Origin of the sequence: [Mycobacterium] manitobense (assembly GCF_025821665.1) — a bacterium.
Classification (GTDB): domain Bacteria; phylum Actinomycetota; class Actinomycetes; order Mycobacteriales; family Mycobacteriaceae; genus Mycobacterium; species Mycobacterium arseniciresistens.
This window is the reverse complement of record NZ_JACKSJ010000019.1, coordinates 1-54,580: the sequence shown is the minus strand read 5'-3', so window position 1 is coordinate 54,580 and position 54,580 is coordinate 1. Positions and strand designations below refer to the sequence as shown.

Genomic DNA, 54,580 nt, shown 5'->3' with positions numbered 1-54,580 from the left:
GGCGGCCGGTGCGGGCCGCAGCGGCCGGGGAGTCCGCCGGTGCAACGCGGCGGGTGACGGCGGCGGGCACAGCCCGGTGACGGGTGCGGGCGCCGGCTCGTAGTCGATGACCGGTGAGGTGAATGAGCCGCGGGCGGCGGGGGAACGGGTGATGTGAGCGGGCATGGCGGACTCTCCTGATGCTCGACGTACGGATCGGCATCTGCTGGAGAGTCGCAGACCTTTCCATGGTCGCATGGTTCGCACCAGGCTGGATGCACCCGTGCTGCGAGGTCACAGATCGGCCGGATACGGTGGCGGTGACCGAGCAGCGACGGCCGAAGAGGGGGGATAGCGCCGAATGGTGACGAGGCTGTCGGCGCCCGACGCGACGTTCTTCCATTTGGAGAACACGGCCACCCCGATGTACGTCGGTTCGCTGTCGATCCTGCGCCGGCCCCGCAGCGGGTTGAGCTACGAGAGTCTGCTGGCCACGGTCGAACAGCGGCTGCCGCAGATCCCGCGATACCGGCAGAAGGTGCGCGAGGTCACCCTTGGCCTGGCCCGGCCGGTCTGGGTCGACGACCCCGATTTCGACATCACCTACCACATCAGGCGTTCGGCGCTGCCGTCGCCGGGCAGCGACGCCCAGCTGCACGACCTGGTCGCGCGCCTGGGTTCGCGACCGCTCGACAAGACGCGGCCACTCTGGGAGATGTACCTGGTCGAGGGCCTGACCAAGAACCGCGTCGCGATCTACACGAAGTCCCACCAGGCTCTGGTGAACGGGATGACCGCACTCGAGATCGGTCACGTGATCGTCGACCGGACGCAGAAGGCGCCCGAGTTCGGCGAGGACATCTGGATTCCGGCCCGCGAACCGAGTGACCGCCGGCTGCTGCTCGGTGCGGTGGGGGACTGGGTCACCCGGCCGACGGCGCAACTGGGTGCGGTGCGCGACGCGGTCACCGACGTGGCGACCAACGCCGGGCAACTCGTCGAGATGGGCCGCCGGTTCGCCGACGTGGCGCGCACCGTCGCCCGCGGCACCGCGCCGAACAGCCCGCTGAACACCCGGGTGTCCCGCAACCGCCGCTTCACCGTGGCCAGCCACGAGCTGGAGGACTACCGGCGGATGCGCGCCAGGTACGAGTGCAACATCAACGACATCCTGCTCGCCGTGGTTGCCGGCGCACTGCGTAACTGGCTGCTGTCCCGGGGGGAACCCGTCGGCCCCACCACGACGGTGCGCGCGATGGCCCCCATGTCGGTTTATCCGGACGCCGAGATCGACTCGGCCGGCCCGGGTCAGGCGATCAGCGAGGTGGCCCCGTTCCTGGTCGACCTTCCCGTCGGCGAGGGCAACGCCGTCGTGCGGCTGTCCCAGATCTCACACGCCACCGAGTCGCACCCGACGGCGGCCAGCCTGGTGGACGCCCGCACCATCGTCACGCTGTCGGGGTTCGCGCCACCCACGCTGCACGCCATGGGGATCCGGGTTGCGACGACGTTCTCGGCGCGGCAGTTCAACTTGCTCATCACCAACGTGCCGGGGGCGCAGAAACAGATGTACGTGGCGGGCACCAAGCTGCTCGAGACCTATGCCGTTCCGCCGCTGCTGCACAACCAGACGCTGTCGATCGGGGTGACCTCCTACAACGGCATGCTCTACTTCGGCATCAACGCCGACCGGGACGCGATGAGCGACGTCGACGTGCTTCCCGGTTTGCTGCGCGAGTCCCTCGATGAACTCTTGGAAGCCGCGCGGTAACCAGTTCGTAGCCTGCCGGGGAGTTGACGTGGTGGAGCCGAGGGGTTCTGATGAATTCACCATGACAATCAGCCCCGAGAAGAAGAAGTCCGAACGCGCCCGGCGGACGGTCGACCACGCGCTGCGGTCGCCCACCGGCGGTGCCATCCCGCACCCGATCCTCGACGTGGCGATCGACGAGGAGGCGCAGGCCAGGCGGATCGGCCTCGACTGGGTGGTGTTCGGCGTCACCGCCGCGCTGGCCATCGGCTTCCTGGTGTGGGGCGGGGTCAGCACCGCGACGCTGGCCGACGCCTCCAGCGGTGCGCTGAACTGGGTGCTGACCAACGTCGGCTGGTTCTTCGTGCTGACCGCGTCGGGATTCGTGCTGTTCGTCCTGTGGCTGGCGGTCAGCCGCTTCGGCAACATCCCGCTCGGCCGCGACGACGAGGAACCCGAGTTCCGCACCGTGTCGTGGATCGCCATGATGTTCAGCGCAGGCATGGGCATCGGGCTGATGTTCTACGGGGTCGCCGAACCGCTGACGCACTTCGTCACCCCGCCCCCGGGCACGGGCTCACCGGGCAACCAGGAGGCCGCGCAGACCGCGATGGCCACCACCCTCTTCCACTGGACGCTTCATCCCTGGGCCATCTACGCCGTCGTCGGCCTCGCGATCGCGTACGGCGTGTACCGCAAGGGCCGGTTCCAGCTCATCAGCGCCGCGTTCGAGCCCTTGATCGGAGCACGCGCCAACGGCGGCTGGGGCAAGGTCATCGACATGCTGGCGATCTTCGCCACGCTGTTCGGCTCGGCCGCCTCACTGGGCCTGGGCGCGCTGCAGATCAGCAAGGGTCTGCAGATCGTCGCGGGCATCGGCGAGACCGGCAACGCCGTGCTCATCGGCATCATCGCCGTGCTGACCGCGGCGTTCGTGCTCTCGGCGGTGTCGGGCGTGGCCAAGGGCATCCAGTGGCTGTCCAACATCAACATGGTGCTCGCCCTGGTGCTGGCGCTGTTCGTGTTCATCGTCGGTCCGACGGTGTTCATCCTCAACCTCATCCCGACGTCGGTGGGCAGTTACTTCCAGGAACTGGCCATGATGTCGGCGCGCACCGGCGCCGAGGGCGGCGAGGTGAACGCGTGGCTGGGTTCGTGGACGGTGTTCTACTGGGCGTGGTGGCTGTCCTGGACACCGTTCGTCGGCATGTTCATCGCCCGCATCTCACGCGGCCGGACCATCCGCCAGTTCGTCGCAGGCGTGCTGCTGGTGCCCAGCGTGGTCTCGCTGGTCTGGTTCTGCATCTTCGGTGGCGCCGCGATCCGGGAACAGCAGGAGGGCGTCGACGTGGTCGGCGACGGCAGCTCGGAGAGCCAGCTGTTCGGGCTGCTCGAGCAGTACCCGCTGGCCACCGTCGCCAGCGTGCTGGTGATGATCCTGGTCGCAATCTTCTTCGTCTCGGGCGCCGACGCGGCGTCGATCGTGATGGGGTCGCTGTCCGAGCGCGGCTGCATCGAGCCGTCCCGCAAGACCGTGGTGTTCTGGGGGGTGGCCACCGGAGCGGTGGCGGCGGTGATGCTCATCCTGGGCGGCTCGGACGCGCTGACCGGGTTGCAGACCATCACGATCATCGCGGCGGTGCCCTTCGTCGTGGTGATGGTGCTGCTGTGCGTCGCACTGGTCAAAGACCTGCGCCGGGACCCGATGATGGTCCGCAAGCAGTATGCCGAGGAGGCCGTGGAGGAGGCCGTCGTGCACGGTGTCACCGAACACGGCGACGACTTCATCATCTCCGTCGAGAAGGATCCGTCGAAGACATAGCTAGTGTCGGCGGAATGCGTGTGTACATTCCGTCGACCCTCGCCCTGCTGCAACAGCTCGTCGCCGACGGGTCGGTGCACGCCCGTAGCGGCACGGCCTTCGCGGTGACCCCGACACTGCGCGAGGCTTACGCCGAGGGCGACGACGACGAACTGGCCGAGGTGGCGCTGCGCGAGGCGGCGCTGGCGTCGCTGCGGCTGCTGTCCGGCCCGGACGGCGTGTCGGGACCGCCGCGCCGCGCGGTGCTGGTCGCCGACGTCCAGGACGCCACCGCCCGCCCCGACCTCGACGACGCGGTGGTGCGGCTCGCCGGCCCGGTGGCGCTGAGCGACGTGATCGCCGCCTACATCGACAACGCGGACGCCGAGGCGGCGGTGCGGCAGGCGGTCGGCGTGGTGGACGCGGCCGACCTGGGTGACGAGGACGCCGAACTGACGGTCGGCGACGCCCAGGATCACGATCTCGCGTGGTACGCGCCGCAGGAGTTGCCGTTCCTCCTCGAGCTGCTCTGAGGTGGTCCAGAGCTGAAGATCACACTGGATACGGAAGCGTAAGTTACGGTACCGTAGGTTTCATGGCCAAGAACACGATCAAGGTCGCGGCCAAAGGCGCCGACACGGTGCGCCCCGAGGTCGTCGGCGCCGAACGGCACCCCGGACTCCACGCGTTGCGCAAGCTCGTCGGACGCATCACCACGCCGCTGCTGCCGGACGATTATCTGCAGTTGGCGAATCCGCTGTGGTCGGCCCGCGAGCTGCGCGGCCGGGTGCTCGAGGTCCGCCGGGAGACCGAGGACTCCGCCACCCTGGTCATCAAGCCCGGTTGGGGCTTCTCCTTCGACTACCAGCCCGGGCAGTACATCGGCATCGGGCTGCTCGTCGACGGTCGCTGGCGGTGGCGCTCGTACTCGCTGACGTCGAGCCCGGTCACCGGGGCCGGCAAGCCGGCGATCGCGGGCCGCTCCGGGAAGATCATCACCATCACCGTCAAAGCGATGCCCGAGGGGTTCCTGTCGACACACCTCGTCGGCGGGGTGGCGCCGGGCACGATCGTGCGACTGGCCGCGCCGCAGGGCAACTTCGTGATGCCCGACCCGGCGCCGGCGTCGGTGTTGTTCATCACCGGCGGCTCCGGCGTCACGCCGGTGATGTCGATGCTGCGGACGCTGGCCCGCCGCGATCAGATCACCGACGTCGTCCACCTGCACTCCGCCCCCACCGAGGCCGACGTGTTGTTCGGCGCGGAACTGGCCGAGCTGCAGCGCACCCATCCGGGGTACCGGCTGACGTTGCGGGCCACCCGCACGCAGGGCCGGCTGGACCTGGGTCGGCTGTCCGACGAGGTGCCCGACTGGCGTGACCGCCAGACATGGGCCTGCGGACCGGAGGGCATGCTCAGCGACGCCGAGAAGATGTGGTCGGCCGCGGGCGTCGACGACCGGCTGCACCTGGAGCGGTTCGCGGCGGTGCGCACCGCGGTGCACGGTGACGGCGGCTCGGTGGCCTTCGCCCGCAGCGGGAAGACCGTCCGGGTGGACGCCGCGACGTCGCTGATGGACGCGGGGGAGAAGGCCGGGATCCAGATGCCGTTCGGCTGCCGGATGGGCATCTGTCAGTCCTGCGTCGTCGGCCTGGTCGACGGATATGTCCGCGACCTGCGCACCGGCGTCGAGCACGAGCCGGGTACCCGGGTGCAGACGTGCATCTCCGCGGCATCCGGCGACTGCACACTGGACGTTTAGTCGTTACTGGCTGGTAACCTACGGGATCGTAGGTTACGCTAGCGTAGGTACCACGAAAGGAGGCACACGATGGCAATCACGGACGTACCGGCATTCGCGCACCTGACCGAAGCCGACATAGACAATCTGGCTCTCGAGCTCGACACGATCCGACAGGACATCGAAGACTCCCGGGGTGAGCGCGACTCGCGCTACATCCGGCGCACCATCGCCGCGCAGCGCGCCCTCGAAGTGGCCGCCCGCCTGACGCTGGCCGCGAGTTCGAAGCGTTCCGCCTGGTGGGCCGGCACCGCCGCCCTGGGCGTGGCCAAGATCATCGAGAACATGGAGATCGGCCACAACGTCATGCACGGCCAGTGGGACTGGATGAACGATCCGGAGATCCACTCGTCGACGTGGGAGTGGGATATGGGCGGGGCCTCCAAGCATTGGCGGTTCACCCACAACTTCATGCATCACAAGTACACCAACATCCTCGGCATGGACGACGATGTGGGCTACGGCCTGCTGCGCGTCACCCGGGATGCGAAGTGGAAGCCGTTCAACCTCGGCAACGTGCTGTACAACACCATCCTCGCGCTCGGTTTCGAGTGGGGCGTCGGTCTGCAGCACGTCGAGCTCGGCAAGATCTACAAGGGCCGCGACGACCGGGACGAGAGCAAGATCCGGGCGCGGGAGTTCGCCGTCAAGGCGGGCGCCCAGCTGGCCAAGGACTACGTCGCCTACCCGGCGCTGACCTCGCTGTCGCCCGGCGCGACCTACCGGTCGACGCTGACGGCGAATGCGGTGGCGAACGTGATCCGCAACGTCTGGTCGAATGCCGTGATCTTCTGCGGCCACTTCCCCGACGGCGCAGAGAAGTTCACCAAGACCGACATGGTCGGCGAGACCAAGGGTCAGTGGTACCTGCGCCAGATGCTGGGCAGTGCCAACTTCGAGAACGGCCCGGTGCTGCGCTTCATGAGCGGCAACCTCTGCCACCAGATCGAGCACCACCTGTACCCGGACCTGCCGAGCAACCGGTTGCACGAGATCTCGATCCGCGTGAAGGAGATCTGCGACAAGTACGACCTGCCCTACACCACGGGTTCGTTCCTGGTGCAGTACGGCAAGACGTGGCGCACCATCGCCAAGCTGTCGCTGCCGGACAAGTACCTGCGCGACACCGCCGACAACGCTCCAGAGACCCGCAGCGAGCGGATGTTCACCGAGCTCGAATCCGGTTTCGCCGGAACGGATCCCGAGACCGGGCGTCGTCGCGGGCTGAAGACCGCCATCGCGACCGTGCGGTCGTGGCGGCGCGACAGGCGCGCAGCGAAGGCCGTCGAGGCCGAGGCCCGACAGGCCGCCTGACCTACCTCACGTCAACGAGACTGCGGGGAGATCGCGATTCCGAGTGAATCGTCGACCTCCCCGCAGTTTCGTCGTGTGTGCGCGGCTCCGGGCGGGCCCGGTCAGTCCGGCACGTAATCGAATTCGCTCGGGTTCGGGCCCAGCCGCCCGTCCTCGCCGTTGTCGAGCGCGCTCAGCGCATCGACGTCGGCCTCGCCCAGTTCGAAGTCGAACAGCGCGAAGTTCTGCTCGATGCGTTCGGGCGTCACCGATTTCGGGAACACGATGTCGCCGCGCTGGATGTGCCAGCGCAGCACCACCTGGGCCGGCGTCCTGCCCGTCGCCTCGGCGATCCGCGTGACCACCGGGTCGTCGAGCACCTTGCCCTGCGCGATGGGCGACCATGCCTCGGTCGCGATGTGGTGCTCGTTGCCGTACGCCCGCACCGCGTCGTTGGTGAAGTACGGATGCACCTCGATCTGGTTGACGACCGGAGTCGTGTCGGTCTCCCGCGCAAGCCGTTCGAGATGGTCGATCTGGAAGTTCGACACCCCGATGCTGCGCGCGCGGCCATCCTTCTTGAACTCCTCGAGGGTCTGCCAGGTCGACACGTAGTCACCGTCGTAGAGGGTCGGCAACGGCCAGTGGATGAGGAACAGGTCGACGTAGTCGAAGCCCAGCGCCTCCAGCGTGCCGTCGAAGGCGCGGCGCGCGTCGTCGGGCCGGTGGAAGCCGTTGTTCAGCTTGCTGGTGATGTACACCTCGCTGCGGTCGATGCCGGAATCGCGGACGCCCTGCCCGACGCCCCGCTCGTTCTGGTACATCTCCGCGGTGTCGATGTGCCGGTAGCCGATCTCCAGCGCGGTGCGGACCGCGCCTGCGGTCTCGTCCGGTTCGATCTGGTACACCCCGAAGCCCAGCTGCGGGATGTGCGTGCCGTTGTTCAGCGAGATGGTGGGAACAGTACTCACAGGAGGATCTCCTCAGGATCGGGTCAAGGTCTGCTGACGGGGTGCCCACTGAGGCAACCGCGCACACACCGCCGGGCATCCGTCACCGGGCTGTCAGCACGCTGTGAATCCCCCGGTTCCGAACTGGGTCAGGCGTCCTTGAGGGCGGCGAGCAGACGGCGCGCCGCGCTCACCCGGTCGGCGGCCGGGCCGGTCAGGGCGTCCAGTGCGCACCCGGGGTCGGCGGGCGGACCCATGTGGCGGCACCCACGGGGGCAGTCGGCGATGGCCTCGGCCAGGTCGGCGAACGCCAGCAGCACGTCTTCGGGCGCAATGTGCGCCAGGCCGAACGAGCGCACCCCGGGGGTGTCGACCACCCAGCCGGATTCGGCCAGCGGCAACGCGATCGACTGGGTCGAGGTGTGTCTGCCCTTCCCGACGCCGGACACCACGCCGATCGCCCGGTGCGCGTCCGGCACCAGTCGATTCACCAGCGTCGACTTGCCGACCCCGGAGTGGCCGAGCAGCACGGTGACCGCGCCGGTCAGCAGGGGAGCGACGACGTCGAGCGGATCGTCACGACCGGCGGTCACGACGGTGAGGTCCAGCCCGGCGAACTGGGCGGCGAACGGCTCCGGCGGCGCGAGGTCGGACTTGGTCAGGCAGAGGATCGGCCGCAGGCCGCCGGCGTACGCGGCGATCAGCGACCGCTCGACGAAGCCGGTGCGCGGCGGCGGATCGGCCAGCGCCACCACCACGAGCAGCTGGTCGGCGTTGGCGACCACCACCCGCTCGGTCGGGTCGGTGTCATCGGCGGTGCGACGCAACACTGTTCGGCGTTCGCTGCGGCGGACGATGCGGGCCAGGCTGTCGGGCCGCCCGCTCAGGTCGCCCACCACGTCCACGTCGTCGCCGACGACGATCGGGGTCCGGCCCAGTTCGCGTGCCCGCATCGCGGTCACGGTGCGGTCCGGATCGCCGTCGAGCGCGCAGCCCCATCGGCCGCGGTCGACGGTCACCACCATCGCGTTGCGCGCATCGGCGTGGTCCGGGCGGGTCTTCGTCCGCGGTCGCGAGCCCCGACCCGGTCTGATCCGGACGTCGGACTCGTCGTACTCGCGAGGGCTCAACTACCTGCCTCGGGCCCGATGGTCTGGCCGGCCAGCATGTCCGCCCACAGCTGCGGGAACTCCGGCAGCGTCTTGGCGGTGGTGGCGATGTCCTCCACCTCCACGCCCGGTGTGCGCAGACCGACGATGGCGCCCGCCATCGCCATCCGGTGGTCGGCATAGGAGTGCCAGGTGCCGCCGTGCAGCGGCACGGCCGTGATCACCAGGCCGTCGTCGGTCTCCTCGCACCGCCCGCCGAGGCCGTTGATCTCGTTCGACAACGCCGCCAACCGGTCGGTCTCGTGGCCGCGCAGGTGGGCGACGCCGCGAAGCCGCGACTCCGAGCCGGGGGTGGCCAGCGCCGCCAGCGCGGCCATCGTGGGGGTCAGTTCGCCGACCTCGTGCAGGTCCACCTCGAACCCGCCGAACTGGCTGCCGCCCTGCACCTCCAGATAGGCATCGCCGTGGCGGACCGTCGCCCCGAGCTTCTGCAGGATCGCCAGGATGACGCCTGCCGGCTGGATGCTGAACTGCGGCCACCCCGTCACGCGCACGGCGCCGCCGCTGACCACCGCGGCCGACAGGAACGGGACAGCATTCGACAGGTCCGGCTCGATGACCCACCGCCGTGCGGCGACCGGTCCCGGCCGCACCCGCCAGCGCAACCGCTCGGTGTCGTCGACCTCCACCCCGGCGTCACGCAGCATCGCCACCGTCATCCCGATGTGGGGCGCCGACGGCACCGACTCACCGGTGTGCACGACGGTCAGGCCGTCGGTGAACGCCGCGCCCGACAGCAGCAACCCCGAGACGAACTGCGACGACGCCGACGCGTCGATCTCCACCGTGCCGCCGGCCACCGAACCACCGCCCGACACCTGGAACGGCAGGCCGTCGCCGTCGACCCCGACACCGAGGGCGCGCAGCCCGTCGAGCAGCGGGGCGATCGGCCGGGCGCGAGCCTGTTCGTCGCCGTCGAACGTGACCGTCTGCGTGCCCAGCGCCGCGAGTGGGGGCACGAAACGCAGCACGGTGCCGGCCAGGCCGCAGTCCACTCGCGCTCCGGCGGCGGGCGCGATTGCCCCGCCGACGACCAGCTCGGTGAGGTCACCGCCGACCGGCTCCACCGTGACGCCGAGGGTCTGCAGCGCGCCGATCATCAGGTCGGTGTCGCGGCTGCGCAGCGCGCCGCTGATCGTCGACGAACCCTGCGGGGTGGCCAGCGCGGCCAGCAGCAGTGCGCGGTTGGTCAGGGACTTCGAGCCCGGAACGGTGACCGTCGCATGGACCGGGCTGGGCGTCGACGGTGCCGGCCAGTTGCTCACGACTCACCATCCTGCCCTGTCGGTGACCGGCGGCCAAAGGCTCACCCGGACCATCGCGGCGCGGATCCCGTTCTGCCGGCCCTGCTGTCGGCGTCTTCTGCCAGTATCGAAGGCATGTGTGGACGATTCGCCGTGACCACCGATCCCGCGCTGCTGGCCCAGAAGATCGAGGCGATCGACGAGGCCACGTCGGCGGCCAAGGACACGGGCGGCCCGAACTTCAACGTCGCGCCGACCACCACCATCAGCACCGTCGTCAAGCGGCACACCGACCCCGAGGACGAGTCGACACGGCGCGTGCGCCTGATGCGGTGGGGCCTGATCCCGCCATGGGTGAAGACCACCGAGGACGGCGCCCCCGACAACAAGGGCCCGCTGCTGATCAACGCACGGTCGGAGAAGGTGACCAGTTCGCCGGCGTTCCGCAACTCGGCGAAGAACAAGCGTTGCCTGGTGCCGATGGACGGCTGGTACGAGTGGCGGGGCGAGAAGGGCGCGAAGACGCCGTTCTACATGTACGGCGGCGACGGGGAGCTGCTGTACATGGCGGGACTGTGGTCCACCTGGCGGCCGAAGGAGGCGCCCGAGGACGCACCGCCCCTTCTCAGCTGCACGATCATCACCACCGACGCGGCAGGCCCGCTGGCCGAGATCCACGACCGGATGCCGCTGACGATCAGCCGCGCCGACTGGGACCGCTGGCTCGACCCCGACGCCGCGGTCGACGAGGGGCTGCTGCGCGGCCACGGCGACCTCGACCGCATCGAGATCCGGGAGGTGTCCCGGCTGGTGAACAGCGTCCGAAACAACGGCCCGGAGCTGATCGAACCCGCCAAGCCCGAACCCGAGCAGGCGACGCTGCTTTGACGGGGCCCTCCGCCCCGCTGCGCGACACCGCTGTCGTCGATGCCCTCGCGGCCGACATGCGGGCGGCGGAGTACACCACCGACGGGGTGACCGACCTGCTTGGCGCCGATGCGGGCGCGGCGTTCAGCAGGGGACAGTGGTGGTCGGCGCTGCGCGCCACCGACCGGGCCGCGCCGGACCGGCAACCACTCGCCGTGCTGGTGCGGCTGTTCCTGCTCGGCGCCGACGAACCCCCCGACCGCGTCGCGCTCGCGCTGCCCACCGCCGGCGTCGATGCGATGGTCGCCGCCGGCGTGCTCGAGTCCACGCCGCACGGAGCCCTGCGCGCCGCACTGGACATCCGGCCGCACGGTGACGGCGCCCGCGACTTGCTGGTGATCTCGGATCTGGATGCGGCGGTGCGCCCGGGACCGGTGCGCCGCGATCACGTCCTCGGCATCGGCGGCGCGTCGGTCTCGCTGGCCCACGCGGTGATCCGCACACCCGTCGGGCGGGCTCTCGATCTCGGCACCGGCTGCGGCATCCAGGCACTGCACCTCGACGCGCACTGTGACGCCGTCGTCGCCACCGACACGAACGCGCGGGCGCTCGCGCTGGCCGCGGCGACCGCGCGCCTCAACGGCGTGTCGTGGGATCTGCGGCAGGGCAGCATGTTCGAACCGGTGGCCGGTGAGCGCTTCGACCTGATCGTGTCGAATCCGCCGTTCGTGGTGGGCGCCGGGGCGCTGGACTACCAGTACCGCGACTCCGGGATGGCCGGCGACGCGTTGTGCCGCACGCTCGTCGAACAGGCCGGTGACCACCTCGAGCCGGGCGGCACCGCGCAGATCATGGCCAACTGGATCGTGCGTGACGGCGGCGGGGACGGGGCGTGGCGCGACCGGGTGCGCGGGTGGCTGGCCGGCACCGGCCTGCACGCCTGGGTGGTGCAGCGGGAATTCGCCGACCCGGTCAGTTACGTCTCGCTGTGGACCTCGGATGCGGGGGAGCTGCCCGAGGAGGCGGCGCGCCGCGGCGGTCAGTGGCTGGACTGGTTCGGCGACCAGGGCATCGCCGGGATCGGCATGGGCATGATCACGCTGCGGGCGCCGCGGGCCGGTGAGCGCCGCCCGCCCGACCACGTGCTCGAGGAGATCACCGGCGCCGACGAGGCTCTCACCGGCCCCGAGGTCGAGGCGTTCTTCGCACGCCGCGAGTACCTGCACCACACCACCGACGAGCAGCTGCTGGCGGCCCGGCTCACCACGGCGCCGGTGCTGCTGGAGGAGCACTCACTGCCCGGCGCCGACGGCTGGCAGGTGGTCGGCGCCGCGGTGCGCAGACCCGGCGGGCCCGCCGCGGTCCTCGGGGTCGACGAGGTGTCCCGGGCACTGCTGGCGGGCTGTCGCGGCGAGGTGCCGCTGGGCACGCTGATCGAGCTGCTGGCCGCGTTTCACGGCGTCGAGGCCGATGCACTCGCGGCGGCCGCGCTGCCGGTGGTGCGGGAGGCGGTCGGCCGCGGAATCCTCTATGAGGCGCACTGAGAGATCGCGGGGGCGAAATCAGCGAAAAACTGACGTAGTGGATGGGCTGTCGCCGGCCGGGCGTCGGTGTGATGCTCTTCACATGACCGATCTCGCTTCGCGGCCCGATGTCGCCGTCATCGACGTACGCAACCCGGCCAACGGCCGAACCGTCGGCACGGTGCCGATCCACTCCGCCGAGACCGTCGCCGCCCGGGCGCGCGAGCTGCGCGCGGCGCAACCCGAGTGGGAGGCGATGGGCCCGCGCGGGCGCAAACGCTGGCTGCTCGCATTCCAGGAGTGGGTTCTCGACAACGCCGAGCGACTCGCCGACGTGCTGCAGTCCGAAACCGGGAAGACCCGTGCGGACGCGAGCGCCGAACCGACGTGTGTGGCCGACTCGCTGAACTACTGGGGCGGGCACGCCGAGCGGTTCCTCGCCGACGAGCGGCCTGCGTCGCTGAACCCGTTGACCATCACCAAGAAGCTCACGACGGTGTACCGCCCGTATCCGGTCATCGGCGTGATCACGCCGTGGAACTTCCCGTTCGTGATGCCCGGGATGGACGTGATACCCGCGCTGGCCGCAGGGGCCGCCGTGCTGCTCAAGCCGTCGGAGGTGACGCCGCTGTCGGCCGTCGAGTTCGCCCGCGGCTGGGCCGAGGTCGGTGCGCCGCCGGTGCTCGCCGTGTGCACCGGACTCGGCGAGACCGGCGCCGCGCTGATCGACAACGTCGACTATCTCCAGTTCACCGGCTCGACCGCGACCGGACGCAAGGTCGCCGCCGCATGTGCCGAGCGCCTGCTGCCCTTCAGCCTCGAGCTCGGCGGCAAGGACCCCGCCGTGGTGCTGGCCGACGCGGACCTCGAACGGGCGGCCAACGGCATCGCCTGGGGCGGCCTGTTCAACTCCGGGCAGGTGTGCGTCTCGGTCGAGCGCGTCTACGTCGAGGCACCGGTGTACGACGCCTTCGTCTCCCGGCTCGCGCAGACGGTGAGCGGCCTGCGTCAGGGTGAGGACGACCGCGGATACCGCTTCGATGTGGGCGCACTGGCCACCGCGGCCCAGCGCGACATCGTGGCGCGCCACGTCGACTCCGCGGTGGCCGCGGGCGCGCGGGTGCTGACCGGCGGCAAGCCGACCGGTGTGGGCACCTTCTTCGAACCGACCGTGCTGGTGGACGTCGACCACTCGATGGCGTGCATGACCGAAGAGACGTTCGGACCGACCCTGCCGGTGATGAAGGTCGCCGACGAGGACGAGGCCGTCCGCCTGGCCAACGACTCGCCCTACGGGCTGTCGGCGACGGTGTGGACCGCCGACCTCGAGCGCGGTGAACGCATCGCCCGCCGCCTCGACGCCGGAGCGGTCAACATCAACGACGCGATGTCCAACGTCTTCTCCTATGCGGTGCCGATGGGCGGATGGAAGAACTCCGGAGTCGGCGCCCGCTACGGCGGCGCTGCCGGTGTGCTCAAATACTGTCGGCCACAGGCGATCACGACGCCGCGCATGCCGACGCCGAAGAAAGAGCTGATCTGGTATCCGGTTTCGCGGCGACGGAGCCGGTTCGCCTTCGGCATGGTCCGCGCAGCAGCCGCCCGCGGCAGGCGCCGGCTCGGCTGAGCGGCGGTCACCCCCGCCGCAGGGCGCTCACCACGACGTAGGGCGAGGTGAACGTCACCGTGCCCGAGGAGTCCACGTGCTCGCGCAGGGCGGCCTCGAACGCGGCGCCCAGCCGCTCGCGCTGCGCGTCGTCGACCCGACGGAACGTCTCGACGTGCATCGGGGACTCCTCGCGCAGGAAATGCATTGCCGCGTCCAGGGATTCGAACTCCCAGGTGTGCCGTGCCCGCCGGATTTCGACGGCGTCACAGCCGGATGCGAGGCGGTCGGCGATGGTTTCCTCGTCGCCCCACTGGTCGGGCGAGAACCCCGACCGCTCGGGCGGGCCGAGCACCTCGACCACCGGGTCGAACAGCGGGTTGTGCGTGTCGCGCACCCACGACGAGAACGCGAACACGCCGCCGCCGCGGAGCAGCCGGTTCACCTCGGCGACCAGGCGGTCGGGGTCGACGAAGATGATGCCCATGTTGGACACCACTGCGTCGAACGACGCGGCGGGCAGCCCCGTGTCGGACGCGTCGCCGGTCCGCCAGTCCACCGCACCGTCGGTGTCGTGCCGTGCGGCGATGGCGACGAGGTCCGGCGTGATGTCCACACCGGTCACCTGCGCGCCGCGGGCGGCGGCCGTCAACGCCGCGTTGCCGGTGCCGCAGGCGAGGTCCAGCAGCGCCGTCCCGGCCAGCGGGCGTCGCCGGTCGACGGCCTCCACCACCTCCCCGGCGATGTGCGCGATGCGCTGGGCAACGGCTTCGTAGCGGCCGGCTGACCACATCGTCGGCGAAGACATCGCACCAGCGTGCCACGATGACTGGGTGGACAGTGGTGCCGCTCGCCGGCCCGCACGAGCAGAGGGTGCCATGTGACCTTCCCGGTGACGGCGCCGGTGTTGCCGCGCCCGGTGTTCTTCGACCAGTTCTGGTCGGAGCTCACGTTCGTGCACTGGCCGGTCGACCCGGGCGCCGTCGCCCATCTCTACCCCGCCGGCACCCGCCCCGACGTGTTCGGCGATGGCCTCACCTATGTGGGGCTGGTGCCGTTCGTCATGCGCCACACCCGGTTCGGCACCACGGTGCCACTGCCGTACTTCGGGTCGTTCGCCGAGACCAACGTCCGGCTGTACTCGGTCGACGGGGCGGGCCGCCACGGCGTGCTGTTCCGGTCGCTGGAAACGCAGCGCGCCGCGGTGGTGCCGGTGACGCGGATCGGACTCGGAGTGCCCTACACGTGGGCGAAGATGCGGGTCGCCCGGTCCGGCCGTCGGGTGTCGTACTCGAGCCTGCGCCGGTGGCCTCGCCGTGGACTGCGCAGCGCACTGACGGTCGACATCGGCGACCGTGTCGAGCCGACACCGCTCGAGGTCTGGCTGACCGCACGCTGGGGTGCGCACACCCGCAAGGCGGGCCGGACATGGTGGTTCCCGAACGAGCACGTCACCTGGCCGCTGCACGAGGCGGACATCGTCGCACTCGATGACGACCTGGTGTCCGCCGCGGGCGTCACGACGGCGGGTGAGCCGCTGCGTGCGCTGTACTCGGCGGGAGTGCACGCCCGCTTCGGGCGGCCGAGCCGGGTGACCCAGGTGGGGTTCTAGGGCGCCGAGTACCCGGGTGGGTTGGGGGTGTCCACCCACAGGTCGACGCCCAGGTCGGAGCCGGGCACGCAGTCGTAGACCGACAGGTCGGTGACCCCGGAGTCGAGCAGCACGTCCTCGCACAGCAGGCTCTGGCCGGTGAACTCCCGCGCCGGCCTGGTCACGATCGCGTACGCCGCGTCGGAGTAGACCTCGGGTTTGCGAGCCCTGGCCATCGCCTCGTCGCCGCCGAGCAGGTTCTGCACCGCGGCCGTGGCCACCATCGTGCGCGGCCACAGGGTGTTCGACGCGATGCCCTCGTCGCGCAGCTCCTCGGCGATCCCCAACGCGCACAACGTCATCCCGAACTTCGCCATCATGTACGCGGTCGGGGTGAGCCACTGCTGTTCGAGCCTGATCGGCGGTGACAGCGTCAGGATGTGCGGGTTCTCCCTGCCCTTCATGTGCGGGATGCAGGCCTGGGACACCGCGTAGGTGCCGCGCACCTGGATGCCGTTCATCAGGTCGAACCGCTTGAGCGGCACCTCCTCGACCGAGCCGAGGTTGATCGCCGAGGCGTTGTTGACGCAGATGTCGATCCCGCCGAACCGTTCGACGGCCTGGGCCACCGCCGCGGTCACCGAGTCGCCGTCACGGATGTCGCCGACGATCGGCAGCGCCTGCCCGCCGGCCTCCTCTATCTCCTCGGCCGCGGTGTACACCGTGCCCTCGAGCTTGGGGTGGGGTTCGGCGGTCTTGGCGATCAGCGCGACGTTCGCGCCGTCGGCGGCGGCGCGCTTGGCGATCGCCAGGCCGATGCCGCGGCTGGCGCCGGAGATGAACATGGTCTTCCCGGAGAGGGGCTTGGCTGCCATGGGGTCACCATATGCCCGGCGTCAGGCCGTGATGTCGGCGGTGACCGCATCGGTGAGCCGCACCAGATCGGCAGGCGCCACCGCGACGTCCCAGCCGCGCTTGCCCGCACTGCACAGCACCCGGTCCCAGCGCAGCGCCGAGGCGTCGACGACCGTCGGCAACGGCCTGCGCTGCCCGAAGGGCGAGATGCCACCGAGCACGTAACCGGTCGACCGTTCGGCCGCCGCGCGTTCGGCCATCGCCACCTTCGGGACGCCGAGCGCCGCGGCCGCCGCCTTGAGCGAGAGCTTCGCCGGCACCGGCAGCACCGCGACCGCCAGGCCGGCGGGCGCCGCCACGATCAGCGTCTTGAACACCTGGGCGGGTTCCACGCCCGTGCCCGAGGCCAGCGCCGCCACCGCCTCCTCGCCGAAGGACTCGGCGCGGGCGTCGTGGGCGTAGCGCAACACCTCGTGCGGCACGCCCGCGGCGAGCAGCGCCGCGATCGCCGGGGTCGCCGCTCGTGCCACCGGCTCAGGGTAGTGCCGGCGATCGGGGAACAAGTCGCCGCGGGTCTGCTGTTATTGACTGCAGTTCCGGCTGCTGATGCAGCGGTCGGCCACCTGTCGGGAGCAGCCACTAGGATCGGGAAGAAGGGGACCTACGGTGCCAACGGTTTGCCTGGAACGTCCGGTGGATCTGCCGGGCCTGTTCGGTGGCGCCGCGACAGAAGGGACGGTGTCGACCCTGATGACCGACGTCGACGGCTCAGCGCCCGAGAGATCCACCGAAACCGATGCCGAGCTGACCGCCCGGTTCGAGAGGGACGCGATCCCGCTGCTCGACCAGCTCTACGGCGGTGCGCTGCGGATGACCCGCAATCCCGCCGACGCCGAGGACCTGCTGCAGGAGACGATGGTCAAGGCCTATTCCGGCTTCCGGTCGTTCCGTGAGGGCACCAACCTCAAGGCGTGGCTGTACCGCATCCTGACCAACACCTACATCAACAGCTACCGCAAGAAGCAGCGTCAGCCGGCGGAGTACCCGACCGAGGAGATCACCGACTGGCAGCTGGCGGCCAACGCCGAGCACTCGTCGACGGGGCTGCGGTCGGCCGAGGTGGAGGCGCTCGAGTCGCTACCGGACACCGAGATCAAAGCGGCGCTTCAGGCGTTGCCGGAGGACTTCCGGATGGCGGTGTACTACGCCGACGTCGAGGGATTCCCGTACAAGGAGATCGCCGAGATCATGGATACGCCGATCGGCACCGTGATGTCCCGGTTGCACCGGGGCCGCAAGCAACTGCGCGACCTGCTGGGCGACGTCGCCCGGGACCGCGGATTCATCCGTGGCGAGCAGGCGCCCGAGGAGGTGCCGTCATGAGTGATCAGCCCCGCGACGACGAACGCTGGACCCCGCCGGTCGGGCCCGTCGACCCAGAGCATCCCGAATGTGCGGCGGTGATCGCCGAGGTGTGGACGCTGCTCGACGGTGAGTGCACCGCGGAGACCCGCGACAAGCTCCAGCACCATCTCGAAGAATGCCCCGCCTGCCTGCGTCACTACGGCGTGGAGGAGCGGGTGAAGCGGTTGATCGCTACCAAGTGCAGTGGAGAGAAGGCCCCCGACCGGCTGCGCGAGCGGTTGCGGATCGAGATCAGCCGCACCACCATCATCCGCGGCGGCTGACCGGCCGCAGGCACCCCGACACGACGACGCCCGCCCGTCCACGCAGGACGAGCGGGCGTTGTCGACTTCTGGGGGCTAGCGCACTGATTTCGAGCCGGCGTTGGGTCGCTTGCCGTGATTCGCCTTCGAGTGCTTCCGGTCGCGCTTCTTGCGGCCACGCTTGGCCATGGCAGTTCCTCCGTACGGTCTTCGGTCTTTCCGGCCCGCGTCCCACGGGCGGCACCACGACATTGTCTCACGGCCCGGCGAATGCTCTAGCCACGCGGGTTGTGGTTCGATAGAGGCGCTAAACCGAGAGTGAGTGGGGTGAAGATGGCCGAGGACGTTCGCGCCGAGATCGTGGCCAGTGTGCTCGAGGTCGTGGTCCACGAAGGTGATCAGATCGGCGAGGGCGACACCCTGGTGCTGCTGGAGTCGATGAAGATGGAGATCCCGGTGCTCGCCGAGGTCGCCGGGACGGTCACCAAGGTCAACGTCAGCGAAGGCGACGTCATCCAGGCCGGTCATCTCATCGCGGTCATCGGCTAGCCACACCCCGGTACTCGACCACTTCGACGTGATCCTCGATGTCCACCCTCGGTGACCTGCTCGCCGAGCACACCATGCTGCCCGGCAACGCCGTCGACCACCTGCACGCCCTGGTCGGCGAGTGGCAGCTGCTGGCGGACCTGTCCTTCGCCGACTACCTCATGTGGGTGGGCCGCGACGACGGCGTGCTGGTGTGCGTCGCGCAGGTGCGGCCCAACACGGCGCCCACGGTGCTGCTCGCCGACGCGGTGGGCACGCTCTCGGACGACCAGCGGCTTCCGGTGGTGCGCTCGGCGTTCGACACCGGCGTCATCGTCACCGAAGACGAAGCAACGCAACAGAATTCACCGGGCCTGAACGTCGAGGCCGTTCCGGTGCGCTGGGACGGCAAGGTGGTCGCGGTGCTGACCCACCAGACTGCGCTGGCCGCCAGGCGCACGGCGAGCCCACTGGAGAGCGCGTACCTCGACTGCGCCGCCGACCTGCTGCACATGCTGTCCGAAGGCACCTTCCCCAATGTCGGTGACCTCGCGATGTCCCGCTCCAGCCCACGCGTCGGCGACGGATTCATCCGGCTGGACGGCGCGGGCACCGTGGTGTTCGCCAGCCCCAACGCGATCTCGGCGTATCACCGGATGGCGCTGACATCGGAACTCGAGGGACACAACCTGGTGGCGGTCACCCGCCCGCTCATCTCGGACCCGTTCGAGGCCCAGGAACTCGCCGATCACGTCCGCAACTCGCTCGCGGGCGGCTCCAGCATGCGCATGGAGGTGGATGCGGGCGGGGCCGCGGTGCTTCTGCGCACCCTGCCGCTGGTGGCGCACGGCGAGGCCGTCGGCGCCGCAGTGCTGATCCGGGACGTCACCGAGGTCAAACGCCGCGACCGCGCGCTGCTGTCCAAGGATGCGACCATCCGCGAGATCCACCACCGCGTCAAGAACAACCTGCAGACGGTGGCGGCGCTGCTGCGGCTGCAGGCGCGGCGCACCAACAACGCCGAGGGCCGCGAGGCGCTGCTGGAGTCGGTGCGCCGGGTGTCGTCGATCGCCCTGGTGCACGATGCGTTGTCGATGTCGGTCGACGAGGAGGTCAACCTCGACGAGGTCGTCGACCGGATCCTGCCGATCATGAACGACGTGGCGACCGTGGACACCCCGATCCGCATCAACCGCGTCGGTGATCTCGGCGTGCTGGACGCGGACCGGGCCACCGCCCTGATCATGGTGATCACCGAACTGGTGCAGAACGCGATCGAGCACGCGTTCGACGACGGCACCGCTCAAGGCTGCGTGACGATCCGCGCCGAGCGGTCGGCGCGCTGGCTCGACGTCGTGGTGCACGACGACGGGCGCGGACTGCCGGACGGCTTCAGCCTCGAGAAGTCCGACCGGCTGGGCCTGCAGATCGTGCGCACCCTGGTGTCGGCCGAACTGGACGGCTCACTGGGCATGCACGACGTCGCCACTGGAGGCACCGACGTGGTGCTGCGGGTGCCGTTGGGGCGCCGCACCCGGCTGCCGCAGTAACGCACGTCACATCCGGAAAACGAAATTCGCTCAGCCAATTGACAGGAAAAGGCTGCGAAAAAAGTGACGGCCCCGACGTTGTCGTCGGGGCCGTCGCTCGCGCGGATCTGACTGTGGGTCAGACCCCGCTGCGGGCCTTGGTGCGGGCATTGCGCCGCTTGAGCGCGCGACGCTCGTCCTCGCTCATCCCGCCCCACACTCCGGCGTCCTGGCCGGAGTCCAACGCCCAGGTCAGGCAGTCGGTGGTGACGGGGCAGCGATTGCAGACCAGCTTCGCGTCAGCGATCTGAGCAAGCGCGGGACCGCTGTTTCCCACGGGGAAGAACAGCTCGGGATCCTCGTCGCGACAGACCGCCTTGTGGCGCCAATCCATAGTTCTAACTCCTCATCAGTCACTAGCTTGTATGCGCAGCAAAGCGCACGAGCTTTTCTTCGGCTGTTAACGCGTGCACACGAAATGTTTCTGCACTGTTGCATCCGATGTTTTCACAGGCTGAACAGATGTCAATAGAACTGCGTTAACACGTGTGCTATCTCACTCCGGCACCGCGTTAGCGGAGCGCTTACCCATGTGTACTACACTCAATCCATCTGCGCCCTGAATTCTTTGGGCGAGCGCCATAAGTCCAGGTCAGAGCGGTGTGACGGGCGGCGCAACCACAGCCAGAGCGTCGGGCACCGACGTGAACGTCATCGTTTCGCGCAGTCCGGCGTAATCTCCGTCGATCTGGCAGGCCACCGGGACGTCGGCGGTCACCCGCAACCACGCGAGGTCGTCGTCGCGCAGCAGGTGGCGTGCCTCGATGCGGGGCGTGCGCGACAGCATCCGACGCACCAGTCGCAGGTTCGCCCACACGTTCATGCTGGTGATGGCGAAGACGCCGAGACCGGTCTCGAACGAGGTGTCCGGGTTGGTCCACACCGGGCGGGTGTTGGCGTAGGTCCACGGACTGGAGTTCGACACGAACGCGAAGTGCACGCCCGACACCGGTTCGGCGTCGGGCAGGTGCAGTGTCAGCGTGGGCTCCTTGCGGGCGCTGGCCAGCATCTCGCGCACCGCGACGCGGATGTAGCGCGACGCAGTCACCGTTCGGCCCTTGGCCCGCTGCGCCTCGACGGCGGCCACGACGTCCCCGTCCACCCCCATGCCCGCGGTGAACACCGCCCAGCGTTCGCCGCAGTCCATCAACCCGATACGCCGCCAGCGGCCGTTGCGGCGGTAGTCGCCGAGCAGGTCGACGAGCTGGTTGGTGGCCTCGGTGGGGTCGGGACTGATGCCGAGCGCCCGGGCGAAGACGTTGGCCGATCCGCCGGGCACCACGCCGACCGCGGGCGCCGGGACACCGGGGCCGCGTTCCGACAGCACGCCGTTGACCACCTCGTTCACCGTGCCGTCACCGCCGTGCACGATCAGCACGTCGACCTCGTCGCGGGCCGCCTCGCGGGCGATCTCGATCGCGTGGCCGCGGTGGTCGGTGTGCACGACGACCAGTTCGGCCCGGCTCTCCACCGCGTGGGCGAGCAGGTCACGCGCCGCAGGGGTGGTCGACGTCGCATTGGGGTTGACGATCAGCACGGCGCGCACGAGGCCAAAGCCTAGCCAAGAGCGCCACGGCCGCGCCGCTGACACCGACCGGTCAGTGCAGCTGGACTCCCAACCGGTCGCCGAGGTCTGCCACGCTGATGCCGAACGTCTCGACCACCCGCACCGGGCGCTCCCCGGTGCGGTCGAGTTCGAAGATCGCCAGGTCGGTGTAGACCCGGTTCACGCAGCGCCGGCCGGTGAGGGGGTAGGCGCATGCCGGCACCAGCTTGGCGGCGCCGTCCTTGGTGAAGAGATTCATCATCACGAAGATCTGCTTGGCGCCGATGGCGAGATCCATCGCTCCGCCGACCGCCGGGATCGCGTCGGGCGCGCCGGTGTGCCAGTTCGCCAGGTCGCCGTGATGGCTGACCTGGTAGGCGCCCAGCACGCAGACGTCCAGATGGCCGCCGCGCATCATCGCGAACGAATCGGCGTGGTGGAAGTAGGAGGCTCCCGGGGTCTCGGTGACCGGGATCTTGCCGGCGTTGGTCAGGTCGGGGTCGATGGCGTCACCCACCGCGACGCCGCCCATGCCCAGCATCCCGTTCTCGGTGTGCAGCACCACGCCGTCGGCCGGTGACAGGTGCTCGGCCACCCGGGTCGGCAACCCGATCCCGAGGTTGACGTAGGACTCGGCGGGGATGTCGCGGGCGATCAGGGCGGCGATCTCGTCGCGGTCGAGGGGTTCGCGGTCGAGGCGCTCGACGGCGTCACTGCGGATGGTCGTCACACTGCCACCTCCGAATCATGCTGGCTTGCAGAGAGATCGAGGATGCGGTCGACGAAGATGCCCGGGGTGACCACACATTCGGGATCCAGCTCGCCGGCGTCCACCACCCGGGCCACCTCGACGACGGTCATCTCGGCGGCGGTGGCCATCACGGGGCCGAAGTTGCGCGCGGTCTTGCGGTACACCAGGTTGCCGGCCCGGTCGCCGACATGGGCGGCGATGAGCGCGACGTCACCGCGGATCGGGTATTCCAGCACGTAGTCGCGACCGTCGATGGTGCGCGCCTCCTTGCCCTCGGTCAGTGGGGTCCCGACGCCGGTCGGGCAGAAGAACGCGCCGATCCCGGCGCCCGCGGCCCGGATGCGTTCGGCGAGATTACCCTGCGGCACCACTTCGAGGTCGACCTCGCCGGCGCGGTACAGCCGGTCGAAGACGTAGGAGTCCGCCTGGCGGGGGAACGAGCAGATCACTTTGCGCACGCGGCCCGCCGCCAGCAGTGCGGCGAGGCCGGTGTCACCGTTGCCCGCGTTGTTGCTGACGATCGTCAGGTCGCCGGCGCCCTGGTCGATCAGCGCGTCGATCAACGTGGTCGGCATCCCGGCCATGCCGAAGCCGCCGACGAGCACCGTTGCCCCGTCGGCGATCCCGGCGACCGCCTGCTCGGCAGTGGTGTGGATCTGGGTGCGGCTCACGAGGGCTCCTCCTCGGTGTCTCGGGTGGCGCTGTCTCGAACGGCGTCGTCCTCGGCGAGCACCCGTCCGGCGATGCGGAACGCGGTGTTCGCGTCGGGCACCCCGCAGTAGATGGCCGTCTGCAACAGCAGTTCCTTGATCTCGTCGACGCTCAGGCCGTTGCGCCGGGCCGCCCGAACGTGCATGGCCAGCTCCTCGTGGTGGCCGCGGGCCACGAGTGCGGTGAGCGTGATCAGCGAACGGCTCCGCCGGTCGAGGCCGGGGCGGGTCCAGATGCTGCCCCAGGCGTACTCGGTGATCAGCGTCTGGAAGTCGGCGCTGAACGGGGTCGTCTGCACCTGCGCGCGGTCAACGTGGTCGTCACCGAGCACCTGCCGCCGGACCGCCATCCCGGCGTCATACCGGGTGATTTCGGCGCGCTCACCGTCGCCCAGCGACCGCGAGCGCGCCGAAATCGCGTCGGGCCGGTGCCGGTGGACGTGTTCGACGACGAGTTCGGCGACCCGGTGCGGGGCCTCGGCCGGTGCGAGATGGCCGACGCCGGGCAGCACCACGAGCCGGCCGTCGGCGACGCCGTCGGCGATCCGTCGCAGATCCTGCGGCGGCGTCGGCACGTCGTCGCTGCCCGCGATCGCGAGTACCGGCGCTGCGATCTCCGCGAGGCGCGCGGTCACGTCGAAGGCGGCCAGCGCCTCGCACGCCAGCGCATACGATTCGGCGTCGGTGGCCCGCAGCGCGGTCAGCAGTGCCGCGCCGGCCTCGGGTGCACGGTCGAGGAAGCCGGGGGAGAACCAGCGTTGGGCCGCGACGTCGACGAGGGCATCGACTCCCGACGCGCGGACGATGGCGGCGCGCTCGCGCCACCCGGCGGGCGTGCCGATCACGGCGCCGGTGCAGATCAGTGTCGCCGAGTGCACCCGGTCAGGCGCGGCCAGCAGCAGCTGCAGGCCCACCGCGCCGCCGAGCGAGTCGCCGGCGTAGTGGAATCCGCCTGCCGCAGAGGCCTCGTCGGCCAGTGCCAGCACCGCCGCGGCGAGATCGTCGACGTCGAACGGGGACGCCGGCGGGCTGTGGCCGTGGCCGGGCAGGTCCCAGGCCACCACCCGGAAGTGGCCGGTCAGGTGCTGCGCCGCGGGCCCCCACAGGGACTGCGCGGACGTGCCCAGTGACGGCCCGAGTAGCAGCAGGGGGCCCCCTGCCGGCCCGCCGAAGTCGGTCGCGACGAGACGCGGGCCGGTCATGACGGCTCCTCGAGGCGCCGCCGGGCCCGCGCCAGCACCGACTCGATCAGCAGGTCGGCCGCACCGGTGTACTGCGGGGCGACCGGCCGTCCGGTCACATCCGACATCGACCGCTGCTCCGCCGAGAGATCCTCGGCTGCAGCCAGATTCGTGGCGGCGCGATCGGTGTCGACCTGCAGCCCGGTCAGCAGCGCCGTGGTCTGGCCTGCGGCGGCCGCGGTGCGCCGGCTGAGGGTGCGCAGCGTGCCCCATTCGGCATGCCAGGCCCCGTCGGCCCGTTCGTCGACACTCGAGGCCGAGGCGACGTGCAGGCCGGCGGCCAGCGGCGGCGCGTTCAGTGCGGCGCTGCGGATGAGCACCGACATCACCGGGTTGCGCTTGTGCGGCATCGTCGACGACCCGCCCGCCTGCCCTTCGGTGAACTCGCCGATCTCGGTCCTGCTGCCGGTCGCGACGTCGGCGGCGATGTGTCCCCAGGCGTCGCAACACGTCACCAGGGCGTCACCGATGCGGGTGACGATCGATCGGGTGGTGTGCCACGGCATGGCCGGTGCCAGGCCGAGCGCCTCGGCCGTCGCGTTCGACAGGGCGAGGGCGGCGTCGGCCGATCCGGTGAGTTCGGTTGCCGCGGCCAGGGTGCCGACGGCGCCGCCTGCCTGCACCGGTAATGGGGGCAGACTGCCGACGGTGTCCGCGGCGTCGAGCACTCCGGTGAGCCAGTGCGCGGTCTTCATGCCGACCGTGCTGGGCAGCGCCGCCTGGGTGAGCGTGCGGGCGAGCATCGGCGCGCGGCGGTGTGTCTCGGTCAGGCGCACCAGTTGTGCCATCTGCAGACACATCTCGTCGCTGACGGCCGCGAGTGTGGCACGCGCGCACAGCATCAGCGCGGTGTCGACGACGTCCTGACTGGTGAGTCCGCGGTGCAGCCACCGGGCGGTCTGATCCCCGGTGCGTTCACGCAGCATGGCGACCAGGCCGGTCACCGAATTGCCGTCGCGTTCGGCGCCCTCGGCGAGGGTGCCGATGTCCGACGGCGAGATCACGGCGCTCAGGTCGGCCTTCGCGGCGGACGGCGCCACAGCGGTGTCGACGAGTGCTTCCAGCCACGCGTCTTCCACCGCGACCATGGCGGCCAGGAACGACCGGTCACTGAACAGCTCACCGGCGCGCCCGTCGCCGGGCGAGAGCAGATCACTCACGGCCGGTGCCCCGGGAAGCGCAGGAACACCGTCTCGTCCGCGCCGCCCTGCAGCCGGACGTCGAATCGCAACCCGGTCGCGTCGCGGCGGGCGACCAGCGTGTCCCGGCGGTCCTCGGGCAGCGAGGCCAGCAGCCGGTCGGTGGCCAGCCCGGCACCGGGAACGTAGATCCTGGTGAACAATCGGTTGAGCAGTCCACGCGCGAACAGCGTGACGGCGAAGAACGCGGCGGTGTCCGGTTGCACTGCACCGGGTTCCACGGTGGTGAAGGAGTACCGGCCGTCGTCGTCGGTGCTCGCCCGGCCCCAGCCGGTGAAGGTCCAGCCGTCGCGGTGCAGCGAGCCGGTGGCCGACGGCAGCACTCCGTCGGCGCCGGCCTGCCAGATCTCGAGCAGCGCGTCCGGCACCGGGTCCCCTGCGCCGTCGGTCACCCGCCCGTGCAGCCGGATGGCCCCCGGTGTGCCCGGCCGCACCAGCTCATCACCGCCGGGGAACGGCAGCGCGTAGCCGAAGAACGGACCGATCGTCTGACCCGGTGTCGGTGCCATGGTCATCGGCTGCCGTTTCCTTCCACCGGCGTCTGCGCGGCGCCGGACAGGACGATGTCCCACCGGTAGCCGGTGGCCCATTCGTGGGTGGTCACGTCGTGGTCGTAGGCGGCGACCAGGCGATCGCGCGCCTTCCGGTCGGTGATCGACTGGTAGATCGGGTCCAGCGCGAACAGCGGATCACCGGGGAAGTACATCTGGGTGATCATGCGCTGAGTGAACTGTGTTCCGAACAACGAGAAGTGGATGTGGGCGGGCCGCCACGCGTTGTGGTGGTTCCGCCACGGGTACGGGCCCGGCCTGATGGTGGTGAAGCGGTACCAGCCGTCGCCGTCGGTCAGGCAGCGGCCGACGCCGGTGAAGTTCGGGTCCAGCGGCGCGGGGTGCTGGTCGCGCTGGTGCAGGTAGCGGCCCGCGGCGTTGGCCTGCCAGATCTCGACGAGCTGGTGGCGGACCGGTCTGCCGTCGCCGTCGACGACGCGTCCGGTGACCACCGCCCGCTCGCCGATCGGTTGGCCTGCGTGCTGGATCGTCAGATCCGCCTCCAGCGGATGCACGTCGCGATTCCCGAAGCACGGGCCGCTGAGCTCGACCGCCTCGGGGTCGACGGCGTGCAGTGCCGCCAGGGGATGGCGCAGCCTGCTGCTGCGGTAGGGCGGGTAGGTCAGCCGGGGCTGGAATTCCTCCACACCCGCGCCGCGGTATTCGTCGGCGATCGAGGCGATCTCGGTGCTGATCTCGTTCTGACTGCGCAGTGCGCTGTCCGGCGCGAGGTCGCCGACGGCGATGGCGTTCTCCACGAGTCCCTCCCGGTGCTCAGCCGTTGACCAGCGTCTTGGGCGAATCGGGCATCCCGAGCAATTCGGTGGGGACGCTCTTCGTCTCTTTCGCGGTCATCGCGGACAGCGCGGCGATCAGGCAGACGATTGCCGTGAAGATGCTGATGACCACCCAGCCGCCTTCGCGGACACCACCGAGTGCGGTGACGATGGTCGGGGCGAATCCCGCCAGCAGGAACCCGATCTGAGTGCCGATCGCCATGCCGGAGAAACGGACCTGGGTGCTGAACATCTCGCCGTAGAACGACGGCCACACGGCGTTGGCGGCGGCGTACCCGAACGAGAACGTGGCCACCGCGAGGGCGAAGGTCAGCAGCGTGTTGTCGTTGCTCATCGACAGCATGTAGAAGGGCATCAGGGCCGCCGACGATAAGGCGCCGTAGATGAAGACCGGCTTGCGGCCGATCCGGTCGGCGAGAATGCCGAACAGCGGTTGGGTGAACAGCGCGACGACGTTGGCGACGACGACCAGCCACAGCGTGATGCCGGCGTCGAGGCCCACCTTCTTGCCGTAGGCGATCGCGAGTGTCCCGAACACCGTTGACACGGCGGCGATGAAGGCGCAGAAGATGACCCGCAGTACGTCTCTCCAGTGGTTCTGCAGAAGCGGCTTCAGCGGCATCCGGGCGATGGCGCCGGTGGCCTTGGCTTCGTCGAATTCCGGAGTCTCGTGCAGCCGACGACGGATGAAGTAGGCCACCACGACGACGATCGCGCTGAGCCAGAAGGGAACCCGCCAGCCCCACGACATCTCGGCGTCGTCGGGCAGGGAGACGAAGGGCAGCATCACGAGTTGGGCGAGGATGAGGCCGCCCTGGGTTCCGGTCAGCGTCCAGGACGTGAAGAACGCGCGCCGGTTGTCGGGGGAGTGTTCCAGTGTCAGCGAGCTGGCGCCGGCCTGTTCACCGGCCGCGGAGAAGCCCTGGAGCAACCGGCACAGCACGAGTAACCCTGGTGCGACCCAGCCGACCGTGGCGAATGTGGGCAGGCAGCCGATCGCGAAGGTGGACACCCCCATCAGCACGAGCGTGAACATCAGCACGTTGCGTCGGCCGAGGCGGTCGCCGAAGTGGCCGAGGACGAAGGCGCCGACCGGCCGTGCGACGTAGGCGACGCCGAAGGTCGCGAACGACAGCACCAGGGCGGCGTCATCACCCGACGGGAAGAACACCTTCGGGAAGATCAGCGCGGCGGCGGTGCCGAAGACGAAGAAGTCGTAGTACTCGACGGCGCTGCCCATGAAGCTGGCGACGGCGGCGCGGCCGGGTGTTCGTCGCGGTGCATCGGCTCCGCCGCTGTCGGATTCGGTGATTGTCGTGCGGCTCATGACTTCTCCTGTTCGGTCGGGCGGTGGATGGTCAGCCGACGAGGCTGCGGAAGTGCCGGGACATGCGGTCGGCGTCGGGGGTGATGCCGGTGATCAGGGCGAAGGCCTCGGTGGCCTGGTGCACGGCCATGTGGCCGCCGTCGAGAGTGCGGCAGCCGGCCTGCTGTGCGGCGGTGAGCAGTTCGGTGTCCAGCGGCCGGTAGACGATGTCGGCCACCCAGAGCCGCGAGTGCAGCAGCTCGGCGGCCAACGGCAGGCCCGGGTGTTCGGCCATGCCGGTGGGCGTGCAGTGCACCAGGCCGTCGGCGGCGGGCAGCAGCACCGACAGCTTGTCGGGGGTGGAGGCGTCCACTCGGGCGTCGGTGTGGCGGACGCCGAGCTGGTGCGCCAGCGCGGTCGCGCGGTCGACGTCGGCGTCGACCACCGCGAGGTGCTCGGCGCCGAGTCGCAGCAGTGCGTCGCCGACGGCCGCGCCCGCTCCGCCGGCGCCGATCATCACCACCGACGTCCGCGGCGCCCCGGGCAGGCCCTCGTCGAATCCGATCGCGAAGCCGGTGGTGTCGGTGTTGTAGCCGACGTCGCCGTGCTCGGCGAAGACCACGGTGTTCACCGCGGCCACCGAGGCCGCGAGCTCGTCGATGTGGTCGAGGTGTTCCATCACCAGCCGCTTGCAGGGGTGGGTGATGTTCAGCGCGTCGTAGCCCATGGCGCGCGCCCATTCGAGGATCTCGCCGATCCGCTCGGCCGCGATGCCTGCCGTGTTCAGGTCGATGATGCGGTACAGGTAGTCGATGCCCTGTTCGTGGGCTTCGCGCATGTGCAGCTTGGGCGTCAGGGACGGTCCGACGCCGGTCCCGACCAGACCGACCAGGTAGGCGTCGTGGCTCATTTCGTCTCCTCAATGTACTAACTAGTACGTACGTCGAGGAGACCACAGTGACCGGGCTCACGTCAAGACCGTGCTGTGAAGCCGGTCTCGGCGCTACGCGCCGGTCAGGGTGTCGAGGTGAGCCAGCCGACGACCACGTCGCCGATCATCTTGCGCAGGTGAGCGCGCCGCGAGGGTTCGGTGAAGTCGATGCCGAACAGATAGCCGAACGTGTACCGGTTGGCGACCTGGAACACGCAGAACGAGCTGATCACGATGTGCACGTCCAGCGCGTCGGCGTCCTGCCGGAAGACGCCCTGGCGCCTGCCGTTCTGCAGGATCTCGTCGAGCAGCGTGGTCGCCGGACGCGACAGCGTGCGCAACGATTCCAGCCGGCCGATGAACTCACCGCGGTGGATGTTCTCGATGGAGACCAGGCGGATGAACTCCTGGTGAGCGATGTGGTGATCGAAGGTCAGTCCGGCCAGTGCGCGCAGCGCGTCCACCGGGTCCACGTGGTCGACTTGAAGCCGCTGCTCGGCCTCGCGGATCCCGAGGTAGGCCTTCTCCAGCACGGCCATGTACAGCTGCTCTTTGCCGCCGAAGTAGTAGTAGATCATCCGCTTGGTGGTGCGGGTGCGCTCGGCGATCTCGTCGACCCGCGCGCCCGAATACCCGGATTCGGCGAACACCGCGGTCGCGACCTCGAGCAGCTCGGACCGCGTGCGTTCGGCGTCGCGCTGCAGTTCGGGCCGGGACTCGGTCGACACGTCGCCGAGCCTAGCCGCGTCGGTGGGAGCGCAGGCCCTTGTGGCTTAACTAACTATTTCGTACATTAGTGACGATTGGAGGACGGCCCATGAGGACTTCCGTCGCCACCGTCTCGCTGAGTGGCTCGCTGACCGAGAAACTGCACGCCTGCGCCGCCGCCGGATTCGACGGCGTCGAGGTGTTCGAGCCCGATCTCATCGCCAACGACCGCAGCCCCGAGGAGATCCGCAGCCTCGCGCGGCGGCTCGGCCTGTCGCTCGACCTGTACCAGCCGCTGCGCGACATCGAGGGCGTCGACGAGGCCACGTTCACCGAGAACCTGCGCCGCGCCGGCGCCACCTTCGCCACGGCCGCACGGCTCGGCATCGACACCATCCTGGTGTGCAGCAACGTCGCCACGGCCACCGTCGACTCCGACGAGGTGTCGGCCGGACAGCTGCGCCGCCTCGGCGACCTCGCCGCCGGCTACGGCATCAGGGTCGCCTTCGAGGCACTGGCGTGGGGCCGCTTTATCGACGACTACCGACGGGCCTGGCGTGTCGTCGAACTCGCCGACCACCCCGCGGTCGGTACCTGCCTTGACAGCTTCCACGTGCTCTCGCGCGGCCACGATCCGGCCGACATCGAGCGGATCCCGAGCGACAAGATCTTCTTCCTGCAGCTCGCCGACGCGCCCGCGCTGACCATGGACGTGCTGTCCTGGAGCCGCCACCACCGCCTCTTCCCCGGCGAGGGCGCGTTCGACCTGCCCGGGTTCCTGTCCCGCGTGCTGGCCACCGGCTACGACGGCCCGCTGTCACTCGAGGTCTTCAACGACACCTTCCGTCAGACCGACCCCGAGCGCACCGCGGTGCACGCGCTGCGGTCACTGCTCTGGCTGCAGGACAAGACCGCGCACCGCAAGCCGGAGGGGTGGCGCCGCGACGTGGTGGCGCTGACGCCCGCCAAGCCGCCCACCGCGTTCGACTTCGTCGAGATCAAGGCGGAGGAGACCACCCACGTCGAGGTGCTCCTCGAGCAGTTCGGCTTCACCTCGGCGGGGCGCCACCGCACGAAGCCGGTCTCGCTGTGGGTCGCGGGCGACGCCCGGGTGGTGCTCAACGAGCAGCAGGCCCGTGATCAGGCGCCGCACGTCGCGGCCGTCGGCTTCCAGGTGCCAGACGGCGGCGAAACCACCCGGCGCGCAAGGGAACTGATGGCCCCCGTCGCCTACCGCCGGACCTACGCCGCGGAGCAGGCGCTCGGCTCCGCGGTCGCTCCGGACGGCACCGAGCTGTTCTGGGTCACCGAACCCGCCGCTGGATCGGCGCCGGCCTGGGTGGACGAATTCGACAGCGGCCGACCGCCGACGCCGACGGCCGTCCGCGCGATCGACCACGTCAACCTCTCGCAACCGTGGCACACCGCAGAAGATGCGGTGCTGTTCCTCACCAGCGTCTTCGGCCTGTCGGCCGGCACGCCCGCCGAGGTGCCCGGGCCCACCGGTCTGGTGCGCAGCCAGGTGTTGCGGACCGTCGACGGCGCGGTGCGGATACCGCTGAACGTCGCGCCGCAGGTGCTCGACGGGGTGAAGATGCCCCAGCACGTCGCGTTCGCGTGCGCGGACATCTTCGCCGTGGCCCGGGCGGCACGCAGCCGCGGAGCCCGCTTCCTGCCGGTGCCCGACAACTACTACGACTACCTGGCGGGCCGGTTCGGCCTGGACACCGCGGTGGTCGAGGAGCTCAACGACCTCGACCTGCTCTACGACCGCGACCCCGACGGCGGCGAGTTCGTGCACTTCTACACCCGCACGGTCGGCACGGTGTTCTTCGAGTTCGTGCAGCGGCGCGGCCACTACGACGGCTACGGCGCCGACAACGCCCCGGTGCGACTGGCGGCACAGCGCGGTTCGCACGTCGCTACCGTGTGACGGTGACCGAAAGACGTTCGCAGCGCCACGGGCCGGACACCGACCTGACCGATCGGCGGGCCCGGTGACCGTGCCTGCGCCCTCGACCGTACGGATGGCTGCGGTGCTGGTGCTGCTGCAGGGGGCGGCCGGACTCGCGGCGGCGGTGTTCTACGTGGTGAGTGGGCTGTCCGGCCAGCAGGAGCCGGGCCTGAACTCCTACGGGACCGCGGCCTGGTTCGCGATCATCGGCGGGGCGGTCGCGGCGGCGGGCTGGGCGCTGTGGACCGGCCGGCGGTGGGGTCGCGGCGTGGCGGTGTTCGCCCAGCTGCTCCTGCTCGGCGTGTCCTGGTACGTCGGCGTGGGCTCACACCAGTGGGCCTACGGCATCCCGCTGGCGCTGACCGCACTGGTGGTGCTGGTGCTGCTGTTCAGTCCGGCGACGCTGGAGTGGCTGGCCGCGCCGGACGATCAGGGCGCCGGTGGGGCTGCCAGCGCCGACAGTTCGGGGCCCGACACCCGGTAGGTGATCCAGTCGGTCTGCGGCTTGCCGCCCAGCGCGTCGTAGGTGGCGATGGCGTCGGCGTTCCAGTCCAGCACCGCCCAGCTCAGCCGCGAGTAGCCGTTCTCGACACACTCGCCGGCGAGTGTCGAGAGCAGCGCGCGGGCCAGGCCGCGGCGGCGGAACTGCGGGCGGACGAACAGGTCCTCGAGGTAGATGCCGGCGACACCGTCCCACGTCGAGAAGTTGTAGAACCACAGTGCCGCCGCGGCCGGCGTTCCGTCGACCTCTGCGATGTGCCCGAACACCACCGGGCGATCGCCGAAAAGTGCTGTGCCGAGCTGACTCTCGGTCACCGTGCACTCCGCGGCGGCGCGTTCGAACTCGGCGAGCTCGTGGATCATCGCGGCGAGCTCGGCCTCGTCGCCCCGCCGCACCGGTCGGATCGTCGTTCCGCTCATGTCTGCACCCCCAGGCCGGACAGGATCGTCCTGAACTTCGTCGTGGTCTCGTCGACTTCGTCGTCCGGATCGGATTCGGCGACGATGCCGCCGCCGGCCCTGGCGTCGGCGCTGCGCCGATCGGCGGACAGCTGCGCGCCGCGGATGGACACCACCCAGCTGCCGTCGCCGCGCGCGTCACACCAGCCGACGGCGCCGGCATAGAAGCCGCGGTCACCCTCGAGTTCGGTGATCAGCGCGGCGGCCGTGCCGGCGGGGACGCCGCCGACCGCAGGCGTCGGGTGCAGCGCGACCGCCAGATCCAGTGCGGTGGTGGAAGTTTCGCGGAGGCGGGCGGTGATCGGCGTGTTCAGGTGCCACACCGCCGCGGTGCTGCTCAACGCAGGCGTCGGCGCGATCTGCAGGTCGACGCACAGCGGGTCGAGTGCCTTGCGCATCGCGTCCACGACGAGTTGGTGTTCGTGGCGGTTCTTCGCGGAGTCGGCCAGCGCCGCCGCGTTCGCCCGGTCGGTGTCGGGGTCGGCCGAACGCGGCGCCGAGCCCGCGAACGGCCGGCAGGTCACCACGTCACCCCGGCGCGCCACCAGCAGTTCCGGCGTCGCCCCGACCAGCGCGGTGCCGGCGTGGTCACCACCGGCCGGGCTCAGGTCGACGAGATATCCGGTGGCGGAGGGATCGTCGGCCACCAGCCGGGTCAGCACGGTCCACGCGTCGACCGGGCCGTCCGCGATCAGCTGCAGCGAGCGGGCGAGCACCACCTTGTGCAGCCCGGCGGCGGGGTCGTTGAGGCGACGCACGGCGGCCGCGACCCGCGCCCGGTGCTCGGCGGGCTCGGGCAGTGCCCGCGCGACGTGTACGGCCGGCAGCGGGAGCACGGGCCAGTCGGGCAGCGCGGCGGTGAAGCGCACCGCCTCTGGCGCCATCAGCGCGGTTGGTTGCGACACGTCGAAAGGCAGGGCGCCCACGATGATCGACGCGTCACCGGCGCGAAGCGCCGCCTGCGCGTCGGCCAGTCGGGTGAATCCGGTGCGGATGCCTGCGGCGACCACAACGCCGTCCGGGCCTGCGAGGACTAAGGGCGCGTTCACCGCGGCTTACACGGATCCGTGTGTCCCGTGAGCCCCTGCGCGATGATCTGGCGGACACCGTGCTCGAATCCGAGGACGGCGATCGAGGCCGGGGCCATCGCGAAGCGGATTCCCTTCGGCACGGGTAATTCGACCCACCGCGAGATCACCGAGCGGGAGAAGTGGGCGTGTCCGACGAAGACCACGTCGCGCGACTCCATGTATTGCAGCGCGAGGTCCACGGCGCCGTCTGCACGTTCGGTCACCGCGGCGACGCTCTCGCCGCCCGGGGCGCCATGCGTCCAGATCAGCCAGTCGGGCACCGACTCCCGGATCTGGGGTGTGGTCAGTCCTTCGTAGTCGCCGTAGTCCCATTCCTGCAGGAGTGGCGAGACTTCGTCGACCCTCAGACCGGCGAGTTCGGCGGTCCGTACGGCCCGCACCATGGGGCTGCTGATCACAAACGGGTCGTTCAGCTCCAAGTCGGCGATGGCCTCTGCGGCTTGTTCGGCACGTTCCCGACCGAGATCGGTGAGGTCCAGGTCGGTGTGACTCGTGTGCCGTCCGGATCGAGACCATTCCGTCTCGCCGTGCCGGAGAAGAAGCAGCCGTTGCTGCAGAACACTCACCTCACCGATTCTGCCGCACGTCCAACGACCGGGTCGGTGCGCATGTGAGGATGAGCATCGTGACGGGGGTACTCGCGATAGCCAATCAAAAGGGTGGGGTCGCCAAGACGACGACGGTGGCTTCGTTGGGCGCGGCGTTGACCGAGCAGGGCAGGCGGGTGCTGCTCGTCGACCTCGACCCGCAGGGGTCACTGACGTTCTCGCTGGGCCACGACCCGGACAAGCTCCCGGTGTCGGTGCACGAGGTGCTGCTCGGCGACGTCGAACCGGATGCGGCGCTGGTGGAGACGCCCGAGGGGATGACGCTGCTGCCGGCCAACATCGACCTGGCCGGCGCCGAGGCGATGCTGTTGATGCGCGCCGGTCGCGAATATGCGCTCAAGCGGGCACTGGCCAAGGTCACCGGACCGGAGGACGGCGCCGCCGCAGGCAAGAAGGCCAAGGACCGGTTCGACGTCGTGATCATCGACTGCCCGCCGTCGCTGGGGGTGCTCACCCTCAACGGGCTCACCGCCGCCGACGAGGCGATCGTGCCCCTGCAGTGCGAGACGCTGGCCCACCGCGGCGTCGGACAGTTCCTGCGCACCATCAACGACGTGCAGCAGATCACCAATCCGGGCCTGACGCTGCTCGGGGCGCTGCCCACGCTGTACGACTCGCGCACCACCCACAGCCGCGACGTGCTGCTCGACGTCGCCGACCGCTACGGCCTGCCCGTGCTGGCGCCGCCGATCCCGCGCACCGTTCGGTTCGCCGAAGCCAGCGCATCGGGGGCGTCCGTGCTGGCGGGCCGCAAGAACAAGGGCGCCCAGGCCTACCGGGAGCTGGCGGCGGCCCTGCTCAAGCACTGGAAGTCCGGCAAGGCGATGGCCACCTTCACCCCGGAGGTGTGAGCCGCCCCGATGGCCACCGTCTCGACCGCGGCGACCGCGACCGACAAGGGTCCGGTGCGGCCCACCAACCAGGACAGCGCGCTGGTCGAGGATCCGCTCTACGCGGTCGCCGACGGGTTCGGCACGTACGGCGACATCGCGAGCCGGCTCGCCGTCGAGGCGCTGAGCACGGTGTTCGCCACCGCACCGGACCGGGCCGGGCTGTTCCGTGCGGTCGGTGACGCCAACACCCGCATCTGGGACCACGCCGCCACCCTGACCGGCAACGAGACCATGGGCACCACGCTCGTCGCACTGGCGGTGCTGTCCGACGCCGACGGTGGCCCGGTCGCGATGACCATCGGAGACTCACGGCTGTACCGGATCCGCGACGGCGCGCTGGACCGGCTGACGGAGGACGACAGCGTCGTGGCCCATCTGGTGCGCGCCGGCGAGCTGACCGAGGACGAGGCCCGCTGGCACCCCAAGCGTCACCTGCTGACCCGGGCGCTCGGCATCTCACCGACGGTGGACCCGCGGGTGGTCGACGTGGACTGCCGCGCGGGGGACAGGCTGCTGATCAGCTCCGACGGGCTGTTCGGCCAGGTGCACGACGACGAGATCCTGGCGGCCGCGGAGCCGGCGGACCCCGATGTGGCGGCGCGCGGACTCGTCGCGCTGGCCAACGACGCGGGTGGCTCCGACAACGTCACCGTCGTGGTGATCGACCTGGCCTGACGGCCGCAGTCGCGGTCAGCCGAGCGCGACCAGTTGTTCGCCGCGCTGCTCGAGCAGCATCGAACCGGCCACCGCGGGGATGACGGGCGCGCTGGACGGGGGCCGCACCAGCGGGATGTGCCGTTGCCCGGCGCCGGTCGCGGCGTCGAACACGTCGTAGCCGGAGGTGACCGGCACCAGCAACCGTCCCGCGAGCGCGGTGGCCGGGCCGACCGCGGCGGCGCCGCCCGACGGGCTGACCGTGTACTTGTAGCGCAGTTCGTCGGTGTCGAAGACCATCACCGCATCGCCCGTCCACCAGGTGATCAGGTCACCGGCGCGCGACATGGCGGCCTGTGGCGACACCGGTCCGGGCAGCGGCGTGGTGGCGACCGTGGCGCCGGTCTCGTCGACGATGTTCACCACGGGCTTCGGGGTCGGCACGTACACCGCGGTCGAGACGTCGGACACCGCGATCACCCGGGCGCCGGAGTCGTCGGACACGCCGGGCTGGGGCACGAACTGGCTTTCCGGGGTGTCCTCCTCGTCGGACGGCCGCAGCAGCGTCAGCCGCAGGTTGTCCTCGCGGGGACAGGCCTCGAGCACCGACACCGCCGTCGAACTGGCCGCGGCCGACACCAGCCGGCACAGCGGCGACGGCGGGATGCCTGGCTTGATGCGGGCGTCCAGGTAGCCGTAGCTGAGCATCCGGACCATGTCCGAGCGCCACAGCTCGAGCCTGCTGTCGCCGACCGACAGCACCGTGGTGCCGTCCGAGGACAGCGTCACCTCGGGGTCGGCGTACGCGGTGCGGGCCGGCCCGCGGCGGCCGGTCTTGCCGTCGATGGTGCTCACCTGGCCGCAGCCGCGGGCGTCGGGGTACACCGCCACCGCGTCGTAGTAGACGTAGCTGACGCCGCACAGCTCGACGTCGCGTGCGTAGCTCCACAGTGTGGCGCCGGTCGCCGGATCGCGGCCCTCGACGTCGCGGCCGTTGCCGGTCACCACTGCGCCGGCCACCACCAGCGGAGTCGTCGTCTTGGGGCTGGGCACCGTCCAGCGCTGCTGCAGCGACGCCGGGACCTCGCGCGGTGTCTCCACGCTGGGCACCGGGGTGGCGGCGGGGCGGCTGATCGTGGCCCGCGCGTCACTGGTCCACCAGACCAGGCCAGCCGTCACCACAACCACTGCGGCGATGACGAGTGCCGCCACGATGTCGCCGCGGGTGCGGCGCTCGGGTGTGACCATCTGCCGGTCGCGTGGACCGCTAGCTGGCGCCGGCGGCCGCGGTCTTGCGGGGCCTGCGGCGACGGCGCCGCTTGGCCGGCGAACCGTCCGACGAGGAGTCGCCGTCGGCGCCCTGCTCGGGTGCGTCCGTTTCGGTCGCGGCGGCGTGCCCGTCGGTGCTGGCCTCGCCTGCGCGGGTCCGCCTGCGGTTGCGCGTCCGGGTCGGCTTAGCGTCGCGGTCACGCGGTTCGCGCTTCGGCCTGTCCGAGGTGCGGGTGGCTCTCCCGATGGAGCCGCCGGCCTCGGCCGGGATGCCGAGCTCCTCGTAGAGGTGCGGCGAGCTTGAGTACGTCTCGGCGGGATCGGGGGTGTTCAGGCCGAGCGCCTTGTCGATCATCGTCCATCGGGGCAGCTCGTCCCAGTCGACCAGCGTGACGGCGATGCCGGTCTTACCGGCCCGGCCCGTGCGGCCGATGCGGTGCACGTAGGCCTGCTCGTCCTCGGGGATCTGGAAGTTGATGACGTGGGTGATGTCGTCGATGTCGATCCCGCGCGCCGCCACGTCGGTGGCCACCAGCACGTCGACCTCGCCGGTGCGGAAGGACTTCAGGGCCTTCTCGCGCGCGCCCTGGCCCAGGTCACCGTGCACGGCGCCGACCTTGAAACCGCGCTCGGCCAGCTCGTCGGCGACCTTCTGGGCGGTGCGCTTGGTGCGGGTGAAGACCATCGTCGCGCCACGGCCCTCGGCCTGCAGGATGCGGGCGACCATCTCGACCTTGTCCAGCGCGTGCGCGCGGTAGGCGTACTGCACGGTGGTGTCGTGGGTCTGCGACGACTGCGGGGCCTCGGCCCGGATGTGGGTGGGCTGGTTCATGAAGGTGCGGGCCAGCGTGATGATCGGATCCGGCATGGTCGCCGAGAACAGCATCGCCTGGCGGGTGTCCGGCGTCAGCCGCAGGATGCGCTCGATGTCGGGCAGGAAGCCCAGGTCGAGCATCTCGTCGGCCTCGTCGAGCACCAGCACCGAAAGGCCGCCCAGCTGCAGGTGGCCCTGCTGGGCGAGGTCGAGCAGCCGGCCCGGGGTGCCGACGACTACGTCGGCGCCGCTGCGCAGCGACTCGATCTGCGGCTCGTAGGGCCGTCCGCCGTAGATGGACACCACGGAGAACTTGCGGTCACCGGCCCGCAGGTGCTTCGAGGCCAGCGCGAGGTCGTTGTAGACCTGCAGGCACAGCTCACGTGTGGGCACCACGATCAGGGCGCGGGGGATACCCGACAGCTCCTTCTCGGTGTCGGTGGTGATGCGCTGCAGCAGCGGAACGCCGAACGCGTAGGTCTTGCCCATGCCGGTGCGGGCCTGACCGATGAGGTCGTCGCCGGCCAGCGCCATCGGAAGCGTCAGCTCCTGGATGGCGAACGGGTGCTCGATGCCCTCCTCGGCGAGTGCGCGGACGATCTCGTCGCGCACACCGAGTTCGGCGAAGGATTTGGTGAGAGGTGGCAGTGGAGTCATACGGAGTAGACAGAGCCTTTCGTGGTCATTCCTCGTTTGCGTCACGCGCGCACGAGTGGAACGAAAGACGCGGTCTCATCGCCCCGGAGGCGGGGCGTTGGCGATCCGCTGGGCACAGCGAGGTATCGGGCCCATGGCGTGCACGCACATTTCTCGGTCCGGCTCAGCAGCAGCTTTACGCCGGTATCCGCCCCCATGATAGCTGGTCGCGCTCTCGTCGGGTTGCCGTGCGGGTCGGCGTCTAGAGTTGGGTCATGAATTCGACCCCGGCCGCGGCCACGCCCGAGCAGACGGTCAGCACGGCGACGTCGGGCGTCTCGGCCGCGCACCGAGGGGTCGACGAGCTGTTCGCACTGCTGGCCTACGGCGAGGTCGCCGCGTTCTACCGGCTGACCGAAGAGGCGCGGATGGCGCCCAATCTGCGCGGCCGGATCAACATGGCGAGCATGGCCGCAGCCGAGATGGGTCACTACGAGTTGCTGCGGGATGCGTTGCAGCGCAGGGGCGTCGACGTGATCCCCGCGATGACGAAGTTCGCCTCGGCGCTGGAGAACTACCACCGGCTGACCACGCCGAGCACGTGGCTGGAGGCGTTGGTCAAGACCTACATCGGCGACGCGCTCGCCGCTGACTTCTACCTGGAGATCTCCGACTCGCTGCCCGCCGAGGTGTCCGACGTGGTCCGCGGCGTGCTCGCCGAGACCGGCCACTCGCAGTTCGTGGTCGCCGAGGTGCGCGCCGCCGTCACCGCCAGCGACAAGCAGCGCCACCGGCTCGCCCTGTGGTCGCGGCGGCTGCTCGGCGAGGCCATCACCCAGGCCCAGTACGTGCTGGCCGAACACGACGCACTGGTCGACCTGGTGGTGTCCAGCGGTGAGGGGCTGACTCAGCTCACCGAGTTCTTCGACCGGTTGCAGGCCACCCACAGCGCGCGGATGCAGGAGCTCGGCCTGGCCTGAGGCGTCACTGGGTGCAGGTGGCGATCATCGTGTTGGCCGCCTGAGACGCCAGGGTCGCCCCCGCGGCGTCGGTGATCGCGCAGTTGAGCTGACCGGTGACGCTGGTCGCGGTCACCGACTTCAGCTCGACGCCGGGGTCGAGCACGACGGTCTTCGTCCACGGCAGCGCCACGTTGAGCTCGGTCTGCAGGGCGCCCTGGTGGTCGGTGTAGATCACCGTGACCAGGTCGAGGAGCGGCCGGTTGCCCGTCACCTGGTAGGTGACGGCCCTCGGACTCGGCGCCGGTGGCGGCGGGGCGGCCGCGGCCGGTGGCGGTGGCGATTCGGGTGCGGCGGCGGTCGCGCTCGGGGACGGCGTCACGGTGGTGACCGTCTCCGCAGGCAGCGACGTCGGCGGCGAGGTGGCGGCCGGGGGCGCCGCGGTGGTGGCCGGCTGGCTGGTCTGTGGCGGCGGGACCACGGTCGCCGTCACCGATCCGCTGTCGCCGCCGCCCAGGATCACCACCGTGCAGATGACGGCCACGAGCAGGATCGCGCCCGCCACCCCGGCGATGAACATCCACCTGCGGTCGAGCAGCGGCTCGTGCTCGTACTCGGCGTAGTCGCCGTCGCCGGAGTCGTCGTCGGACTCGTCGGGGCTGCGGTAGTCGGTGTCGTAGCCGGTGTCGCGCAGGGAGTCGTAGCCGGCGCCGTACGGGTAGTCCTCGTATGCCGGATAGTCCTCGACGGGCGACCCGGGATCGGCATAGCCGACACGGCCGTCGGCGATCCTGGTCGTCGCTGCGTCGAACCGCTCGGTTGGCGCCGTCGTGTACGGCGAGTTCGCCGAATATCGCCTGTCCATCGGGTTTTTCCCCATCGTCTCGTCCACTACCGCGCCTGATGCTATCGGGGCAGAAGTGACGGATGAGGTGCGTCGAGCGGTGTGTCGGTCACGGTCGGGACTCGGTTCGATCGCGCTCCGGAACGGGCTTCGCTCAGCGCGAACCGCCCGCGGCGGCGCCGGTGCCGTCCCGTCCACTAGCCTGCTCAGCAGGAGAGCGCATCAGGTCGACTCTCGACGGTGCCGAGGCGAGAAGGGGTTACAACGTGGAGGTCAAGATCGGTGTCACGGACAGCCCGCGCGAGTTGTCGTTCAACAGCGCGCAGACTCCCGCCGAGGTGGAGGAGGCGGTGTCCGCGGCGCTGAGCGGGGACGCGGGTGTGCTGGCGCTGACCGACGTGAAGGGCCGCCGCTACCTGGTGCAGAACAGCCGGATCGCCTACGTGGAGATCGGCGCCGCCGACGTGCGCAGGGTCGGCTTCGGTGTCGGCGTGGTGGGAGCCGAGGCCGTCAAGAACGGGTGAGCGGCACGTGTGACAGGCCGCCCCAGGCGAACTGCACCGTGCCTTCGACGGCGGCGTCCTTAGAGATGGGACGCTCGCTGTCGAGCCAGTAGCGCGCACAGTCGACGCTGATGCCGACCAGGCCCACCGCGATCATCCTTGCGCGGTGCGCCTCGAGGCCGGAATCGCGGCTGATCAGGTCGAACACCGCGTCGGTGCACGCTTCGGTGGCAACCTTCACCTGCGAGGCGACCTGGGGCTCGGTGGTGTAGTCGTTCTCGAAGATCAGCCGGTAGCCCTGGCTGTCGTGCTCGATGAAGTCGAAGAACGCGTGTATCGCCGCGCGGAGGCGCTGCCGGTTGTCGGTGGTGGTGCGCAGTGCCTGGCGGACGCCGGAGACCAGATTGTCGACATGGCGCTGCAGCACCGCGAGGTGCAGCTCGAGCTTCGATGAGAAGTGTTGATAGAGAACCGGTTTGCTGACGCCGGCCCGATCCGCGATCTCGTCCATGCCTGCGGCGTGGTAACCGCGGTCGACGAAGATTTCGCTGGCGGCGACCAGTAACTGGCTGCGCCGCTCGTCGCGGGGCAGCCGGTTGCCGCGGCGGCCGCTACCGGAGGACGGCGCGGTGTCGCCGCTGCCGGTCTTGGCACCTCTCCTCTCGGCGGTGTTGGCGAGATCGCTCATCAAGTCCTCAATCTGGATTCCCGTGGCGCTCTTGGGTGTGTTCACCCAAGCCGCCCATCGAAACGACACTACTACCGATCATCTGCGGTGTGCGCGAGGTCGACCCCCGGTGCCACCCGGGTGGCGCGCCGGAGGTGCAAGTGCCCGCCTCTGTGCCATCCTGTTTCGGTGACCTACGACCCGGGGCGTCGCGGGCCCGGTCGTGCCCCGGCGCTGCGCAACGAATGGCGGGAGCCACTGCGCGCACAGCGTGATCCGCTGGCGGTCGACTCGGGGCGGGTCCGTTCCAACCGCGACGAACACCGGCGCTGGCGCAAGCAGACCTGGCTCGGCCGGTTCGTCTCCACCTACGGCTGGCGCGCCTACGCGCTACCGGTGCTGATGGTGCTCACCGCCGTGGTGATCTACCAGACCGTCACCGGCACCAGCGCTCCGCAGGCCGCCGACGACGAGCAGGGGCCGGTGCAGGGGCCGCCGACGCTCGGGGTGTCGAGCACCGCGATCGTCGGCGCGCCGCCGAAGGGGCTGACGCAGTTCGACGCCAGCCTGCCTACCGGGATCCTGCCCCAGGGCGGTCCGTTCACCGAGGCCGGTGCCAGGACGTGGCACATCGTCCCCGGCACCGCGCCGCAGGCCGGTCAGGGCACCACCAAGGTGTTCACCTACACCGTCGAGGTCGAGGACGGGGTGGACACCACGACCATCGGCGGTGACGAGGGGTTCGCCCGCATGGTCAGCGAGACGCTGGCCAACCCCAAGAGCTGGACGCACAACCCGCAGTTCGCCTTCACCCGCGTCGACGCCACGTCGGGCGTCGAACCCGACTTCCGGGTGTCGCTGACCTCGCCGATGACCGTGCGCGAGGGCTGCGGCTACGACATCCAGCTCGAGGCGTCCTGCTACAACCCGGCCTACGCCGACGGACAGCCGCGGGTGTTCCTCAACGAGGCCCGCTGGGTGCGCGGAGCCGTGCCGTTCCAGGGCGACATCGGCTCCTACCGGCAGTACCTCATCAATCACGAGGTCGGCCACGCCATCGGCTACCAGCGGCACGAGCAGTGCGCGGAGAACGGCGCGCTGGCGCCGATCATGATGCAGCAGACGTTCTCGACCAACAACGACGACGCCGCCAAGTTCGACCCCGAGACCGTCCGGGCCGACGGCAGGACCTGCCGGTTCAATCCCTGGCCGTACCCCATCGCCTGATCCCCGCTCACCGCCCGAACGGGAAGCAATGCGGGGCGTTCGCGGTTGTGGAAAGTGCCTATTGTGATGGGGTACGCCCACGTCTGCAGCCCGCAGGAACTGAGGAGATATCGGTGTCGTCACCGTTGCCGCCGCTGGTCGAGCCAGCGGCCGAACTGACCCGCGAAGAGGTCGCGCGCTACAGCCGCCACCTGATCATCCCCGACCTGGGTGTCGACGGTCAGAAGCGCCTGAAGAACGCCAAGGTGCTGGTGATCGGCGCCGGCGGACTCGGCTCGCCCACGCTGCTGTACCTCGCCGCGGCCGGTGTCGGCACGATCGGCATCGTCGAGTTCGACGTGGTCGACGAGTCGAACCTGCAGCGCCAGGTCATCCACGGCCAGTCCGACATCGGGCGGTCCAAGGCGCAGAGCGCCCGCGACTCCATCAAGGAGATCAACCCGCTGGTCGACGTCCGCCTGCACGAGGTGCGGCTGGAGCCCGAGAACGCCGTCGAACTGTTCGAGCAGTACGACCTGATCCTCGACGGCACCGACAACTTCGCGACCCGCTACCTGGTCAACGACGCGGCCGTGCTGGCCGGCAAGCCCTACGTGTGGGGCTCGATCTACCGCTTCGAAGGCCAGGTGTCGGTGTTCTGGGAGGACGCCCCGAACGGGTTGGGCCTCAACTACCGCGACCTCTACCCGGAGCCGCCGCCGCCGGGAATGGTGCCGTCCTGCGCCGAAGGCGGCGTGCTCGGCATCCTCTGCGCGTCCATCGCGTCGGTGATGGGGACCGAGGCGATCAAGCTGATCACCGGCATCGGCGACCCGCTGCTGGGCCGGTTGATGGTCTACGACGCGCTGGACATGACCTACCGGACGATCAAGATCCGCAAGGACCCGGAGACGCCGAAGATCACCGAGCTGATCGACTACGAGGCGTTCTGCGGCGTGGTGTCCGACGCGGCCGCCGAGGCCGCCGCCGACTCCACGATCACCCCGCGTGAGCTGCGCGAACTGCTCGACTCGGGCAAGCCGCTGGCGCTGATCGACGTGCGCGAACAGGTCGAGTGGGACATCAACCGCATCGAGGGCGCCGAGCTGATCCCCAAGGGCGCGTTCGAGTCGGGAGAGGCGCTGTCGAAGCTGCAGGTGGACCGCACGCCGGTGTTCTACTGCAAGACGGGCGTGCGTTCGGCCGAGGTGCTGGCCATCGCGAAGAAGGCCGGGTTCTCCGACGCGATGCACGTCCAGGGCGGCATCGTCGCCTGGGGCAGGCAGCTCGAACCCGACATGGTGATGTACTGAGGCGACGGGTCACGGTCGCGACACGACGCTGACACAACGCTGCACGGCGCACCGACCTGCGACTTGTCGCCGGTAGCCTGTGCCCTGTGACTGACCCTCGGCCGCCGGAGCACGTGCTGGCGGCGTTCGGGCTGACCGGCCAGCGGCCGGTGGCGCTCGGATCGACGTGGGAGGGTGGCTGGCGCTGCGGCGAGGTGGTGCTCTCGCTGATCGCCGACCACGCTCGGGCGGCGTGGTCGGCCAAGGTCCGCGAGACGCTCTTCGTCGACGGTGTCCGGCTGGCCCGGCCGGTCCGGTCGACCGACGGCCGCTACGTGGTGGCCGGGTGGCGCGCCGACACCTTCGTCGCCGGCACGCCGGAGCCCCGCCACGACGAGGTCGTCTCGGCCGCGGTGCGGCTGCACGAGGCCACCGCGAAGCTCGAACGGCCCCGCTTCCTGACCCAGCCGCCCGTCGCGCCGTGGGCCGACGTGGACGTCTTCATCGCCGCCGACCGCGCGGCCTGGGAGGAACGGCCGCTGCAGAAGTTGCCGCCCGGGGCGCGGGTGTCGCCCGGATCGGCCGACGGGCAGCGCTCGGTCGAGCTCATCGGTCAGCTGGCGGGGCTGCGCAAGCCCACCAAGAGTCCCAGCCAGCTGGTGCACGGCGACCTCTACGGCACCGTGTTGTTCGCTGGGGCCGCCGCGCCGGGCATCACCGACATCACCCCGTACTGGCGGCCGGCGTCGTGGGCGGCCGGTGTGGTGGTCGTCGACGCCCTGGCCTGGGGGGAGTCCGACGACGGCCTCATCGAGCGGTGGGCGTCGCTGCCGGAGTGGCCGCAGATGTTGTTGCGGGCGTTGATGTTCCGGCTCGCCGTGCACGCGCTGCACCCGCGCTCGACCGCGGCGGCCTTTCCGGGGCTGGCCCGTACCGCCGCGCTGGTCCGGCTGGTCCTCTAGGCCGCGTCAGAACGAGTACCGCACCTCGGTCAACCGGATGCGGCCGTCGTCGGCGAGCACGCCCTCGGCGCGCAGCAGTTCGAGTTGGCGGGTGGCCAGATGGGCGGCCGGCCGCCCCGATGCGGTGATGACACGATGCCAGGGCAGATCCGACGAATCGGTGCGCATGATCCAGCCGACGATGCGCGGGCTGGAAAGCCCTGCGGCGTCGGCGATGTCACCGTAGGTCGACACCCGGCCCGCCGGGATCCTGGCGACCAGCGCGCGGACGGCTTCCACCTGTTCGTCGGTGATGGGCGCCATGTCAGTGACGTTCGAGATGGGCCCGGATGAGAGCCGCCGTCTCGGCCGGACGGGCATGGGGCACCATGTGATCGCAATCCCACTGCAGCACCTCGAGATCCGTGCCGAGGGTAGCGTCCAGTGCGGTGATCAGCTCGTCGGAGGCGTAGGGCGGTTGCGTGCGGGCGGCCCGCACCAACGTGGTGGGGGTGCCGTCGCGGGGCAGAGCGACGGGCCGCGCCAGCTCGCTCCAGTACGACATCATCGCCGGGATGCTGATCCGCCATCCGCTGCGCCCGTTCGGCAGGTCGATCAGATGCTCGTCGAGGTCGCGGTCCAGCTCGGCCGGATCGACCTCACCCCATGACCCGTTCGCCTTCTCGGCGCGCGCCTCCGCCCGGTCGGTGTAGTCGGGCGAGGCGAACATCTCGTCGGCGATCTCGCGCATCCATTCACCGTCCAGGCCGACCGCGGGATCGAGCAGCACCAGGGCCGAGACCAGATCCGGGCGAGCGGCAGCGAGATCGAGCGCCACCGCGCCGCCGAACGAATGCCCCACCACCACGACGGGACCGCCGCCATCGGCGTCCAGCAGTGCCGCCAGCGCGGTGCTGTTCTCCGACAGCGTCCACGGCGCGGCCCACGACGACCGCCCGTGCCCGATCAGGTCGGGTGCGGCCACCGCATATCCGGGCAGATGCCGGGTGGCCAGCGTCTGCCAGCGCTGACCGTGCCCGGTCAGACCGTGGACGGCCAGGATCTGCGCGGGCCCCGCGGGCCCGTATCGGTACACGTGCAGTCGCGAGGTCACGCGTCGATGGTAGGGCTCCATTCCGGCGGACGGTCCGACGGACCGTCCGCCGAGGGCGACGCGGACCGACGTGTCGGACCCCCGTGGTGTCATGCCCTCATGACCGCGTCACGTATCGAGTCGGCACCGGCAGCGCTCACCGGACCCGGCCGCAGCGGCGTCGTGCGCGTCCTCGGCGGGCCGGGAACGGGCAAGACGGCCCTGCTGGTCGAGACCGCCGCCGCGCACATCGCCGCCGGAGCCGAACCGGAATCCGTTCTGCTGCTGACGGGTTCGGCGCGGCTCGGCGCGCAGGCCCGCGCGGTGATCACCCGCCGTATGCTGCGCGACGGCAGCCGTACCGTGGTACGTGAACCGCTGGTGCGCACCGTGCACTCGTATGCGTTCGCCGTCCTGCGGATGGCCGCGCAGCGCAACGGCGACCCGCCGCCGCGGCTGATCACCGGCGCCGAACAGGACGGCATCATCCGGGAGATGCTCGCCGGTGACCTCGAGGACGGCGACCGCTCGCCGACCGGCTGGCCCGCCGCCCTGCGCCCCGCCCTGACCACCGCCGGTTTCGCAGGCGAGATCCGCGACCTGATGGCGCGCTGCGCCGAACGGGGTGTGGATCCGGTTGCGCTGCAACGCCTCGGCCGGTTGTCGGGCCGGCCGGAGTGGCTGGCGGCCGGCCGTTTCGCGCAGGCCTACGAGCAGATCATGCTGCTGCGCGCGGCGGTCGGCACCGCGGCGCCGCAGGCCACCGTCCCGGCGCTGGGCGCGGCCGAACTCGTCGGCGCTGCGCTGGAGGCCCTCGGCAGCGACCCCGATCTGCTGGCCGCTGAACGGGCCCGGCTGCGCGTGCTGCTCGTCGACGACGCCCAGCAGCTCGATCCGCAGGCCGCCCGGTTGGTGCGCGTGCTGGCCGCGGGCGCCGAATTGACGGTCATCGCGGGCGATCCCGACCAGGCGGTGTTCGGCTACCGCGGCGCGGACCCGCAACTGCTGCGCGGCGACGGCGACGGCGAGGTGGTGACGCTCACCGTCTCGCACCGCTGTGCGTCCGCGGTCACCGGCGCCATCACCGGGCTCGCTCGCCGGCTGCCTGCCGCGTCGGCGGTGCGCCACCTCACCGGCGATGCCGCCCGCACCGGAACGGTCGGGGTGCGGGTGGCGGCGTCGCCGCACGCCGAGGCCGCCGTCATCGCCGACGCGCTGCGACGTGCCCATCTGGTCGACGGCGTGCCGTGGTCGCAGATGGCGGTCCTGGTCCGGTCGATGCCGCGCACGGGATCTGCTCTGGCGCGGGCGTTGTCGGCCGCCGGTGTGCCGGTCGACGTGCCACGGGCCGGCGCTCCGCTCGCCGATCTGCCTGCGGTGCGGGCGCTGCTGACCGTGCTCGAAGCCACCGCCGACGGCCTCGACGGCGCGCAGGCGGCCGAGCTGCTCACCGGGCCGGTCGGCCGGGTCGACCCGGTGTCGCTGCGTCAGTTGCGCCGGGCGCTGCGCCGGGCCGACGGCAGCCGCCCGCCGCGCGACTTCACCGATCTGCTCGTCGCGGCGATCGAGGACGTGCCGTCGGGTCTGTCCCCGGAACAGCAGCGCCCGCTGCGTCGCATTTACACCGTGCTGACGGCGGCGCGCCGCAGTGCCGCCGCCGGGCAGGACCCGCGGGACACGCTGTGGCAGGCGTGGCACCGCTCGGGCCTGCAGCGGCGCTGGTTGTCGGCGAGCGAACGCGGTGGCCCGGCCGGCGCGCAGGCCGACCGTGACCTCGATGCGGTCACCGCGCTGTTCGACGTCGCCGAGCAGTACGTGGGCCGCACGGCCGGAGCCTCCATGCGCGGCCTGATCGACCATGTCGTCGCACTCGGGCCGCCGCCACCGCCGCGCGACCAGCGCCCTGCCCCCGACGCGGTCGCGGTACTCAGCGCACACGCCGCACTCGACCGGGAGTGGGAGTTCGTGGTGATCGCGAGCCTGCAGGAAGGGTTGTGGCCCAACACGGTTCCGCGCGGTGGTGTGCTCGGCACCCAGCATCTCGTCGACGTGCTGGACGGTGTGGCCGCCGCGACCGATCGTGAGCTGTCGAGCCGCGCGCCCCTGCTGGCCGAGGAACGCCGCCTCCTGATCGCCGCACTCGGCCGGGCGCGCACCAGGGTGCTGGTGACCGCCGTGGACAGTGAAGACGGCGACGAGGCCGCGCTGCCGTCGCCGTTCTGCCACGAACTGGCGGCGCTGGCCACCGATCCCCGGCCGGAGCCGGACCTGCCCGCCCGAGCCCCGCGGGTGCTGGCGCCCGCCGTGCTGGTCGGCCGGTTGCGGGCGGTGGCCTGCGCCCCGGCCGACGGCCCCGAGGGCATCGCCCGGGAATGCGCAGCAACGCAATTGGCCAGGATGGCGGCGGCGGGTATCCCGGGCGCCGACCCCGCGCAGTGGTACGGCATGACGCCGGTGTCGAGCGACGAACCGCTGTGGTCGGGTGGCGACCATACCGTCACGCTGTCGCCGTCGACGTTGCAGACGCTGACCGACTGCCCGCTGCGCTGGCTGCTGGAGCGCCATGGCGGCAGCGACGCCCGCGACGTGCGCTCGGCGGTCGGGTCGCTGGTGCACGCCCTGCTCGCGGACCCGGGCCGCACGGAGAGCCAATTGGTCAACGAGCTCCAGACCCTCTGGCAGCAGCTGCCTTTCGAAGCCGCGTGGCACGCCGACAACGAGCTCGCGCGGCATCGCGCCATGCTCTCGGGGTTCGCGCAGTGGCGCGAGCAGACCCGCCGCGAGTTCACCGAGGTGGGCACCGAGGTCGACGTCGACGGGCTGATCGGCGAGCCCGACGACGACGGTGCGCCGGGCGTGCGCGTCCGGGGACGGCTCGACCGGCTCGAACGCGACGACGCCGGCCGGCTGGTCGTGGTGGACCTGAAGACCGGCAAGAGCCCGGTCACCAAGGACGACGCGCAGCGGCACGCCCAGTTGGCCATGTACCAGCTGGCCGTGGCGGCCGGCCTGCTGCCTGACGGTGACCAGCCCGGTGGCGGCCGGCTGGTGTACCTGGGCAAGCCCACCGCAGGCGGTCCCGCCGAGCGCGAGCAGGACGCGCTCACCCCCGAGGCGCAGGAGCAGTGGCGGCAGCAGGTGAGCCGGGCCGCCGCGGCGACCCAGGGTCCTCGGTTCGTCGCCCGGATCAACGACAACTGCACGCACTGCCCGGTCCGTGGCAGCTGCCCCGCCCAGGCCGGAGAGGAGAGGGTATGACACCGCGCTACAGCCCCGCCGAACTCGCTTCGGCGCTCGGCGTTTTCGCACCCACCGAAGAACAGGCCGCCGTCATCGCCGCACCGCCGGGTCCGCTCGTGGTGATCGCCGGCGCGGGTGCAGGCAAGACCGAGACCATGGCCGCGCGGGTGGTGTGGCTGGTGGCCAACGGCTACGCCGCCCCGGGCGAGGTGCTCGGCCTGACGTTCACCCGCAAGGCCGCCGGGCAGCTCCTGCGCCGGGTCCGCAGCCGGCTGGCCCGGCTGGCCGGGGTGGGCCTGCTACCCGGTGGCGACGACGCCGATCCGGCGACGGTCAGCACCTACCATGCGTTCGCAGGCACGCTGTTGCGCGATCACGGCCTGCTGCTGCCCATCGAGCCGGACACCCGGCTGATCAGCGAGACCGAGCTGTGGCAGCTGGCCTTCCGGGTGGTGTGCGAGCACCCGGGCGAGCTGCACGTCGACAAGACGCCGGCCGCGGTGACGGCGATGGTGCTGCGGCTGGCCGGTCAGCTGGCCGAGCACCTGGTCGGCACCGATCAGCTGCGCGACACCCACATCGAGCTGGAGCGGCTGGTGCACACGCTGCCCGCAGGCCCGTATCAGCGCGACCGCGGCCCCAGCCAGTGGCTGCTGCGGCTGCTGGCGACGCAGAACGAGCGGACCGAACTCGTGCCGCTGATCGACGCGCTGCACCGGCGGATGCGGGCCGACAAGGTGATGGACTTCGGCACACAGATGGCCGCCGCCGCCCGGCTGGCCGCCGAGTTCCCGCAGGTCGGCGTCCAGGTGCGGCAGCGCTACCGGGTGGTGCTGCTCGACGAGTACCAGGACACCGGCCACGCGCAGCGGATCGCGCTGTCGTCGCTGTTCGGCGGCGGGGTGGACGACGGTCTCGCGCTCACCGCGGTCGGCGACCCGATCCAGTCGATCTACGGCTGGCGCGGCGCCTCGGCCACCAACCTGCCCCGGTTCGCCACCGACTTCCCCCTCGCGGACGGCAGCCCGGCGCCCACGCTGGAACTGCGCACCAGCTGGCGGAACCCGCCGCGGGCGCTGCGGCTGGCCAACGAGGTGTCGGCCGAGGCGCGCCGCCGGTCGGTTGCCGTGCGCGAGCTGCTTCCCCGCCCAGGGGCCGAGCCCGGCACCATCCGCTGTGCCCTGCTGAACGACCTGGCCGCCGAACGGGACTGGGTCGCCGACCAGATCGCCGCGCTCTATCACGGCGCAGGCGACGACGTCCCCACCGCCGCGGTGCTGTTGCGCCGCAACGCCGATGCCGCTCCGATGGCGGACGCGCTCACCGCGCGCGGCGTCCCGGTGGAGGTGGTCGGCCTGGCCGGGTTGCTCTCCATCCCCGAGGTGGCCGATGTGGTGGCGATGCTGCGGCTGCTCGCCGATCCCACCGCCGGCGCCGCGGCGATGCGGGTGCTGACCGGGCCCAGGTGGCGCCTCGGCGCCAAGGACGTCGCCGCGTTGTGGCGGCGCGCCGTCGAACTCGACGACACCGCCGCGCCCGCCGGGTCGGCGTCCACCGAGGAGATCGTGGCCCGTACCGCGCCCGACGCCGATGCCGCCTGCCTGGCGGACGCGATCTGTGATCCTGGTGCGGCGCAGAGGTATTCGGCCGAGGGCTACCGCCGGATCGTCGCGCTGGGCCGCGAGCTGACCGCCCTGCGCGCGCATCTGGGGTTCCCGCTGCCCGAACTGGTGGCCGACGTGCGGCGGGTGCTGGGCATCGACGCCGAGGCCCGCGCGGCGCAACCCGTGGGGGCCGGCTGGGCCGGCGCCGAGCACCTGGACACGTTCGCCGATGTGGTCGCGGACTTCGCGGCCCGGCCGGGCGCCACGGTGAGCGGCCTGCTCGGCTACCTGGACGCCGCCATGGTGGTGGAGAACGGTCTGGCGCCGGCCGAGGTGTCGGTGTCGGCCAACCGGGTGCAGATCCTCACCGTGCACGCCGCCAAGGGGCTGGAGTGGCAGGTGGTCGCCGTGCCGCACCTGAGCGCGCGCGTCTTCCCGTCGACCGCGCAGCCGCGGACGTGGCTGACCGACCCCGCCGACCTCCCGCCGCTGCTGCGCGGCGACCGCGCGACGGCGGCCGACCACGGGGTTCCGGTGCTGGACACCTCGGACGTCAACGACCGCAAGGTGCTGTCCGACCGGATCCACGACCACAAGAGCCGCCTCGAACAGCGCCGTGTCGACGAGGAGCGCCGGCTGCTGTACGTCGCGCTGACCCGCGCCGAGGACACGCTGTTGCTGTCGGGCCATCACTGGGGCGCCGCGGAGTCCAAGCCGCGGGGGCCGTCGGACTTCCTCTGCGAGCTCGAGGACATCATCGACCGGTCGGTGGCCGACGGCGATCCGTGCGGCGTCGTCGAACACTGGGCGCCCGCCCCGGCCGACGGAGAGCCGAACCCGTTGCGCGAGAACGTTGTCGAAGCCGTATGGCCGCCGGACCCGGCCGGTGGCCGGCGGGCCGACCTCGATCGCGGCGCCGCCCTGGTGACGCGGGCGATGGCCGGCGAACTCCGCCAGGACGCCGATGTCGACGGCTGGCGGGCCGACGTCGACGCGCTGCTGGCCGAGCGTGAACGCGCCGGGCGGGCCGCGCCGGTGGAACTGCCCGCACAGGTGTCGGTCAGCACACTCGTCGACCTCGGCAGGGATCCGGCGGCCGCCACGCAGCGGCTGGCCCGAAGGCTGCCGGTGCGGCCGAACCCGGATGCGTTGCTGGGCACGGCGTTCCACGACTGGGTGCAGCGCTTCTACGGCGCCGAGCGGCTCTTCGACCTCGACGACCTGCCCGGCGCGGTGGACAGCGAACTGCGCCGCAGCGAGGCCGAGGCGCTGGCCGAACTGCAGGCCGCGTTCATGGTGTCGCCGTGGGCGGCGCGCACCCCTGTCGACGTCGAGGTGCCGTTCGACATGGTGATCGGTGACACCGTGGTGCGCGGGCGGATCGACGCGGTGTTCGCCGACGACGACGGCGGCGTCACGGTGGTGGACTGGAAGACCGGCGGGCCGCCCGACACCGACCGGGCACGCAGTCAGGCCGCCGTGCAGCTGGCGGTGTACCGCCTGGCCTGGGCCGCGCTGCACGACCGGCCCGCGTCGTCGGTGCGCGCAGCGTTCCACTACGTACGCACCGGTGAGACCGTGCGGCCGGCCGTGCTGCCCGGCATCGACGAACTGGCTGCCTTGTTGACGTCGGAGGTGGCCTGAGCGGGGCGGCGCCCTAGGCCTCGCGGTAGATCTTGAGAGCCTGGGTGATCATCGGGATCTGCAAGGGAAGGCGCGCGATCGCCGCGATCCGCATCGGCAACGGCTTGTCCCACCACAGCCGGACCATGTTGACGTTGCCGGGGAACACGGCCAAGTACAGCGCCACCGCGGCCAGGGCGCCCACCTTGCGGGTCTGCGGCGCGATCAGCAACCCGCCTGCGGCGAGTTCGGCGACCCCTGACGCGTAGGTGTAGAACCGCGCGGTGCCCGGCAGTTCGTCGGGGACGATCCCGTCGAACGGTTTGGGCGCCACGAAGTGCAGCACCCCCATGCCGACGAGCATCGCGCCCATCTTGGCCCCGCGCGACGAGCCGGCCATCCGCTGCAGTTCTGGTGGGAGAGAGGTCATGATTACATTGTGACGTGCGCATCGCTGGGCGATCGATGAACGGCCCTCGTGGCCAAAGGTAGATTGCGACGTCGGCTCGCTGCGATCGACCAGAATCTGACCAGCCGACCGGACGCCGACCTGGTCGACGTCCTCTCGATTCCGGAGCCGTTCGTCAGCCCGGCCCGGCGCATCGCCATGCGGGTGATCTACGCGTTGTCCGCACTGTTCGCCGCGGTGCTGATCGTCTACCTCGACCGGCACGGCTACCGCGACATCGAGAGCACACCGGACGCCAGCGACCCGCTGTCGTTTCTGGACTGCCTGTACTACGCCACGGTGTCGCTGTCGACGACCGGCTACGGCGACATCACGCCGGTGACCGATTCGGCCCGCCTGATCAACGTGCTGGTGATCACCCCGCTGCGCGTCGCGTTCCTGATCGTGTTGATCGGCACCACGGTCGAGACCCTCACCACGCAGTCGCGCCAGGCGTTGAAGATCCAGCGATGGAGGAACAAAGTGCGCAACCACACCGTCGTCATCGGTTACGGCACGAAGGGCCGCACCGCCGTGGCGGCGATGATCGGTGACGAGGTCGCCCCGGCCGACATCGTGGTCGTCGACGAGAATCCCACCGCCCTCGAGCGGGCCAAGAGTGCGGGCCTGGTCACGGTGCGCGGCAGCGCGACCGATTCGGATGTGCTTCGACTGGCCAGCGCCCAACACGCGAAGTCGATCATCGTCGCCACCAACCGCGACGACACCGCCGTGCTGGTCACGCTGACCGCCCGCGAGCTGGCGCCCAAGGCCAAGATCATCGCCGCGGTCCGCGAGGCCGAGAACCAGCACCTGCTGCAGCAGTCGGGCGCCGACTCCACCGTCGTGACGTCCGAGACCGCGGGCCGGTTGCTCGGCATCGCGGTGCAGACGCCGAGCGTGGTGGAGATGATGGAGGACCTGCTGACCCCGGACGCCGGTTTCGCCATCGCGGAGCGGGAGGTCACGCCGAAGGAAGTCGCCGGCTCGCCTCGGCATCTCTCCGACATCGTGCTGGGTGTCGTGCGCGGTGGGAAACTGCTGCGCGTCGACGACCCGCAGGTCGACGCGCTCGAACCGGGGGACCGGCTGCTGCACATCCGCAGCGCGGACGCGGAGCGATGAGTTCCGGCGGGCCGGGGGGACGGGCGATCAACTTCAGACTGCGCAACATCCCGCTGCTGTCGCGGGTCGGCGCCGACCGCGCCGACACGCTGCGCACCGACGTCGACGCCGCCGTCGCGGGCTGGGCCGACGCCCTGCTGCTGCGGGTGGACCGGCGCAACCAGGTGCTGATCGGCGGCGGTCGGGTGGTGCTCGGCGCGGCC

Annotated in this window: 53 protein-coding genes and 1 pseudogene; 26 read left to right on the top strand and 28 right to left on the bottom strand. The window is 70.7% G+C overall.

The genetic code is table 11. From position 1 onward, the window contains the following. Window positions 1-340: 340 nt before the first annotated feature. The 5 genes from H7I41_RS02145 to H7I41_RS02125 all read left to right on the top strand — a co-directional run bounded on the left by H7I41_RS02145 (window position 341) and on the right by H7I41_RS02125 (window position 6,645). Complete coding sequence (locus H7I41_RS02145; RefSeq protein WP_264010908.1) at window positions 341-1,750, top strand: WS/DGAT/MGAT family O-acyltransferase; 1,410 nt, start codon at window positions 341-343, stop codon at window positions 1,748-1,750. A 61-nt stretch (window positions 1,751-1,811) separates the two neighbouring features. Then, window positions 1,812-3,551 carry a BCCT family transporter gene (locus tag H7I41_RS02140; RefSeq protein ID WP_264010907.1) on the top strand — a complete coding sequence of 580 codons (1,740 nt, stop codon included), beginning with the start codon at window positions 1,812-1,814 and terminating at the stop codon, window positions 3,549-3,551. A gap of 14 nt (window positions 3,552-3,565) precedes the next feature. Next, the gene (locus H7I41_RS02135) at window positions 3,566-4,063 is read left to right on the top strand and encodes a DUF6912 family protein (protein WP_264010906.1); all 498 of its coding nucleotides are present in this window, start codon (window positions 3,566-3,568) and stop codon (window positions 4,061-4,063) included. A gap of 62 nt (window positions 4,064-4,125) precedes the next feature. Beyond that, window positions 4,126-5,292 (top strand): ferredoxin reductase, encoded by a 1,167-nt coding sequence (locus tag H7I41_RS02130; protein WP_264010905.1) that lies wholly within the window; start codon window positions 4,126-4,128, stop codon window positions 5,290-5,292. Window positions 5,293-5,361: 69 nt separating this feature from the next. Next, the gene (locus H7I41_RS02125; RefSeq protein WP_264010904.1) at window positions 5,362-6,645 is read left to right on the top strand and encodes a fatty acid desaturase family protein; all 1,284 of its coding nucleotides are present in this window, start codon (window positions 5,362-5,364) and stop codon (window positions 6,643-6,645) included. Window positions 6,646-6,746: 101 nt separating this feature from the next. Here the strand turns inward: H7I41_RS02125 and H7I41_RS02120 are convergent, their stop codons facing one another. The 3 genes from H7I41_RS02120 to aroA all read right to left on the bottom strand — a co-directional run bounded on the left by H7I41_RS02120 (window position 6,747) and on the right by aroA (window position 10,008). Further along, complete coding sequence (locus H7I41_RS02120) at window positions 6,747-7,595, bottom strand: aldo/keto reductase (RefSeq protein ID WP_264010903.1); 849 nt, start codon at window positions 7,593-7,595, stop codon at window positions 6,747-6,749. A gap of 128 nt (window positions 7,596-7,723) precedes the next feature. Beyond that, entirely contained in the window at window positions 7,724-8,704 is a 981-nt protein-coding gene (gene rsgA / locus H7I41_RS02115) for a ribosome small subunit-dependent GTPase A (RefSeq protein ID WP_264010902.1), read from the bottom strand. Further along, entirely contained in the window at window positions 8,701-10,008 is a 1,308-nt protein-coding gene (gene aroA, locus H7I41_RS02110; protein ID WP_264010901.1) for a 3-phosphoshikimate 1-carboxyvinyltransferase, read from the bottom strand. Before aroA ends, rsgA begins: the two co-directional genes overlap by 4 nt. A gap of 114 nt (window positions 10,009-10,122) precedes the next feature. On the opposite strand from aroA, the gene H7I41_RS02105 reads away from it, so the two are divergent. The 3 genes from H7I41_RS02105 (at window position 10,123) to H7I41_RS02095 (ending at window position 14,004) form a co-directional block, all read left to right on the top strand. Then, window positions 10,123-10,875 (top strand): SOS response-associated peptidase, encoded by a 753-nt coding sequence (locus H7I41_RS02105; protein WP_264010900.1) that lies wholly within the window; start codon window positions 10,123-10,125, stop codon window positions 10,873-10,875. A gap of 56 nt (window positions 10,876-10,931) precedes the next feature. Then, window positions 10,932-12,398, top strand: a complete 1,467-nt coding sequence (locus H7I41_RS02100; RefSeq protein WP_264010911.1) for a DUF7782 domain-containing protein — start codon at window positions 10,932-10,934, stop codon at window positions 12,396-12,398. Between the two features lie 82 nt (window positions 12,399-12,480). Then, window positions 12,481-14,004, top strand: a complete 1,524-nt coding sequence (locus H7I41_RS02095) for an aldehyde dehydrogenase family protein (RefSeq protein ID WP_264010899.1) — start codon at window positions 12,481-12,483, stop codon at window positions 14,002-14,004. A gap of 7 nt (window positions 14,005-14,011) precedes the next feature. Here H7I41_RS02095 and H7I41_RS02090 read toward each other — a convergent pair whose 3' ends face one another. Then, window positions 14,012-14,791, bottom strand: a complete 780-nt coding sequence (locus tag H7I41_RS02090; RefSeq protein WP_264010898.1) for a class I SAM-dependent methyltransferase — start codon at window positions 14,789-14,791, stop codon at window positions 14,012-14,014. 72 nt (window positions 14,792-14,863) lie between these two features. Here H7I41_RS02090 and H7I41_RS02085 point away from each other — a divergent pair, with 72 nt between their 5' ends. Continuing rightward, on the top strand, window positions 14,864-15,595 hold the full coding sequence (locus tag H7I41_RS02085; RefSeq protein WP_264010897.1) for a YqjF family protein: 732 nt from the start codon (window positions 14,864-14,866) through the stop codon (window positions 15,593-15,595). Here H7I41_RS02085 and H7I41_RS02080 read toward each other — a convergent pair. Next, entirely contained in the window at window positions 15,592-16,449 is an 858-nt protein-coding gene (locus H7I41_RS02080) for an SDR family oxidoreductase (protein ID WP_264010896.1), read from the bottom strand. The two genes, H7I41_RS02085 and H7I41_RS02080, sit on opposite strands and share 4 nt — an antisense overlap. Window positions 16,450-16,470: 21 nt before the next feature. Next, window positions 16,471-16,959, bottom strand: a complete 489-nt coding sequence (locus H7I41_RS02075) for a YbaK/EbsC family protein (RefSeq protein ID WP_264010895.1) — start codon at window positions 16,957-16,959, stop codon at window positions 16,471-16,473. Window positions 16,960-17,179: 220 nt separating this feature from the next. Between H7I41_RS02075 and H7I41_RS02070 the strand changes: the two genes are divergently transcribed. After that, the gene (locus tag H7I41_RS02070) at window positions 17,180-17,812 is read left to right on the top strand and encodes a sigma-70 family RNA polymerase sigma factor (protein ID WP_264010910.1); all 633 of its coding nucleotides are present in this window, start codon (window positions 17,180-17,182) and stop codon (window positions 17,810-17,812) included. Then, complete coding sequence (gene rsrA, locus H7I41_RS02065) at window positions 17,809-18,117, top strand: mycothiol system anti-sigma-R factor (RefSeq protein WP_264010894.1); 309 nt, start codon at window positions 17,809-17,811, stop codon at window positions 18,115-18,117. Before H7I41_RS02070 ends, rsrA begins: the two co-directional genes overlap by 4 nt. 75 nt (window positions 18,118-18,192) lie before the next feature. Here the strand turns inward: rsrA and H7I41_RS30385 are convergent, their stop codons facing one another. Beyond that, entirely contained in the window at window positions 18,193-18,285 is a 93-nt protein-coding gene (locus H7I41_RS30385; RefSeq protein ID WP_003882799.1) for a 50S ribosomal protein bL37, read from the bottom strand. 144 nt (window positions 18,286-18,429) lie between these two features. Here H7I41_RS30385 and H7I41_RS02060 point away from each other — a divergent pair, with 144 nt between their 5' ends. Both H7I41_RS02060 and H7I41_RS02055 read left to right on the top strand, forming a co-directional pair. Then, on the top strand, window positions 18,430-18,645 hold the full coding sequence (locus H7I41_RS02060) for a biotin/lipoyl-binding carrier protein (RefSeq protein WP_264010909.1): 216 nt from the start codon (window positions 18,430-18,432) through the stop codon (window positions 18,643-18,645). 38 nt (window positions 18,646-18,683) lie between these two features. Then, window positions 18,684-20,174 (top strand): two-component system sensor histidine kinase PdtaS, encoded by a 1,491-nt coding sequence (locus H7I41_RS02055; protein WP_264010893.1) that lies wholly within the window; start codon window positions 18,684-18,686, stop codon window positions 20,172-20,174. A gap of 118 nt (window positions 20,175-20,292) precedes the next feature. Here the strand turns inward: H7I41_RS02055 and H7I41_RS02050 are convergent, their stop codons facing one another. The 11 genes from H7I41_RS02050 to H7I41_RS02000 all read right to left on the bottom strand — a co-directional run bounded on the left by H7I41_RS02050 (window position 20,293) and on the right by H7I41_RS02000 (window position 29,973). Beyond that, complete coding sequence (locus H7I41_RS02050; RefSeq protein WP_110319505.1) at window positions 20,293-20,547, bottom strand: WhiB family transcriptional regulator; 255 nt, start codon at window positions 20,545-20,547, stop codon at window positions 20,293-20,295. 258 nt (window positions 20,548-20,805) lie between these two features. Continuing rightward, window positions 20,806-21,759 carry a diacylglycerol/lipid kinase family protein gene (locus H7I41_RS02045; protein ID WP_264010892.1) on the bottom strand — a complete coding sequence of 318 codons (954 nt, stop codon included), beginning with the start codon at window positions 21,757-21,759 and terminating at the stop codon, window positions 20,806-20,808. A 52-nt stretch (window positions 21,760-21,811) separates the two neighbouring features. Continuing rightward, window positions 21,812-22,480: a 3-oxoacid CoA-transferase subunit B gene (locus H7I41_RS02040; protein WP_372503643.1), complete on the bottom strand. Its 669-nt coding sequence runs from the start codon at window positions 22,478-22,480 to the stop codon at window positions 21,812-21,814. Window positions 22,481-22,485: 5 nt separating this feature from the next. After that, window positions 22,486-23,181 carry a 3-oxoacid CoA-transferase subunit A gene (locus H7I41_RS02035; RefSeq protein WP_264010890.1) on the bottom strand — a complete coding sequence of 232 codons (696 nt, stop codon included), beginning with the start codon at window positions 23,179-23,181 and terminating at the stop codon, window positions 22,486-22,488. Beyond that, the gene (pcaDC, locus tag H7I41_RS02030; protein WP_264010889.1) at window positions 23,178-24,422 is read right to left on the bottom strand and encodes a bifunctional 3-oxoadipate enol-lactonase/4-carboxymuconolactone decarboxylase PcaDC; all 1,245 of its coding nucleotides are present in this window, start codon (window positions 24,420-24,422) and stop codon (window positions 23,178-23,180) included. Before pcaDC ends, H7I41_RS02035 begins: the two co-directional genes overlap by 4 nt. Then, on the bottom strand, window positions 24,419-25,621 hold the full coding sequence (locus H7I41_RS02025; RefSeq protein ID WP_264010888.1) for a lyase family protein: 1,203 nt from the start codon (window positions 25,619-25,621) through the stop codon (window positions 24,419-24,421). Before H7I41_RS02025 ends, pcaDC begins: the two co-directional genes overlap by 4 nt. After that, window positions 25,618-26,175, bottom strand: coding sequence for a protocatechuate 3,4-dioxygenase subunit alpha (gene pcaG / locus H7I41_RS02020; RefSeq protein WP_264010887.1), 558 nt, complete (start codon window positions 26,173-26,175; stop codon window positions 25,618-25,620). Before pcaG ends, H7I41_RS02025 begins: the two co-directional genes overlap by 4 nt. Then, window positions 26,172-26,969: a protocatechuate 3,4-dioxygenase subunit beta gene (gene pcaH / locus H7I41_RS02015; protein WP_264010886.1), complete on the bottom strand. Its 798-nt coding sequence runs from the start codon at window positions 26,967-26,969 to the stop codon at window positions 26,172-26,174. The genes pcaG and pcaH overlap by 4 nt, the downstream gene beginning before the upstream one ends. Before the next feature lie 16 nt (window positions 26,970-26,985). Continuing rightward, entirely contained in the window at window positions 26,986-28,335 is a 1,350-nt protein-coding gene (locus H7I41_RS02010) for an MFS transporter (protein WP_264010885.1), read from the bottom strand. Between the two features lie 31 nt (window positions 28,336-28,366). Then, window positions 28,367-29,224 (bottom strand): shikimate dehydrogenase, encoded by an 858-nt coding sequence (locus H7I41_RS02005; protein WP_264010884.1) that lies wholly within the window; start codon window positions 29,222-29,224, stop codon window positions 28,367-28,369. Between the two features lie 104 nt (window positions 29,225-29,328). After that, on the bottom strand, window positions 29,329-29,973 hold the full coding sequence (locus tag H7I41_RS02000; RefSeq protein ID WP_264010883.1) for a TetR/AcrR family transcriptional regulator: 645 nt from the start codon (window positions 29,971-29,973) through the stop codon (window positions 29,329-29,331). An 89-nt stretch (window positions 29,974-30,062) separates the two neighbouring features. On the opposite strand from H7I41_RS02000, the gene H7I41_RS01995 reads away from it, so the two are divergent. Then, window positions 30,063-31,886: a bifunctional sugar phosphate isomerase/epimerase/4-hydroxyphenylpyruvate dioxygenase family protein gene (locus H7I41_RS01995; protein ID WP_264010882.1), complete on the top strand. Its 1,824-nt coding sequence runs from the start codon at window positions 30,063-30,065 to the stop codon at window positions 31,884-31,886. Between the two features lie 64 nt (window positions 31,887-31,950). Beyond that, window positions 31,951-32,391 carry a hypothetical protein gene (locus tag H7I41_RS01990; protein ID WP_264010881.1) on the top strand — a complete coding sequence of 147 codons (441 nt, stop codon included), beginning with the start codon at window positions 31,951-31,953 and terminating at the stop codon, window positions 32,389-32,391. Here the strand turns inward: H7I41_RS01990 and H7I41_RS01985 are convergent. From H7I41_RS01985 to H7I41_RS01975, 3 genes are read right to left on the bottom strand one after another with little or no spacing between them, the layout of a single operon-like run. After that, complete coding sequence (locus H7I41_RS01985; RefSeq protein ID WP_264010880.1) at window positions 32,337-32,828, bottom strand: GNAT family N-acetyltransferase; 492 nt, start codon at window positions 32,826-32,828, stop codon at window positions 32,337-32,339. The genes H7I41_RS01990 and H7I41_RS01985 overlap by 55 nt on opposite strands. Beyond that, a complete protein-coding gene (locus tag H7I41_RS01980; protein ID WP_264010879.1) occupies window positions 32,825-33,916 on the bottom strand; it encodes an isochorismate synthase in 1,092 nt (363 codons plus the stop codon). The genes H7I41_RS01985 and H7I41_RS01980 overlap by 4 nt, the downstream gene beginning before the upstream one ends. Continuing rightward, window positions 33,913-34,524 (bottom strand): acid phosphatase, encoded by a 612-nt coding sequence (locus tag H7I41_RS01975; protein WP_264010878.1) that lies wholly within the window; start codon window positions 34,522-34,524, stop codon window positions 33,913-33,915. The genes H7I41_RS01980 and H7I41_RS01975 overlap by 4 nt, the downstream gene beginning before the upstream one ends. A 59-nt stretch (window positions 34,525-34,583) precedes the next feature. Between H7I41_RS01975 and H7I41_RS01970 the strand changes: the two genes are divergently transcribed. Then, the gene (locus tag H7I41_RS01970; RefSeq protein WP_302914901.1) at window positions 34,584-35,417 is read left to right on the top strand and encodes a ParA family protein; all 834 of its coding nucleotides are present in this window, start codon (window positions 34,584-34,586) and stop codon (window positions 35,415-35,417) included. A gap of 9 nt (window positions 35,418-35,426) precedes the next feature. Then, window positions 35,427-36,134 (top strand): PP2C family protein-serine/threonine phosphatase, encoded by a 708-nt coding sequence (locus H7I41_RS01965; RefSeq protein WP_264010876.1) that lies wholly within the window; start codon window positions 35,427-35,429, stop codon window positions 36,132-36,134. Between the two features lie 15 nt (window positions 36,135-36,149). Here H7I41_RS01965 and H7I41_RS01960 read toward each other — a convergent pair whose 3' ends face one another. Together H7I41_RS01960 and H7I41_RS01955 are read right to left on the bottom strand one after the other, a co-directional pair. Beyond that, a complete protein-coding gene (locus H7I41_RS01960; protein ID WP_264010875.1) occupies window positions 36,150-37,361 on the bottom strand; it encodes an Rv3212 family protein in 1,212 nt (403 codons plus the stop codon). Window positions 37,362-37,380: 19 nt separating this feature from the next. Beyond that, window positions 37,381-38,853, bottom strand: a complete 1,473-nt coding sequence (locus H7I41_RS01955) for a DEAD/DEAH box helicase (protein WP_264010874.1) — start codon at window positions 38,851-38,853, stop codon at window positions 37,381-37,383. A gap of 254 nt (window positions 38,854-39,107) precedes the next feature. Here H7I41_RS01955 and H7I41_RS01950 point away from each other — a divergent pair, with 254 nt between their 5' ends. Next, on the top strand, window positions 39,108-39,812 hold the full coding sequence (locus H7I41_RS01950) for a ferritin-like fold-containing protein (RefSeq protein WP_264010873.1): 705 nt from the start codon (window positions 39,108-39,110) through the stop codon (window positions 39,810-39,812). Between the two features lie 4 nt (window positions 39,813-39,816). On the opposite strand, the gene H7I41_RS01945 is transcribed toward H7I41_RS01950, so the two are convergent. Beyond that, window positions 39,817-40,656 carry a hypothetical protein gene (locus H7I41_RS01945; RefSeq protein WP_264010872.1) on the bottom strand — a complete coding sequence of 280 codons (840 nt, stop codon included), beginning with the start codon at window positions 40,654-40,656 and terminating at the stop codon, window positions 39,817-39,819. 245 nt (window positions 40,657-40,901) lie between these two features. Here H7I41_RS01945 and H7I41_RS01940 point away from each other — a divergent pair, with 245 nt between their 5' ends. Continuing rightward, the gene (locus H7I41_RS01940) at window positions 40,902-41,159 is read left to right on the top strand and encodes a DUF3107 domain-containing protein (protein WP_264010871.1); all 258 of its coding nucleotides are present in this window, start codon (window positions 40,902-40,904) and stop codon (window positions 41,157-41,159) included. On the opposite strand, the gene fasR is transcribed toward H7I41_RS01940, so the two are convergent. Further along, entirely contained in the window at window positions 41,146-41,826 is a 681-nt protein-coding gene (gene fasR, locus H7I41_RS01935; RefSeq protein WP_264010870.1) for an HTH-type transcriptional activator FasR, read from the bottom strand. The genes H7I41_RS01940 and fasR overlap by 14 nt on opposite strands. 168 nt (window positions 41,827-41,994) lie before the next feature. Between fasR and H7I41_RS01930 the strand changes: the two genes are divergently transcribed. The 3 genes from H7I41_RS01930 to H7I41_RS01920 all read left to right on the top strand — a co-directional run bounded on the left by H7I41_RS01930 (window position 41,995) and on the right by H7I41_RS01920 (window position 45,265). Beyond that, window positions 41,995-43,032 carry a DUF3152 domain-containing protein gene (locus tag H7I41_RS01930; protein WP_264010869.1) on the top strand — a complete coding sequence of 346 codons (1,038 nt, stop codon included), beginning with the start codon at window positions 41,995-41,997 and terminating at the stop codon, window positions 43,030-43,032. 113 nt (window positions 43,033-43,145) lie between these two features. Then, window positions 43,146-44,324: an adenylyltransferase/sulfurtransferase MoeZ gene (gene moeZ / locus H7I41_RS01925; protein ID WP_264010868.1), complete on the top strand. Its 1,179-nt coding sequence runs from the start codon at window positions 43,146-43,148 to the stop codon at window positions 44,322-44,324. An 86-nt stretch (window positions 44,325-44,410) separates the two neighbouring features. After that, on the top strand, window positions 44,411-45,265 hold the full coding sequence (locus H7I41_RS01920) for a TIGR02569 family protein (protein ID WP_264010867.1): 855 nt from the start codon (window positions 44,411-44,413) through the stop codon (window positions 45,263-45,265). A gap of 6 nt (window positions 45,266-45,271) precedes the next feature. Here the strand turns inward: H7I41_RS01920 and H7I41_RS01915 are convergent, their stop codons facing one another. Both H7I41_RS01915 and H7I41_RS01910 read right to left on the bottom strand, forming a co-directional pair. Next, window positions 45,272-45,568, bottom strand: a complete 297-nt coding sequence (locus tag H7I41_RS01915; RefSeq protein WP_264010865.1) for an MGMT family protein — start codon at window positions 45,566-45,568, stop codon at window positions 45,272-45,274. A gap of 1 nt (window position 45,569) precedes the next feature. Next, entirely contained in the window at window positions 45,570-46,379 is an 810-nt protein-coding gene (locus H7I41_RS01910) for an alpha/beta fold hydrolase (RefSeq protein ID WP_276008174.1), read from the bottom strand. A 78-nt stretch (window positions 46,380-46,457) separates the two neighbouring features. Between H7I41_RS01910 and H7I41_RS01905 the strand changes: the two genes are divergently transcribed. Together H7I41_RS01905 and H7I41_RS01900 are read left to right on the top strand one after the other, a co-directional pair. After that, a complete protein-coding gene (locus H7I41_RS01905; RefSeq protein ID WP_264010863.1) occupies window positions 46,458-49,595 on the top strand; it encodes an ATP-dependent helicase in 3,138 nt (1,045 codons plus the stop codon). Continuing rightward, window positions 49,592-52,825: an ATP-dependent helicase gene (locus tag H7I41_RS01900; protein WP_264010862.1), complete on the top strand. Its 3,234-nt coding sequence runs from the start codon at window positions 49,592-49,594 to the stop codon at window positions 52,823-52,825. The genes H7I41_RS01905 and H7I41_RS01900 overlap by 4 nt, the downstream gene beginning before the upstream one ends. Window positions 52,826-52,838: 13 nt before the next feature. Here the strand turns inward: H7I41_RS01900 and H7I41_RS01895 are convergent, their stop codons facing one another. Then, window positions 52,839-53,234, bottom strand: coding sequence for a DoxX family protein (locus tag H7I41_RS01895; RefSeq protein WP_264010861.1), 396 nt, complete (start codon window positions 53,232-53,234; stop codon window positions 52,839-52,841). A 48-nt stretch (window positions 53,235-53,282) separates the two neighbouring features. Here H7I41_RS01895 and H7I41_RS01890 point away from each other — a divergent pair, with 48 nt between their 5' ends. Both H7I41_RS01890 and H7I41_RS01885 read left to right on the top strand, forming a co-directional pair. After that, window positions 53,283-54,377 (top strand): potassium channel family protein, encoded by a 1,095-nt coding sequence (locus H7I41_RS01890; protein ID WP_264010860.1) that lies wholly within the window; start codon window positions 53,283-53,285, stop codon window positions 54,375-54,377. After that, window positions 54,374-54,580 (top strand): annotated as a pseudogene (locus tag H7I41_RS01885) (hypothetical protein); the annotation flags it as partial. The gene H7I41_RS01890 and the pseudogene H7I41_RS01885, both read left to right, overlap by 4 nt.

What these genes read in the sequence shown, in the direction of transcription:
- H7I41_RS02145 (WP_264010908.1), top strand. Translation starts at nt 341, where the DNA reads ATGGTGACGAGGCTGTCGGCGCCCGACGCGACGTTCTTCCATTTGGAG.
- H7I41_RS02140 (WP_264010907.1), top strand. Translation starts at nt 1,812, where the DNA reads ATGACAATCAGCCCCGAGAAGAAGAAGTCCGAACGCGCCCGGCGGACG.
- H7I41_RS02135 (WP_264010906.1), top strand. Translation starts at nt 3,566, where the DNA reads ATGCGTGTGTACATTCCGTCGACCCTCGCCCTGCTGCAACAGCTCGTC.
- H7I41_RS02130 (WP_264010905.1), top strand. Translation starts at nt 4,126, where the DNA reads ATGGCCAAGAACACGATCAAGGTCGCGGCCAAAGGCGCCGACACGGTG.
- H7I41_RS02125 (WP_264010904.1), top strand. Translation starts at nt 5,362, where the DNA reads ATGGCAATCACGGACGTACCGGCATTCGCGCACCTGACCGAAGCCGAC.
- H7I41_RS02105 (WP_264010900.1), top strand. Translation starts at nt 10,123, where the DNA reads ATGTGTGGACGATTCGCCGTGACCACCGATCCCGCGCTGCTGGCCCAG.
- H7I41_RS02100 (WP_264010911.1), top strand. Translation starts at nt 10,932, where the DNA reads ATGCGGGCGGCGGAGTACACCACCGACGGGGTGACCGACCTGCTTGGC.
- H7I41_RS02095 (WP_264010899.1), top strand. Translation starts at nt 12,481, where the DNA reads ATGACCGATCTCGCTTCGCGGCCCGATGTCGCCGTCATCGACGTACGC.
- H7I41_RS02090 (WP_264010898.1), bottom strand. Translation starts at nt 14,791, where the DNA reads ATGTCTTCGCCGACGATGTGGTCAGCCGGCCGCTACGAAGCCGTTGCC.
- H7I41_RS02080 (WP_264010896.1), bottom strand. Translation starts at nt 16,449, where the DNA reads ATGGCAGCCAAGCCCCTCTCCGGGAAGACCATGTTCATCTCCGGCGCC.
- H7I41_RS02070 (WP_264010910.1), top strand. Translation starts at nt 17,180, where the DNA reads ATGACCGACGTCGACGGCTCAGCGCCCGAGAGATCCACCGAAACCGAT.
- rsrA (WP_264010894.1), top strand. Translation starts at nt 17,809, where the DNA reads ATGAGTGATCAGCCCCGCGACGACGAACGCTGGACCCCGCCGGTCGGG.
- H7I41_RS30385 (WP_003882799.1), bottom strand. Translation starts at nt 18,285, where the DNA reads ATGGCCAAGCGTGGCCGCAAGAAGCGCGACCGGAAGCACTCGAAGGCG.
- H7I41_RS02060 (WP_264010909.1), top strand. Translation starts at nt 18,430, where the DNA reads ATGGCCGAGGACGTTCGCGCCGAGATCGTGGCCAGTGTGCTCGAGGTC.
- H7I41_RS02055 (WP_264010893.1), top strand. Translation starts at nt 18,684, where the DNA reads ATGTCCACCCTCGGTGACCTGCTCGCCGAGCACACCATGCTGCCCGGC.
- H7I41_RS02050 (WP_110319505.1), bottom strand. Translation starts at nt 20,547, where the DNA reads ATGGATTGGCGCCACAAGGCGGTCTGTCGCGACGAGGATCCCGAGCTG.
- pcaDC (WP_264010889.1), bottom strand. Translation starts at nt 24,422, where the DNA reads ATGACCGGCCCGCGTCTCGTCGCGACCGACTTCGGCGGGCCGGCAGGG.
- pcaG (WP_264010887.1), bottom strand. Translation starts at nt 26,175, where the DNA reads ATGACCATGGCACCGACACCGGGTCAGACGATCGGTCCGTTCTTCGGC.
- H7I41_RS02010 (WP_264010885.1), bottom strand. Translation starts at nt 28,335, where the DNA reads ATGAGCCGCACGACAATCACCGAATCCGACAGCGGCGGAGCCGATGCA.
- H7I41_RS02005 (WP_264010884.1), bottom strand. Translation starts at nt 29,224, where the DNA reads ATGAGCCACGACGCCTACCTGGTCGGTCTGGTCGGGACCGGCGTCGGA.
- H7I41_RS01995 (WP_264010882.1), top strand. Translation starts at nt 30,063, where the DNA reads ATGAGGACTTCCGTCGCCACCGTCTCGCTGAGTGGCTCGCTGACCGAG.
- H7I41_RS01985 (WP_264010880.1), bottom strand. Translation starts at nt 32,828, where the DNA reads ATGAGCGGAACGACGATCCGACCGGTGCGGCGGGGCGACGAGGCCGAG.
- H7I41_RS01965 (WP_264010876.1), top strand. Translation starts at nt 35,427, where the DNA reads ATGGCCACCGTCTCGACCGCGGCGACCGCGACCGACAAGGGTCCGGTG.
- H7I41_RS01960 (WP_264010875.1), bottom strand. Translation starts at nt 37,361, where the DNA reads ATGGTCACACCCGAGCGCCGCACCCGCGGCGACATCGTGGCGGCACTC.
- H7I41_RS01955 (WP_264010874.1), bottom strand. Translation starts at nt 38,853, where the DNA reads ATGACTCCACTGCCACCTCTCACCAAATCCTTCGCCGAACTCGGTGTG.
- H7I41_RS01950 (WP_264010873.1), top strand. Translation starts at nt 39,108, where the DNA reads ATGAATTCGACCCCGGCCGCGGCCACGCCCGAGCAGACGGTCAGCACG.
- H7I41_RS01945 (WP_264010872.1), bottom strand. Translation starts at nt 40,656, where the DNA reads ATGGACAGGCGATATTCGGCGAACTCGCCGTACACGACGGCGCCAACC.
- fasR (WP_264010870.1), bottom strand. Translation starts at nt 41,826, where the DNA reads ATGAGCGATCTCGCCAACACCGCCGAGAGGAGAGGTGCCAAGACCGGC.
- H7I41_RS01915 (WP_264010865.1), bottom strand. Translation starts at nt 45,568, where the DNA reads ATGGCGCCCATCACCGACGAACAGGTGGAAGCCGTCCGCGCGCTGGTC.
- H7I41_RS01910 (WP_276008174.1), bottom strand. Translation starts at nt 46,379, where the DNA reads ATGGAGCCCTACCATCGACGCGTGACCTCGCGACTGCACGTGTACCGA.
- H7I41_RS01905 (WP_264010863.1), top strand. Translation starts at nt 46,458, where the DNA reads ATGACCGCGTCACGTATCGAGTCGGCACCGGCAGCGCTCACCGGACCC.
- H7I41_RS01900 (WP_264010862.1), top strand. Translation starts at nt 49,592, where the DNA reads ATGACACCGCGCTACAGCCCCGCCGAACTCGCTTCGGCGCTCGGCGTT.
- H7I41_RS01895 (WP_264010861.1), bottom strand. Translation starts at nt 53,234, where the DNA reads ATGACCTCTCTCCCACCAGAACTGCAGCGGATGGCCGGCTCGTCGCGC.